The sequence below is a fragment of the Kribbella monticola genome, from assembly GCF_003261635.1.
In the GTDB taxonomy this organism is placed as follows: Bacteria; Actinomycetota; Actinomycetes; order Propionibacteriales; family Kribbellaceae; genus Kribbella; species Kribbella monticola.
This window is the reverse complement of the sequence record NZ_QFXK01000027.1, coordinates 1-57,671: the sequence shown is the minus strand read 5'-3', so window position 1 is coordinate 57,671 and position 57,671 is coordinate 1. Positions and strand designations below refer to the sequence as shown.

At 68.6% G+C, this 57,671-nt stretch carries 43 protein-coding genes, 1 pseudogene and 1 riboswitch (1 of these 45 running past the window's edge); of the genes and pseudogenes, 22 read left to right on the top strand and 22 right to left on the bottom strand.

Annotation, left to right across the window (positions count from 1 at the left end):
- A protein-coding gene (locus tag DIZ26_RS11385; protein ID WP_112240207.1) for an oligosaccharide flippase family protein crosses the window boundary here: on the top strand, positions 1-1,349 show its 3' portion. 253 nt of this gene lie to the left of the window's left edge; only the last 1,349 of its 1,602 coding nucleotides appear in the window; the start codon falls outside the window, past its left edge; it ends in the stop codon at positions 1,347-1,349.
- The gene (locus tag DIZ26_RS11380; protein ID WP_112240205.1) at positions 1,346-2,815 is read left to right on the top strand and encodes an RCC1 domain-containing protein; all 1,470 of its coding nucleotides are present in this window, start codon (positions 1,346-1,348) and stop codon (positions 2,813-2,815) included. The genes DIZ26_RS11385 and DIZ26_RS11380 overlap by 4 nt, the downstream gene beginning before the upstream one ends.
- 59 nt (positions 2,816-2,874) lie before the next feature.
- Here the strand turns inward: DIZ26_RS11380 and DIZ26_RS11375 are convergent, their stop codons facing one another.
- The 10 genes from DIZ26_RS11375 to DIZ26_RS11330 form a co-directional block, all read right to left on the bottom strand.
- A complete protein-coding gene (locus tag DIZ26_RS11375; RefSeq protein ID WP_157979680.1) occupies positions 2,875-4,071 on the bottom strand; it encodes a glycoside hydrolase family 26 protein in 1,197 nt (398 codons plus the stop codon).
- A 444-nt stretch (positions 4,072-4,515) separates the two neighbouring features.
- Entirely contained in the window at positions 4,516-6,300 is a 1,785-nt protein-coding gene (locus tag DIZ26_RS11370; protein ID WP_157979679.1) for a CBM96 family carbohydrate-binding protein, read from the bottom strand.
- 5 nt (positions 6,301-6,305) lie between these two features.
- Positions 6,306-6,475, bottom strand: a riboswitch (cyclic di-AMP (ydaO/yuaA leader).
- Positions 6,476-6,854: 379 nt separating this feature from the next.
- A complete protein-coding gene (locus tag DIZ26_RS11365) occupies positions 6,855-7,400 on the bottom strand; it encodes a glycosyltransferase (RefSeq protein WP_112240199.1) in 546 nt (181 codons plus the stop codon).
- Positions 7,397-7,870 (bottom strand): PssD/Cps14F family polysaccharide biosynthesis glycosyltransferase, encoded by a 474-nt coding sequence (pssD, locus tag DIZ26_RS11360; RefSeq protein ID WP_198676043.1) that lies wholly within the window; start codon positions 7,868-7,870, stop codon positions 7,397-7,399. Before pssD ends, DIZ26_RS11365 begins: the two co-directional genes overlap by 4 nt.
- Entirely contained in the window at positions 7,867-9,111 is a 1,245-nt protein-coding gene (gene cysN / locus DIZ26_RS11355) for a sulfate adenylyltransferase subunit CysN (RefSeq protein WP_198676073.1), read from the bottom strand. Before cysN ends, pssD begins: the two co-directional genes overlap by 4 nt.
- An 8-nt stretch (positions 9,112-9,119) precedes the next feature.
- Positions 9,120-10,025: a sulfate adenylyltransferase subunit CysD gene (cysD, locus tag DIZ26_RS11350; protein ID WP_112240197.1), complete on the bottom strand. Its 906-nt coding sequence runs from the start codon at positions 10,023-10,025 to the stop codon at positions 9,120-9,122.
- Positions 10,022-10,789, bottom strand: a complete 768-nt coding sequence (locus tag DIZ26_RS11345; protein WP_112240195.1) for a 3'(2'),5'-bisphosphate nucleotidase CysQ — start codon at positions 10,787-10,789, stop codon at positions 10,022-10,024. The genes cysD and DIZ26_RS11345 overlap by 4 nt, the downstream gene beginning before the upstream one ends.
- A gap of 77 nt (positions 10,790-10,866) precedes the next feature.
- The gene (locus tag DIZ26_RS11340) at positions 10,867-12,381 is read right to left on the bottom strand and encodes a sugar transferase (protein WP_112240193.1); all 1,515 of its coding nucleotides are present in this window, start codon (positions 12,379-12,381) and stop codon (positions 10,867-10,869) included.
- A 249-nt stretch (positions 12,382-12,630) separates the two neighbouring features.
- Entirely contained in the window at positions 12,631-12,906 is a 276-nt protein-coding gene (pspAA, locus tag DIZ26_RS11335) for a PspA-associated protein PspAA (RefSeq protein WP_112240191.1), read from the bottom strand.
- Positions 12,903-13,712 (bottom strand): PspA/IM30 family protein, encoded by an 810-nt coding sequence (locus DIZ26_RS11330; protein WP_112240189.1) that lies wholly within the window; start codon positions 13,710-13,712, stop codon positions 12,903-12,905. The genes pspAA and DIZ26_RS11330 overlap by 4 nt, the downstream gene beginning before the upstream one ends.
- A gap of 183 nt (positions 13,713-13,895) precedes the next feature.
- Between DIZ26_RS11330 and DIZ26_RS11325 the strand changes: the two genes are divergently transcribed.
- From DIZ26_RS11325 to DIZ26_RS11260, 14 genes are all read left to right on the top strand, one after another.
- Complete coding sequence (locus tag DIZ26_RS11325) at positions 13,896-14,483, top strand: DUF3043 domain-containing protein (protein ID WP_112240181.1); 588 nt, start codon at positions 13,896-13,898, stop codon at positions 14,481-14,483.
- 501 nt (positions 14,484-14,984) lie between these two features.
- Positions 14,985-15,995 carry an aldo/keto reductase family protein gene (locus tag DIZ26_RS11320; RefSeq protein ID WP_112240178.1) on the top strand — a complete coding sequence of 337 codons (1,011 nt, stop codon included), beginning with the start codon at positions 14,985-14,987 and terminating at the stop codon, positions 15,993-15,995.
- Positions 15,992-16,201 (top strand): hypothetical protein, encoded by a 210-nt coding sequence (locus tag DIZ26_RS11315; RefSeq protein WP_112240166.1) that lies wholly within the window; start codon positions 15,992-15,994, stop codon positions 16,199-16,201. The genes DIZ26_RS11320 and DIZ26_RS11315 overlap by 4 nt, the downstream gene beginning before the upstream one ends.
- A gap of 327 nt (positions 16,202-16,528) precedes the next feature.
- A complete protein-coding gene (locus DIZ26_RS11310) occupies positions 16,529-17,275 on the top strand; it encodes an SCO2322 family protein (RefSeq protein ID WP_112240164.1) in 747 nt (248 codons plus the stop codon).
- The gene (locus tag DIZ26_RS11305; RefSeq protein WP_112240162.1) at positions 17,276-18,373 is read left to right on the top strand and encodes an energy-coupling factor transporter transmembrane component T; all 1,098 of its coding nucleotides are present in this window, start codon (positions 17,276-17,278) and stop codon (positions 18,371-18,373) included.
- Positions 18,370-19,980 carry an ABC transporter ATP-binding protein gene (locus tag DIZ26_RS11300; protein WP_112240160.1) on the top strand — a complete coding sequence of 537 codons (1,611 nt, stop codon included), beginning with the start codon at positions 18,370-18,372 and terminating at the stop codon, positions 19,978-19,980. The genes DIZ26_RS11305 and DIZ26_RS11300 overlap by 4 nt, the downstream gene beginning before the upstream one ends.
- Positions 19,977-20,789, top strand: coding sequence for an ECF transporter S component (locus DIZ26_RS11295; RefSeq protein WP_112240158.1), 813 nt, complete (start codon positions 19,977-19,979; stop codon positions 20,787-20,789). The genes DIZ26_RS11300 and DIZ26_RS11295 overlap by 4 nt, the downstream gene beginning before the upstream one ends.
- Positions 20,782-21,489, top strand: a complete 708-nt coding sequence (locus DIZ26_RS11290) for a bifunctional adenosylcobinamide kinase/adenosylcobinamide-phosphate guanylyltransferase (protein ID WP_112240156.1) — start codon at positions 20,782-20,784, stop codon at positions 21,487-21,489. Before DIZ26_RS11295 ends, DIZ26_RS11290 begins: the two co-directional genes overlap by 8 nt.
- Positions 21,486-22,439, top strand: a complete 954-nt coding sequence (locus DIZ26_RS11285; RefSeq protein WP_112240154.1) for an adenosylcobinamide-GDP ribazoletransferase — start codon at positions 21,486-21,488, stop codon at positions 22,437-22,439. The genes DIZ26_RS11290 and DIZ26_RS11285 overlap by 4 nt, the downstream gene beginning before the upstream one ends.
- Before the next feature lie 236 nt (positions 22,440-22,675).
- Positions 22,676-23,866 (top strand): ROK family transcriptional regulator, encoded by a 1,191-nt coding sequence (locus tag DIZ26_RS11280; RefSeq protein ID WP_112240152.1) that lies wholly within the window; start codon positions 22,676-22,678, stop codon positions 23,864-23,866.
- A 101-nt stretch (positions 23,867-23,967) separates the two neighbouring features.
- Entirely contained in the window at positions 23,968-25,041 is a 1,074-nt protein-coding gene (locus DIZ26_RS11275) for a substrate-binding domain-containing protein (protein ID WP_112240150.1), read from the top strand.
- Between the two features lie 76 nt (positions 25,042-25,117).
- The gene (locus tag DIZ26_RS11270) at positions 25,118-25,933 is read left to right on the top strand and encodes an ATP-binding cassette domain-containing protein (RefSeq protein WP_112240148.1); all 816 of its coding nucleotides are present in this window, start codon (positions 25,118-25,120) and stop codon (positions 25,931-25,933) included.
- Positions 25,930-27,225: a sugar ABC transporter permease gene (locus tag DIZ26_RS11265; RefSeq protein ID WP_112240146.1), complete on the top strand. Its 1,296-nt coding sequence runs from the start codon at positions 25,930-25,932 to the stop codon at positions 27,223-27,225. Before DIZ26_RS11270 ends, DIZ26_RS11265 begins: the two co-directional genes overlap by 4 nt.
- 140 nt (positions 27,226-27,365) lie before the next feature.
- A complete protein-coding gene (locus DIZ26_RS11260; RefSeq protein WP_112240144.1) occupies positions 27,366-28,580 on the top strand; it encodes a low temperature requirement protein A in 1,215 nt (404 codons plus the stop codon).
- 1 nt (position 28,581) lies between these two features.
- Here the strand turns inward: DIZ26_RS11260 and DIZ26_RS11255 are convergent, their stop codons facing one another.
- The 9 genes from DIZ26_RS11255 to gcvT all read right to left on the bottom strand — a co-directional run bounded on the left by DIZ26_RS11255 (position 28,582) and on the right by gcvT (position 43,676).
- A complete protein-coding gene (locus DIZ26_RS11255) occupies positions 28,582-31,446 on the bottom strand; it encodes an AfsR/SARP family transcriptional regulator (protein WP_112240142.1) in 2,865 nt (954 codons plus the stop codon).
- Between the two features lie 87 nt (positions 31,447-31,533).
- Positions 31,534-32,595 carry an ABC transporter ATP-binding protein gene (locus tag DIZ26_RS11250; protein WP_112240140.1) on the bottom strand — a complete coding sequence of 354 codons (1,062 nt, stop codon included), beginning with the start codon at positions 32,593-32,595 and terminating at the stop codon, positions 31,534-31,536.
- An 8-nt stretch (positions 32,596-32,603) separates the two neighbouring features.
- The gene (locus DIZ26_RS11245; RefSeq protein WP_112240138.1) at positions 32,604-33,794 is read right to left on the bottom strand and encodes an ABC transporter ATP-binding protein; all 1,191 of its coding nucleotides are present in this window, start codon (positions 33,792-33,794) and stop codon (positions 32,604-32,606) included.
- Positions 33,791-34,783, bottom strand: a complete 993-nt coding sequence (locus tag DIZ26_RS11240; RefSeq protein WP_112240136.1) for an ABC transporter permease — start codon at positions 34,781-34,783, stop codon at positions 33,791-33,793. Before DIZ26_RS11240 ends, DIZ26_RS11245 begins: the two co-directional genes overlap by 4 nt.
- A gap of 94 nt (positions 34,784-34,877) precedes the next feature.
- A complete protein-coding gene (locus DIZ26_RS11235; protein WP_112240134.1) occupies positions 34,878-36,635 on the bottom strand; it encodes an ABC transporter substrate-binding protein in 1,758 nt (585 codons plus the stop codon).
- Between the two features lie 41 nt (positions 36,636-36,676).
- On the bottom strand, positions 36,677-37,684 hold the full coding sequence (locus DIZ26_RS11230; protein WP_112241081.1) for an ABC transporter permease: 1,008 nt from the start codon (positions 37,682-37,684) through the stop codon (positions 36,677-36,679).
- Positions 37,685-38,022: 338 nt separating this feature from the next.
- Complete coding sequence (locus DIZ26_RS11225) at positions 38,023-39,363, bottom strand: AfsR/SARP family transcriptional regulator (protein WP_112240132.1); 1,341 nt, start codon at positions 39,361-39,363, stop codon at positions 38,023-38,025.
- Positions 39,360-42,173 carry an AfsR/SARP family transcriptional regulator gene (locus DIZ26_RS11220; protein WP_112240130.1) on the bottom strand — a complete coding sequence of 938 codons (2,814 nt, stop codon included), beginning with the start codon at positions 42,171-42,173 and terminating at the stop codon, positions 39,360-39,362. Before DIZ26_RS11220 ends, DIZ26_RS11225 begins: the two co-directional genes overlap by 4 nt.
- Positions 42,174-42,569: 396 nt before the next feature.
- Entirely contained in the window at positions 42,570-43,676 is a 1,107-nt protein-coding gene (gene gcvT / locus DIZ26_RS11215; protein ID WP_112240128.1) for a glycine cleavage system aminomethyltransferase GcvT, read from the bottom strand.
- A 175-nt stretch (positions 43,677-43,851) separates the two neighbouring features.
- On the opposite strand from gcvT, the gene DIZ26_RS11210 reads away from it, so the two are divergent.
- A complete protein-coding gene (locus DIZ26_RS11210; protein ID WP_112240126.1) occupies positions 43,852-45,345 on the top strand; it encodes a leucyl aminopeptidase in 1,494 nt (497 codons plus the stop codon).
- Between the two features lie 294 nt (positions 45,346-45,639).
- Here the strand turns inward: DIZ26_RS11210 and DIZ26_RS11205 are convergent, their stop codons facing one another.
- Positions 45,640-45,954: a hypothetical protein gene (locus tag DIZ26_RS11205; RefSeq protein WP_112240124.1), complete on the bottom strand. Its 315-nt coding sequence runs from the start codon at positions 45,952-45,954 to the stop codon at positions 45,640-45,642.
- Positions 45,955-46,113: 159 nt separating this feature from the next.
- Here DIZ26_RS11205 and lpdA point away from each other — a divergent pair, with 159 nt between their 5' ends.
- The 3 genes from lpdA to DIZ26_RS11190 all read left to right on the top strand — a co-directional run bounded on the left by lpdA (position 46,114) and on the right by DIZ26_RS11190 (position 51,035).
- Entirely contained in the window at positions 46,114-47,502 is a 1,389-nt protein-coding gene (lpdA, locus tag DIZ26_RS11200; RefSeq protein WP_112241079.1) for a dihydrolipoyl dehydrogenase, read from the top strand.
- A 211-nt stretch (positions 47,503-47,713) separates the two neighbouring features.
- Entirely contained in the window at positions 47,714-49,762 is a 2,049-nt protein-coding gene (gene sucB, locus DIZ26_RS11195; RefSeq protein ID WP_112240122.1) for a 2-oxoglutarate dehydrogenase, E2 component, dihydrolipoamide succinyltransferase, read from the top strand.
- Between the two features lie 385 nt (positions 49,763-50,147).
- On the top strand, positions 50,148-51,035 hold the full coding sequence (locus DIZ26_RS11190; protein ID WP_112240120.1) for a TIGR01777 family oxidoreductase: 888 nt from the start codon (positions 50,148-50,150) through the stop codon (positions 51,033-51,035).
- 802 nt (positions 51,036-51,837) lie between these two features.
- Here DIZ26_RS11190 and DIZ26_RS38270 read toward each other — a convergent pair.
- Both DIZ26_RS38270 and DIZ26_RS38875 read right to left on the bottom strand, forming a co-directional pair.
- Positions 51,838-52,149, bottom strand: a complete 312-nt coding sequence (locus tag DIZ26_RS38270; RefSeq protein WP_232828264.1) for a hypothetical protein — start codon at positions 52,147-52,149, stop codon at positions 51,838-51,840.
- A 1,012-nt stretch (positions 52,150-53,161) separates the two neighbouring features.
- A pseudogene (locus tag DIZ26_RS38875) lies at positions 53,162-53,572 on the bottom strand (protein kinase domain-containing protein); the annotation flags it as partial.
- A gap of 119 nt (positions 53,573-53,691) precedes the next feature.
- On the opposite strand from DIZ26_RS38875, the gene lipB reads away from it, so the two are divergent.
- Both lipB and DIZ26_RS11175 read left to right on the top strand, forming a co-directional pair.
- Positions 53,692-54,423, top strand: a complete 732-nt coding sequence (lipB, locus tag DIZ26_RS11180) for a lipoyl(octanoyl) transferase LipB (protein WP_112241077.1) — start codon at positions 53,692-53,694, stop codon at positions 54,421-54,423.
- Between the two features lie 859 nt (positions 54,424-55,282).
- Entirely contained in the window at positions 55,283-57,112 is a 1,830-nt protein-coding gene (locus DIZ26_RS11175) for an HNH endonuclease signature motif containing protein (RefSeq protein ID WP_157979677.1), read from the top strand.
- The last annotated feature ends 559 nt before the right edge of the window (positions 57,113-57,671 follow it).

Below are 57,671 nucleotides of genomic sequence, written 5' to 3'. Positions count from 1 at the left end.
TCCTGGTCGAGGACCGGCTGGCCGACGCCCGGACGACCGTCCGGTTCGCCGCGCTGGTCTCTTTGGCCGGCGGCAGCCTCGTCGGCGCCGTCCTGATCCTGTTCCGCGGCCAGGTCGCCGACCTCGTGCTCGGTGACGCCGACCCGGGTGCTCGCCGCGCGGTCGTCGTGCTGGCGATCTGTATCCCGCTCGCCGCCGTGATGAACACCGCCTTGTCGGCCACCCGCGGGTTGTCGACGATCCGGCCGACCGTGCTGGTCGACAAGGTCGGCCGCGCAATGCTGCAGGTCGGCTGCATCGTCGTCGCCGTCGCTGCCGGCGCAGGCCTCGGCGGCCTCACGCTGGCCTGGGCCGCTCCGTACTTCGTGGGCGCGGTGGTCGCGGTCGCGTGGTACGAGCGGATCGAGCACCGCCTCATCTCCAAGCGCGGTCTCGGCCGGGCCGCGTCGACGAAGAAGGACCTCTGGCGCGAGTACGCCGTCTACACCTGGCCGCGGGTGATCTCGCGGATCAGCCAGAGCATCCTGCAACGGGCCGACATCGTGCTCATCGCCGCGTTCCGCTCGCCCGCCGAGGCCGCCGTCTACACGGTGGCGACGCGGTTGTTCGTGATCGGGCAACTGGGCACCCAGGCGATCCAGCAGGTGGCCGCGCCGCACACCAGCGCGCTGCTGGCCTCCGGCGATCACAAGGCGACCAAGCGCGTCTTCCAGACGATCACCGCCTGGACGATGTCGCTCACCTGGCCGTTCTTCCTTGCCTGCTTGGCGCTTGCGCCCATGTTGCTGCACCTGTTCGGCGGTTCGACGTACCGCAGCGGTCACGGCGTCGTCGTGGTACTGGCGATCGCCGCGCTGCTGGCGGCGGCCGGTGGACCGGTGGACCTGATCCTGCTGATGGCCGGCCGCAGCGGCCTCAGCCTGGTCAACAGCCTGGTCGCGCTCGGGGTGAACCTGAGTCTCAACCTGCTGCTGATCCCGCCGCTCGGCATCATCGGCGCGGCCACCGCCTGGGCAGCCGCGATCGTGGTGCGGAACGTGCTCGGGATGGTGCAGGTGATGAACAACCTGCACTGGCTGCCGTTCAGCAAGCTGTCGGTGTACGTCGGCGGCCTCGCGCTGGCCTGCTTCGCAGTACCTGCTCAATTGCTCCAACTCGCCGGCGATCCGTCCGACGGGCTGCTCGTGGTGGTGCTGGCGGTCGGGGCCGTCGGCTACCTCGGCGCGCTGTACACCTTGCGCGACCAGCTCGCGCTGACGGCGTTCACCGCGATGCTGCGGCGGCGCCGTACCCCCGACCTGGCCGGCGACCTGCCGGCCGCGGAAGCAAAGCCGGTAGAAACGTCATGATTTCCAGGCCCTCCTCGCTGTCCCGCCCCTCCTCGCTGTCCCGCCCCTCCTCGCTGTCGAGCACTGTCTCGCTCGGCCGGACTGTCTCGCTCGCAGGGACTGTCTCGCCGGCCCGGACTGTCTCGCCGGCTCGCGCTGTTTCGCCGGCAGCGGGGGCGTCGGTCGTGCACCGCTCCGGCGGTGTGCGGTCCGCGGTCGCCGTGCTGGCTCTGGCCTTCGTCGGGGTGGCGGGATGTGCGCAGGCGGAGCCCTTGGCGGCTCCGAGCGCGGCAGGGCCGGCGACCACGGGCGGGCTCGTGCTGTCCACCGGCTTCTCGGATGCCAGCCAGCTGGGCCGTTCGGCGCCGACCGGGATCCGGACCAGCTTCGGGCCGGTCCAGGACGCGGCCGGGCAGAACCTGGTCGGGGTGATCCGACTGGCGGCCGGCGAGCAGCACTCGCTGGCGTTGCGCCACGACGGCAGGGTGCTGTCGTGGGGAGCCAATGAAGACGGCCAGCTCGGCAACGGCAGCCGCGCGGCGTCGGCCTCCCCCGCGTACGTGCGGGCCCCCGACGGCGCACCGGGGCAGCTGACCGGGGTGACGGACATCGCGGCCGACTCCAACACTTCCGTTGCCCTGCGCAAGGATGGCACCGTGGTGGTCTGGGGCCGCGACAACTCCGGCCAGCGCGGCAACGCCGACATCACCCCGGATCCGCTCACCCCGAGCCTGGTGCTGAACCCGAGCGGAACGGCGCCACTGACCGGCGTACGGGCCATCTCGGTGGACGGCGGCACCGAGCTCGCGCTGACCGATCAGGGCACCGTACTCGGCTGGGGAGACAACACCTACGGACAACTCGGTACGTCGGCGCCCGCGGTGGCGAAGCTGCCGGTGCTCATCACCGGGGCGGGCAAGGCGCCGCTGACCGGTGTCCGGGCGATCGCGATCGGTGGCCAGCATTCCCTTGCCCTGCTGGGCGACGGGCGCGTCGTCGCCTGGGGACGCAACGAGGTCAGCCAGCTCGGCGACGGGACGACGATCGCACGCAACATCCCGCGTGAGGTGCTGGTCGCACCGGGCCGGCCGCTGACGGGCGCGACGGAGATCTCCTCGGCGGAGAAGCACAACCTGGCGCTGCTCAAGGACGGCACGGTGGTGGGCTGGGGGCGGAACAACGGCGGCCAACTCGGCGACGGCACGCTGAAGACCCGCGCGTACGCGACGCAGGTCCGCGGCCGCGGGAAGGACCCGAAGCTCGTCGGTGTGCAACACGTCGTGGCCGGCGAGGGCTACAGCGTCGCAGTACTGATCGACGGCACCGTGATGACGTGGGGCGCCAACGGGCGTGGACAACTGGCCACCGGTGATCGAAGCGACCGGAGCAAGCCCGGCCCGGTCACGGTCGAGAACGGCGTACCCCCGCCAAGCTGGGTCACGGCCATCGGCGCCGGCCGCCGGCACCTCCTGATTGCCCTGCGCTGAACCTCCTGATTGCCCTGCGCTGACAGGGATTCCAGGCTCTGGCTGCGGCCGGCGACGCGCTACTTGACCTTCGGCACGGGTGGCGGTTTGAGGGGCTCGGCGTCGAGGATTCTGCGGAGGATCTTGACCGAGGGATCGGTCGGCGCCAGCAGGGTCTCGCCGACGGTGCCGTACTCGGTCTCGTTCCAGTAGACCAGCGCCTTGAGCTGCGGGTACGGCCTCAGCTGCGCCGGGATGGCGCCGAAGATGGCGCTCCGCTTGGTCTCGCCGAGCTTGCGGTCGACGCCCCACTCGCCGAGCATGATCGGCTTGCCCGGGTGCTTCTTGGTCGCCCAGGTGTAGAAGCCCGGCCACTTCGGGTAGTTGGCGGCGGTTCGGTTCACCGCGCGGCCGAGACCGCTGCCCCACTCAGGGTTCTCGCCGAAGATGTACGGGTCCTCGGCGATCCAGTCGACGACGTCGTCACCGGGGTACAGGTCCTCGAACCACGGCTGCGAACCCCAGTGCGGCGTACCCATGTAGTTCATCACGTAGACCGCGTTCGTCACGCCGTTCGCGCGCATCCGCTCGACCACGTGCCGGTACATCGCCGCGAAATCCTTCGCGGTCATCCCGGAACCGGCCTGGGGCTGGATCTCTTCCTCGGGCTCGTGATGGATCACCAGGAAGAACTTCTCCGGGAACGTGGACTTGAGGTAGCTCGCCTCGGAGTCGATCGCCGCGTCCACCACGTTGTCGCCGGCGGCCACCTGCGCCCAGGTGCGGCCCATCTCCGGCTTCCAGTTGAGCATCAGGATCCGCTTCTTGCCGGGCTCGCGGGCACGCTTGATCATGTTCGAGCTCGGGAACAACTGCGGGCTGGAGTTGTAGTAGTGCGCGATGTCGACCGGCTGCCCGATCACGTTCTCGAAGTCGGGCAGCGCCTCGTCCCACGACTCGTTGCCGATCGGGTTCGCCGCGGCGCCGAACCAGACCCCACAGTTCGGGACCAGCAGGTCGGTGACGCCGCAGCCGGGCGTCGGGGTCGGCGTACCGGGTGTTCCGGGTGTGCCCGGCGTCCCTGGAGTTCCGGGGGTGCCCGGCGTACCGGGGGTGGTCGGGGGGCTGGTGGGGGTGGGGATCGGACCGCCGCCGGACTGGCCGTCGTCGTCGGACACCAGCGCACAACTCACCAGGCCGATGGCGATCGCACCGGTCGACACCGCCGCGGTCATGAACCACCGGTTCCAGCCTTGCCCCCTGCTCGGCTCCTTCATCACTGCATGTTACTGCCCACACCACCAGATCAGGCAGATTGAAACCACTCAGTGTCCGAGGTGGTGGCGCAGGCGGTCGCAGCATGCACACCGCTGCTACTGCGCGGTGTCGGGGACGGCAGTACTGCGTGGTTGGTGGGCCAGTGTCCTACGTGGTGGCGCAGGCGGTCGCAACACGCGGGACAGCGGTACTGCGTGGTTGGTGGGCCAGCGTCCCGCGGGGTGAGTGGGGGCGGGTGCACCCCGCGGGACCTGGTCCTGTGCGGTGCCTGAACCCGTGGGGGAAGGGCTCAGGCACCTCCCGGGCTCTGGCCCCTCGGGGGTTGGGCCAGTCCCGGTTCCCGAACCTCGGAAGGCCGGGGGCTTGGGTGGGGCGCCAGGCGGGCCTGGCGCCCCGGGAGGGCGGCGGGGTGCCAGGGCAGGGCCTGGCACCCCTGGGGAGGGTCAGTTCAGGCGGCGGAGGAGCGAGCCGCTGCCGAGTACCTGCTGGGCCGTGGACCTGGCCGCGCTCGACGAGTCCAGCCTGGTCTCCCCGACCGGGTTGAACTTGGTCTCGTTCCAGTAGACCAGCGCCTTGATCGCCGGCCGCTTGGCCAGCCCGGCGTTGACCGTGTTCAGCACATCGGACTTCGACATGTTGAAGGTCGTCTGCTCGTTGACGCCCCACTCACCCAGCATGATCGGCTTGCCCGGGTGCTTGGTCGTCGCCCAGGTGTAGAAGCCCGGCCAGTTCGGGTAGGTGTAGGTGTCCTTGCGGTCGACCGCGCTGGCGAAGTCGGTCCACCAGTCCTTGGAGGTCCCGAAGATGTACGGGTCCTCCGCGATCCAGTCGACGACGTCGTCACCGGGGTAGAGATCGGCGAACCAGGACTGCGAGCCCCAGTGCGGCGTACCCATGTAGTTCATCACGAAGACCGCGTTCGTCACGCCGTCCGCCTTCAGCCGCAGCGCCACGTGCCGGTACATCGCCCGGTAGTCCTTGGCCGTCATCCCCGACCCGGCGGCCGGCTTGACCTCGTCCTCCGGCTCGTGGTGGATCCCGAGGAAGAACTTCTCCGGGAAGGTCGACTTCAGGTACTTCGCCTCGGCATCGATCGCCGCGTCGACTGTCGGGTCACCGGCCGCCACCTGGGCCCAGGTACGGCCCATCTCCGGCTTCCAGTTCAGCAACAGCATCCGCTTCTTGCCTGGCTCTCGGGCCCGCTTGATCATGTCCGCGGTCGGGAACAGCTTCGGGCTCGAGTTGTAGTAGTGCGCGATGTCGACCGTCCGGCCGATCGTGGACTCGAACGCCGGCAGCGCCGCGTCCCACGATTCGCTGCCCAGCGGGTTCGCCGCGGCACCGAACCAGGCACCACACGACGGCACCAGCAGAGCCGAGACCGTACAGCCCGGGCCGGCGGTGGGAGTCGAGGTCGGCTTGGTCGTCGTCGGCGTCGTCGTCGGCGGCTTGGTGGTGGTCGTGGTCGTCGTCGGCGTGGCGGTGGGCTTCGTCGGGACGACCGTCGGGGTCGAGGTCGGAACCGAGGTGGTCGGCTTCGTCGGCGCGGAGGTGGGCATGGACGGCGTCGGGCCGTCACCCTCGGGGACGTAGCTGATCTCGAGCTTCGACTGGTTGAGGCCGGACTCGCGGGCACCGAAGACGGCGTAGTTGCTGCCGTCGGTCTGCGTCAGAGCCAGGTTCAGTACGCCGGCGTCGGTCACCGCGGCCGACACGTCGATGCGCAGCTCGGCCGACGTACCGTCGTCCGCCACGGTCGCGATCGGCGTACCAGCGGCCTTCGGGGCGGTCGCGTAGGTGACGTTCTCGGCCCAGCCACTCGGGCCGGTGGCGGCCGTGATCTTGCCCGGCGTACCACGGGTCAGCCGGTGCAGCACCAGCGTCGCCTTGCGGTCGAATCCGGACGTCGCCGCGGGGACGGTGTAGCGCAGGAGGATCGAGGCCTCGTTCGCCTTCGCCACCAGGCGGGCGGACCAGCCGTGCCGCTGCGTGGGGGACTTGCTGGAGATGTACGCGTCGGCCGTGGCCGACAGCTGGACGGGTGCCGGCGGCTTGGCCGGCTGGTTGAGCGCCGCGAAGCCCAGCCCGGTGGTGCCCAGCAGGATCGCGATCGCCGCGACGATCGGGATCAGTGTTCTCCGGCCTGCTTTGGCGGCCGGTTCGTTCAAAACGTCGGAGGGAACGGCAGCACGATGTCGTGCTTGCCTACGGGAGATTTCATCCCGCATGGGGGCAGTCCTTCCTGCACGCCTGTGAGGTTAGCTGTCGGGCTCGGGTCGGAAGTATTACCCGGCCGCTTGCGCGGCTTCGCCCCAAGGACGTTGCCGGACGTTTGGGTCCGGCGCGGTCCGGGAACCTGTGGGTCCCCCACTTCTGCCCTCTATTGCTGGGTGGTAGGTGATCACCGACCCGGAGGGCGGAACTCGGCGTTGCGAGTCGGTGACTTGGTGGGACCTGGCCGTCCCCAGCCGGGCCAGGCGCGGTGAGCTTACGCAGAACTCCGCGGAGTGCTCAAGGCCACTGAGCGCGGCCTTAACCTGTACGCTCCGTGACCAGAACACGGAGAGTAATATTACAGCTAGATAACAAGCTGAATCGTTACGTAACGTAGAAGAAGTCCGGATATCCGGACACTCAGACCTTGATTCGATCTGAATCTGGGCTGTGATTTGAACGAACTCTTTACTCAAATCAGGCGGCCGGAGCGCGCCGCCAGCCTGCGGTCGCCAACCGCGCCCGCACCGGTGAAACGCTTGTTTTGCAGGTGATTCAAGCGAATGATTCAGGACTTCTCATGGCGCCGGGCCAACGCGAGCCGGTCGATGATGGCACCAGTCGTCGCAACCGCAGCAGCCACTTGCGCTCTGTCACGCTCGTTCTCCTGCTCGGTCACGGCATGGGCCTCTGGGTCCTTGAGGATGGCCGCCAGGGCGTCCAGGAAGGCGCCACGCTCCTCGCAGAGGGTGACCAGCCCGAGCTTCCCCATCCTGCGGGAGAACTCCTGCTGATGCTGGTCGACGTGCTCGCCCAGCGCAGGGTCCCGAGGCACCACCAGCGGCTTGCGGCCCTGCCTGCGGACCTCCAGCATGGTGGCCGGTCCGCCGTGGGTGACGACGGCGGTTGCCTGTCGCATCAGGCGCTGCAATTCGTCGTACGGAACGATGCCGACGCCTTCGGCAAGTCGTGGTGGCGCGGTGTCGCCCAGTTGCGCGAGGGCCCGCAGCGACTCGTTGCCGGGCTGTTCCAGGAAGGCGTCCAGCCAGCTGACCAGGCGGTCGAAGTGGTGGTGATCGGTGCCGAGGATGACCAGGACGTCGAGCTCGCTCACAGCAGTCTCCCGACCACGGTCGATCCGGCGTACAGGTCCTTCTGTTCTTCCCACTGGACCAGCATCCGGGTGGTGAACGGGCGGCACAGCTTGGCGGTCAGCGTTGCGTGGTCGATCCGGTCGAAGACCTCGATGTAGACGGTCGGGATCCGGCTCAGCCTGGCCAGGACGAAGAACGGCAGGGCGACGCCGGCGCCGGTGGTCACCACTACGTCGGGACGCTCCTTGCGCATCACCCGGAGCGCGAGCAGCGTGTTGCGGAACAGGTTCTTCAGGTTGCGGGTGGTCGGGTAGTAGGCGAAGTACGTCCGCTCCCCCGCCAGCAGGGACCGGCCGTCCTCGGTCGGGAACGTCACCCAGGCGGTGTCCCGTTGCGACCACCACGGCTTCAGCGTCATCAACTGGGCCAGGTGGCCGCCGCTGGAACAGACCATCAGCACCCGCAGGTCCGCGGGTTCGCTCGTGCTCACCGGGCCTCGTTCACCATGCCGGCCCCGACGGTGCGGTTGGTCGCCTCGTCGATCAGCACGAAGCCGCCGGTCGAGCGATTGCGCTTGTACTCGTCGCAGAGCAGCGGCTGGGTGGTGCGCAGCCGGACCCGGCCGATGTCGTTCAGACCGAGGTGATCGGCGGCCATGTCGCGGTGCAGCGAGTTGATGTCGAGCCGGTAGTGCAGGTCCTTCACCATTGCCCGCGCCGACCGGGTGGTGTGCTTGATGGCGAGTTTTTGGCCCGGCCGCAGCGGGGCGTCGTCCATCCAGCAGACCATCGCATCGATGTCCTGGGTGACCGCCGGTGCGTTGTTCACCCGGCAGATCATGTCACCCCGGGAGACGTCGATCTCGTCGGTCAGCCGGATCGTCACCGACATCGACGGGAACGCCTCCTCGACCGGGCCGTCGGCGGTCTCGATCGAGCGGATCGTGGTGGTGAAACCGGACGGCAGCACCATCACCTCGTCGCCCGGCTTGAGGATGCCACCCGCGACCTGACCGGCGTACCCGCGGTAGTCGCGGTGCAGGTCGGACTGCGGGCGGATCACGTACTGGACGGGGAACCGGACGTCGATCAGGTTCCGGTCGCTCGCGACGTGCACGTTCTCCAGGTGATGTAGCAGGCTCGGCCCTTCGTACCAGCTCATCGCGGTCGACCGGGTGACGATGTTGTCGCCGACCAGTGCGGAGACCGGGATGACGGTCAGGTCGCCGACGTCGAGCTTGGCGGCGAACTGGGTGAAGTCGGCGCGGATCTGCTCGAAGACCGCTTCGGAGTAGTCGACCAGATCCATCTTGTTGACGCACAGCACCAGGTGCGGGACGTGCAACAGCGTTGCCAGGAAGGCGTGCCGGCGGCTCTGCTCCAGCAGGCCCTTACGGGCGTCGACCAGGATCAGCGCGAGGTCCGCCGTGGACGCACCGGTCACCATGTTGCGGGTGTACTGGATGTGGCCTGGCGTGTCCGCGACGATGAACTTGCGCCGCGGCGTCGCGAAGTACCGGTAGGCGACGTCGATCGTGATGCCCTGCTCCCGCTCGGCCCGCAGGCCGTCGGTCAGCAGCGCGAGGTTCACGTAGTCGTCACCGCGGTCGCGGCTGGCGCGTTCGACCGACTCGATCTGGTCGGTGAAGACCGACTTGGTGTCGTAGAGCAGCCGCCCGATCAGGGTGCTCTTGCCGTCGTCGACGGATCCGGCCGTGGCCAGTCTGAGGATGTCCACGATCAGAAGTACCCTTCCCGCTTGCGGTCTTCCATCGCGGCCTCGCTGAACTTGTCGTCCCCGCGAGTGGCGCCGCGCTCGGTGATCCGGGTGCTCGCGACCTCGTCGATGACCTTCGCGACGGTGTCGGCGTCGGACAGTACGGCGGCCGTCAGCGAGGCGTCGCCGACGGTCCGGTACCGGACGGTCGCGGTGAACGTCTCCTCGCCGGCCTTCGGCACGCAGTACTCGTTCGCCGCGTAGAGCATGCCGTTGCGGTCGAACACGGTCCGCTCGTGCGCGTAGTAGATCGACGGCAGCTCGAGCCGCTCCTGCTCGATGTACTGCCAGATGTCCAGCTCGGTCCAGTTCGACAGCGGGAAGACCCGGATGCTCTCGCCCAGGTGGATCCGGCCGTTGTAGAGGTTCCACAGCTCGGGCCGCTGGTTCTTCGGGTCCCACTGGCCGAACTCGTCGCGGAACGAGTACACCCGCTCCTTGGCCCGGGCCTTGTCCTCGTCGCGCCGGGCACCGCCGAAGACGGCGGTGAACTGGTGCTTCTCCAGCGCCTCCAGCAGGACCGGGGTCTGGATCCGGTTCCGGGTGCCGTCGGGCGGAGCCTGGACGAAGCCGCGATCCAGCGCCTCCTGCACGCTGGCGACCACGAGCTGTACGCCGACCTCGGCCACCCGGCGGTCACGGAATTCCAGTACTTCGGGGAAGTTGTGCCCGGTGTCGACGTGCATCACCGAGAACGGGATGCGGGCCGGGTGGAACGCCTTCTGCGCGAGCCGCAGCATCACGATCGAGTCCTTGCCGCCGGAGAACAACAGCACCGGACGCTCGAACTCGGCGGCCACCTCGCGGAAGATGTAGATCGCTTCGGACTCCAGGGTCTCCAGTTGGGTCAACTGGTAGTTCCGGCTCACGAGACTCTCACTTCCGCGACATCGGGTTGGCTGGCAATGGCAGCCAGCAGCTTCGCAGAGAACTCCGGGCGACACACCAGCAGGTCCGGCAACTTCGGGCTCGGCTGGTTGTAGCGCAGCGGCGATCCGTCGATTCGGCTGCAGAACAACCCGGCCGCCTCGGCGACCGCGACCGGCGCTGCCGAGTCCCACTCGTACTGGCCGCCCGCGTGCACATAGGCGTCCACCTCGCCGCGGAGTACGGCGGTGGCCTTGACGCCGGCCGAGCCCATCGGGACCAACTCGGCGTCGAGCTCGGTCGCCAGATACTCCACCAGGGCCGGCGGGCGGCTCCGGCTGACGGCGATCCGCAGTGGGCCGTCCGCGCGCGGCGGCACCTGCTGAGGCGCATCGGTGTCGTGGACGATCTCCTGAGCCGGGACCGCAACCGCACCGGCCGCGAGCTCACCTCGCTCCCAGAGCGCGACATGGACGGCCCAGTCGGACCGGTCACCTTCGCCGTACTCCCGGGTGCCGTCCAGTGGGTCGATGATCCAGACCCGATCAGCCGACAGCCGCGCGGTGGTGTCCGCGGACTCCTCGCTCAGTACTGCGTCGCCGGGCCGGCGCTCCGCCAGTCCCGCGATCAGCAACTCGTTCGCGCGCTGGTCGCCGTGTGCCCCCAACTCTCGCCCGGACAGCGCTGTGCCGCGCAGTTCGAGCAGCAGCTCCCCCGCGGCGGCGGCTAGTTCCACGGCCAGTGCGCCGTCATCCGTCGTCGCCATTCGGTCCCCCTTCGTCATTCCCCAGCAGCCCCGGCGGCCGACCTCACCGACGGGGCCCTTCCCCCAGCCCGGCCGCCCTAGTAGGCGCCCGAGCCCTTCACCACAGCTCGCACGGTCTTCCACAGGATCAGCAGATCCAGCGTCATCGACCAGTTGTCCACATACCGCAGGTCCAGCAGGACCGATTCGTCCCAGGACAGGTCGCTGCGGCCACTGACCTGCCACAGACCGGTCAGCCCGGGCTTGACCAGCATCCGGCGGGTGTCGTCGGCGGCGTACATCGCGACTTCCTGCTCGAGCGGAGGTCGCGGCCCCACCAGCGACATCTCGCCCCGCAGGACGTTGACCAACTGCGGCAGCTCGTCGAACGAGAAGCGCCGCAGATACCCACCGATCTTGGTGACGCGCGGGTCGAACCGGAGCTTGAACAGAACCGTGTTGCCGTCGCTCTGCGGCTCCAGCTCGGCCAGCCGCGCCTCGGCGTCGACGACCATCGTCCGGAACTTCAGCATTGTGAAGACGGCGTTGCCCCGGCCGACCCGCTGCTGCTTGAACAGCACCGGCCCCCGGCTGCTCAGCTTGACCGCGCAGGCGATCCCCGCCAGCAACGGCAAGGTCACGATCAGCAGGATCAGCGCGACCACCCGGTCGAAGATGCTCTTCAGCAGGTGCGGACCCGCGCTGGCCGACGGACGCTCCAGGTGCAGCAGGGACAGCCCGGCGACCGGCCGGATGGAGATCCGCGGACCGGCCACCTCGATGATGCCCGGCGACACGATCAGCTCGACGCCGTGCTGCTCCAGCGCCCAGGACAACCGCCGCAGCGACTGACCGGCCAGGTCGGGGTCGGACGCGATCGCGACCACGTCGACCGAGTGCCGGTTCACCGCGGCCATGATGTCGGCCTCGTCCAGCGCGTCGGCGGGCGTTCCGCCTGGGCGGGAGTCACCGCGGGGGCGGCAGACCGCGACCACGCGGTACCCATCGGCCGGGCGCTTCTCCAGCCGCTCGCTCAGCTCCGCCGCTTCGCCGTTGCGGCCGACCACCAGGACGCGACGCATACAGCGACCGCGATACCGGTGGCGGCTCAGGTCACGGCGCAGGAAGTACCGCAGGAGCAGGGCGAGCAGCACGGTCGCGGGGATCGCCAGCACGACGAATCCGCGGGCGATCTCACTCTTCGTCGCGTACGACGCGATCGCGACGACCGCGGTCAGGCCGACCCCGGACCGGAGGATGGAACGGAACTCGTCGGCACCGGCGCCGAAGGCCCGCGACTCGTAGCCCCTCGACAGGGCGACCGCGGCAACCCATGCCAACGGCAACAGACTTCCGAAGATCAGATACCCCGCGCCGACGGTGTAACCGAACCTGGTCAGCAACGCGACCGAGGCTCCGATCACCGCGGCGAGCAGATCGCCGCCGATCGCCGCCCAGCGGTAGACGGCCACCCACGGAGGCTCCGTCACCCAGGCCGAGCGCGGCACGATGGCAGGCACCGTGTCCGGAACCACCCAGACCGGCCGGCGCCGATCGAGCACGTCCGTAGCGGTCGGGTCGATGGAACCCACCTCCGGCATGTTTTCCCCCATGACGGCATTGTCCGTCACCCGCAGTCACCCCCCGGTGAGAATCGGTCCCTGTTTCCCCCGGGTCCGATTTGCCGCATCTTCGCCACCCCGTCGGCGGCAATTCACCTGAGGGTACTACGCCTCAGCGCCTTCCGACAGCAACAACTCACAAGTCTGTGGACAACCTCTTAACAGCTGACGGGCCGGACCCTTCGGGCCGGCCCATCACGCTATGTGTCCCGGTCACCGACGGCGTCCGGGACATCGCTGTCAGCCCGCGATCAGGCCGTCGCCGCTGATCAGCTCACGCATCTCGGCGAGCGTGCTGTCACCCGGCGGCAGGATCGCGTCGGAGTCGTGCAACTCGTTGTCGGGCACCCGCTCACCGCCGCGGACGAACTCCAGCAGCGCGCCGAACGCCGTACGGAACCCCTCTTCGTCTCCCGAGGAGACGGCCTTCTCCAGATCGGTGTCGACCGCGTTGAGCTGGTCGAGCTTGTCATCGGCCAGTTTCCACTGACCTTCACCCATGATCCGGACGATCATCGTGCGTCTCCGTCCTGCGGTCGAACCGGCTCTGCTTGCTGACTGGGCTGCTGAACAGGCTGCGCCGCACCGGGCGCGTCCTGGGCGATCTCCTTCGGTGCCGAGCCTCCGCTCAGCTGGGCCTTCATCGCGGCCAGCTCGTTCTCGACGTCGGAGCCGGACGACATCCGCTCCAGCTCGAGGGTGATGCTGTCCTTGTTCGAACCGCTGGCGTCGTCGAGTGCGCCGGAGGCGAGCAGCTCGTCGATCGCGCCGGCCCGGGCCTGCATCTGCTGGGTCTTGTCCTCGGCCCGCTGGACCGCCAGGCCGACGTCGCTCATCTCCTCGGAGATGCCGGAGAAGGCCTCGTTGATCCGGGTCTGCGCCTCGGCGGCCGTGTAGGTCGCCTTGATCGTCTCCTTGCGGGTCCGGAACGACTCCACCTTCGCCTGCAGCCGCTGCGAGGCGAGAGTGAGCTTCTCCTCCTCACCCTGCAACTGGGCGTGCTGGGCGGTCAGGTCGTCGATCTGGCCCTGCAGGCCGGACTTGCGGGTCAGTGCCTCCCGGGCCAGGTCCTCGCGGCCCATCGAGAGCGCCTTCTGGGCCTGGTCCTGCAGCTTCTGCGACTGTGACTGCAGCTGCGACGCCTGCAGTTCGACCCGCTTGCGGCTGGTGGCGACGTCCGCCACACCACGGCGCACCTTCTGCAACAGCTCGAGCTGCTTCTGGTACGAGTAGTCAAGGGTTTCGCGAGGATCCTCAGCCTTGTCCAAAGCCGAATTGGCCTTGGCCTTGAAGATCGTCGACACCCGCCTGAAGATGCTCATCGATATCCGTACCCCTTCTGTGCCGGAGAGTGGACCCGGCGTGCGTGTCAACCACCCTATGTCCCGATGGGTCACCACACCATCAGGACCGGCCCCGATAAAGTGGTGGTCAGGTCCGGGGACCACCCCGAGTCGGGCGAGCCGCCCGGTTGAGCCAGCCAGTCCGAATGAGGTCCAGTCCCCGTGTTCCGACGTACCAAGTCTGAGACATCGCCCCAAACTCCGGCGAGCACCCCGGCCAAGGTCGGCGGCAAGGGCCGGCCGACCCCGACCCGGCGCGAGGCCGAGGCGGCCCGCAAGCAGGCGCTGAAGAAACCGCGCAACCGCAAGGAGGCCGCGGCGTACCGGCGCGAGAAGGTCCGGCTCGAGCGCGGCAAGATGCAGGAGGCGATGAAGACCGGCGACGACCGCTACCTGCCGGCCGCCGACAAGGGCCCGGTACGCCGGTTCGCCCGCGACTACGTCGACGCCCGCTGGTCGGTGATGGAGTTCGCGCTGCCCGTGCTGCTCGTGGTCTCGCTGCTCGGCGTCGTCTTCGCCCAGGCGTTCGTGTGGCTGCCCGGCCTCGTCAACATCCTGTTCCTGCTGATGATCGTCGCGATCGCCGCCGACTGGTTCCTGCTCACCAGCGGCCTCAAGCGCGCCGTCGCCCGCAAGTTCCCCACCGAGCCGGCCAAGGGCATCGGCTTCTACGCCGTCCGCCGCACCATGCAGATGCGCCGCTGGCGCCTCCCCAAGCCCATGGTCGCCCGCGGCGAAAAGCCGGCCTAGTACTCCGAACAGCCCGCGTCGCGCCTCCTCCGTCGGCCGCTCGACCCACCCACCCCAGTCCGCCGCTCCTCCGTTGCGGCTCGCGGTGGAGCTGTCGGCGGGCAGCTGAAGCCGCAGGCGAACCGGGCCTGCAGTAGACCGAGGCGACCTCGCCCGACCTGCCCGGCTGAGATCGGCGGCGGGCGGAGCGCCTACGCCCGCACTGCACCCGCCTGCTCTGCGGCAGGCGAGGTGTCTCCTCCGAACGGCCCCGGGCGTGGTCGGGGACAGCCGAGGACCTCGGTCCGAGCTGACCGGCGGTCGCGTGTGGGGCCAGCGGCACATCGCCGCAAAACGGCCATGCGGTATCGCCGTGCCTGAAGCTGCCGCCTACCCGCGGACGGCACCACAGCGGGCCGCGACGGAGGAGCGGCGGACTCGGGTGGGTGGGTCGAGCGCCGACGGAGGAGGCGCGATGCGGGCCGCAGTACGGGGTCGGCGTGGGGGAAGTAGGGTCGGGGTATGGACTTTCGGTATCTCGGGAACAGTGGGCTGAAGGTCAGCGAGATCTCGTACGGGAACTGGCTGACGCATGGGTCGCAGGTGGAGAACGAGCAGGCGAAGGCTTGTGTGAAGGCGGCCCTGGAGGCCGGCATCACCACGTTCGACACCGCCGACACCTACGCGAACACCAAGGCGGAGAGCGTGCTCGGGGAAGCCTTGGAGGGGGTACGCCGCGAGTCGGTGGAGATCCTCACCAAGGTGTACTGGCCGACCGGGCCGGGCGGGCCGAACGACACCGGGTTGTCCCGCAAGCACATCCACGAGTCGATCAACGCGTCGCTGAAGCGGCTGAAGACGGACTACGTCGACGTGTACCAGGCGCACCGCTACGACACCGAGACGCCGCTCGAGGAGACCATGGAGGCTTTCGCCGACGTGGTCCGGCAGGGCAAGGCGTTGTACATCGGCACCTCGGAGTGGACCGCCGAGCAGCTCCAGGAAGGCCACCGGCTCGCCCGTGAGCTGCGCATCCCGCTGGTGTCGAACCAGCCGCAGTACAGCATGCTCTGGCGGGTGATCGAGGCCGAGGTGGTGCCGGCGTCGGAGGAACTCGGGATCGGGCAGGTCGTGTTCTCGCCGATCGCCCAGGGCGTCCTGACCGGCAAGTACCTGCCGGGACAGCAGCCGCCGGAGGGTTCGCGCGCCACCGACAAGGACGGTGCGAACTTCGTCAAGCGGTTCCTCACCGACGACGTGCTGACCCGTGTGCAGCAACTGAAGCCGATCGCCGACGAGGCCGGCCTGTCGCTGGCCCAGCTCGCCGTCGCCTGGGTGCTGCAGAACCCGAACGTGTCGTCCGCGATCACCGGCGCTTCCCGGCCGGAGCAGGTCACCGAGAACGTGAAGGCGGCCGGGGTGAAGCTCGAGGAGGGCCAGTTGAAGCAGATCGACGAGGTGCTCGGCAACGTGGTCGAGCGGGATCCGGCGAAGACCTTGCAGAACGCCCCGCAGACCAGGCCGGGCTCATGAGCTGGACGTGGCGGTTCGAGACCGCGACCGGTGCGCCGGCCGATCCGGGCGACCTGACCGGCGCGGAGTTCTCCGCCCAGGGCGACGCGGAGAGCTGGCTGGGCGAGATCTGGCGCGAGCTCGCCGACAAGGGTGTCGGGCAGGTGTACCTGCTCGAGGACGGCCGTGAGGTCTACGGCCCGATGAGCCTCGCCGCGCAGGAGTAGCACCACTCCGACGACAACGAGCCCGTACGGCGAACCGCGCGCTGCCGCAGGTCCGCCGTACGGGCTCGCGTGCGGTCGGCGGTAAGCTGCGCTCGAACCAAACTCCTGTGGCACAGGGAAGCCGGTCGAAACCCGGCGCTGACCCGCAACCGTAGGCCGTGGTGGTCCCAGCGACTCACCCGGCGAGCCGGACCACTGTGACACGGGCTGCAGGCTCACCAACCCGCCGAGGTCCGCGGGTGGAGCCGGGCCGCTCGGCCCGACCTTCCGTCGCCGGTTCGGCGCGAAGTCCTCCACCGGGGTCCCGGCCTGAGCGAGGACAGACAAATGAGTGCACATCGGACCGTACGACTGGTCCTCAGCCTGCTGGCGGGTCTCCTGCTGGCGGGGACCGTCACGACGACCGCCAACGCGGAGAACGGCTACCGCTACTGGGGTTACTACCAGTGGACCGGGGGCAAGTGGGCCTTCGCGCAGAAGGGCCCGGACGGCGTGGTACCGACGGACGGCGGCGTCGAGGGCTGGCGCTACGCCGTCGGCACCGAAGCCAACCCGCGAATGCCTCGCGCTGCCGGTGACTTCCAGGCGATCTGCGGTACGACGCCGGTCGAGGCCGGCAAGAAGCGGGTCGCCCTGGTGATCGACCCGGGCACGCAGGCCGACTCGGCGAGCGGTCAGGCGCCGCCCGCCGCGACCGGGACCTGCGTGGTCACAGATCCGGCTGCTACCGGCGCGAAGATCCTCGCGGCGGTCGGACCGGTCCGGATCGAGAAGGGCCTCACCTGTGGCATCGATGGCTACCCGGAGACCGGGTGCGGCCAGCAACTGAACAACGTCAAGCTCCCCGCGACCGAGGAGTCCGTTCAGCTGCAGATCCAGGCACCGGTCGGCTCGACGCTCATCCCGACTGCCACGCCCGGCGCAAACTCGCCCACCACTGCACCGGTCAAGCAGGACAAGGACGGCGGGGCGCCCTGGACGGGCATCATCATCGCGGCAGTCGTCGTCCTACTGCTGGCAGGTGGTGGCCTCGTCCTGAGCCGCCGTCGCAGCAGCCAGCACGCAGGGCAGTAAGTGCGCGCCGTCCACCACCTCACGCTCCCCCGGGTTCTGCACCCGGGGGCCTGGTGGTTGTGGGCGCTCGGCCTCGCCGTTGCCGCCAGCAGGACCCGCAACCCGGTCCTGCTGGTCCTGATCCTCGCCGTCGCGGGCTTCGTGGTCGCAGCTCGCCGCAGTGACGCGCCCTGGGCCAACAGCTACGTCGCGTTCCTCAAGCTCGGTCTGGTCGTCATCGGCCTGCGCATACTGCTCCAGGCGCTCCTGTCGACCCGGTCCCAAGGCAACACCGTCCTCTTCACGCTTCCGCAACTCCCCTTACCGGATTGGGCGAACGGCGTGAAGCTAGGCGGCGAAGTAACCGCCGAAGCCGTCCTGACAGCCCTGTACGACGGGGGCCAGCTCGCCGTGATGCTGTGTTGCATCGGTGCGGCCAACGCGCTGGCCAGCCCACGCAGGTTGCTCAAGTCGTTGCCTGGGGCCCTCTACGAGATGGGCGTCGCCTGCGTGGTCGCGCTGACCTTCGCCCCGCAACTCGTCGTCGACGCGCGACGGATCCGCGGTGCCCGCCGGCTCCGCGGCCGCACCAGAGGCTCCTTCCGCACTACGGCGATGCCCGTACTGGAAGGCGCTCTGGACAGGTCGGTCGAACTGGCCGCAGCGATGGACTCTCGCGGCTACGGCCGCACGGCCCAGGTTCCGCGTCGGCAGCGCAGAATCACCGGCGGCTCTGTGCTGCTAGGCCTGCTGGGCATCGCACTGGGCGTCTACTCGCTTCTCACAGACGCTATGGCGTTCCCAGTAGCCGCTGCGGCCCTGGCCATCGGTTTGCTCCTTGCTGTCGGGGCAATGGCCTACGGCCGCCAGCGAGTGACCAGAACCCGCTACCGCCCAGACCCGTGGGCACTACCCGAGTGGCTCGTCACAGCTGCAGGCGCCGCAGCGGCAGCAACCATGATCGTCGCGTCCGCTCGCGGAATGAACGGCCTCGTCCTGGCCGGACCACTCGTGATCCCGCCCGTACCTGTCGTCCCCGTCATCGGCCTGTTGATCGGCATCGCTCCCGCCTTCGCAGCACCCCCATTGACCCGACGCGCAGAACTGGTGCCCGCATGATCGAGTTCGACCGCGTCACGGTCACGTACGCGGGCGCCAAGGAACCCGCGATCCGCGATGTCAGCTTCACCGTTCCGGAAGGCGAACTGGCGTTGGTGATCGGGCGCACCGGGTCCGGCAAGTCCACCCTGCTGCGAACCATCAACGGCCTGGTCCCGCACTTCACCGGCGGCACCCTGGCCGGCCGGGTACTGGTGAACGGCCGCGACACCCGCGAGTACCGGCCGCGCGATCTGGCCGACGTGGTCGGCATCGTCGGGCAGGACCCGATGGCCGGGTTCGTCACCGACACCGTCGAGGACGAGCTTGCCTACAGCATGGAATCTCTTGGCGTCGCTCCGGATGTGATGCGCCGACGGGTCGAGGAAACCCTTGATCTGTTGGGGTTGGCCGACGTGCGCGACCGCGCCTTGACTTCGCTGTCCGGAGGTCAACGACAGCGGACGGCCATCGGCGCGGCGCTGACTTCGCACCCCGCAGTACTGGTTCTCGATGAGCCGACGTCGGCGCTGGATCCGCAAGCTGCCGAGGAAGTGCTGGCGGCCTTGCAAAGGCTGGTGCACGACCTGGGCGTCACTGTCGTGATGGCGGAGCACCGGCTCGAGCGCGTCATCCAGTACGCCGACCGGGTGATCGAGGTGCCAGGCGGATCGACTGCCGTGACCACCGGTCTTCCGGTCGACCTGATGGTCAGCGCGCCGGTCGCACCTCCTGTTGTCGAGCTCGGTCGCCTGGCCGGCTGGTCACCGCTGCCACTGTCGGTCCGCGACGCCCGACGTGCCGCGGTCGCGCTCAGGGGCCAACTGGCCGACCATGCTCCGCTCCGGCCGGTCCCGGTCGAGGGCCGTGAGCTTGCCAAGTGCAACGACCTGGTCGTGGCCTACGGCAACATCACGGCGCTGCGCGGGGTCTCCTTGTCCATCAAGGCCGGCGAGATCGTTGCCCTGATGGGCCGCAACGGCGCCGGCAAGTCGACGTTGCTCAACGCACTGGTCGGTCTGGTCACACCACGCTCCGGTACTGCGAGCGCGGCCGGCGCCGACCCACGACGTACGCGCCCCAAGCAGCTCGTCAAGTCAGTCGGACTCGTACCGCAAGAGCCCGCAGACCTCTTGTACGCCGCGACTGTGGCCGCCGAATGCGCCGGAGCCGACTCCGACTTCGGGGTGCCCGCCGGAAGCTGCCAAGCGCTGCTCGAGCGACTCGCTCCGGACATCGACCACCAGCAGCATCCGCGCGACCTGTCGGAAGGGCAACGCCTCTGCCTCGCCCTCGCGGTCGTGCTCTGCGGCGCTCCCCCGCTGCTGTTACTGGACGAGCCGACGCGTGGCCTGGACTACGGCGCCAAGCGCCGCCTGGTCGAGATCCTGCGCGAACTCGCAGCAGCCGGCCACGCGGTCGTGCTGTCGACGCACGACGTCGAGATGGTCGCTGAGGTAGCTACCCGGGTCCTGGTCCTGGCTGACGGCGAACTGGTGAGCGACGGCGAGACCGCGACCGTCATAGCGGGCTCTCCAGCCTTTGCGCCGCAGGTGGCGAAGATCCTTGCCCCGCTGCCCTTCCTCACCGTCGGCGAGGTTGCGACCGCTCTGGACCGGGCCTCATGAGACTGATCCGCCTCAAGCCACGCAGTACGGCGACACTCGTGCTGGCCTCGCTGGTCGGCCTACTCGCGTTCGGCTGGCCGCTGTTCTGGCACAGCTCGCAGGGTGGCGAATCGGCCCTCGGGCACACTACCGACGCGCCATGGTTGTTCGTGCTGCTGCTGCCGCTCCTGGTGGCCGTAGTACTGGCAGAGCTCGCTGAATCGGCGATCGACGCCAAGGTGATTTCTCTGCTCGGCATGCTGGCGGCAGTGGGTGCTGCGCTCCGTGCACTCGGCCCTGGCACGGCAGGTCTCGAGCCTGGGTTCTTCCTGTTGATCCTGGCCGGCCGTGCCTTCGGTGCGGGCTTCGGGTTCGTGCTGGGTTCGCTGTCGCTGCTGGCCGGCGCGATGATCAGCGGTGGCGTCGGACCGTGGATGCCGTTCCAGATGTTCGCCTGCGCGTGGGTGGGCTGCTTCGCGGGTCTGCTCCCCCGTCTTGGCGGCCGGCTGGAAGTGCTGCTGCTGGCCGCGTACTCGATGGTCGCTGGCGTCCTCTACGGCCTGGTGATGAACCTGTGGTTCTGGCCGTACGCGACCTTCGGCAGCGACTTCTCCTTCGTCCCCGGCGACTCACTCGTGGAGAACCTGCACCGGTACTTCCTGTTCGTCGTAGCCACCTCACTGGGCTGGGACATCCCCCGCGGCATCCTGTGCGCAGTACTGGTCCTCGTCCTCGGCCGGCCGGTCCTCAACGCGTTCCGCCGGACAGCACGCAAGGCGGCCTTCGACGTACCGGTCGTCTTCGAAGCAGGAAGCCGCAACGATGGCTGAGCTCGTCACCGGCCCCGACGGCGCAGTGGTCGACGGCGTCCTGCGGCTAGGTGTTGATGGCATCGTCGCGGTCGAGGGCTACGAGGTGACAACCAGCCGTACGCCGAACGGTCTCCGCTACGACGTCCGTACGCCGGATGGCGAGCGGCTCGCCTGGACCGCACCGATCACGTCGGGCCACCGGACCCTCGTCCTGGGCGGGGCCCGGTCGGGCAAGTCGACCGAAGCGGAGCGACTCCTGCGCGACCACCTGGACACCGTCTATGTGGCGACCGGCTACACCGGAACACCTGACGACCCCGAGTGGGCCGAGCGGATCGCGAAGCACCGTTCGCGACGCCCGGCGAGTTGGGGTCTGGTGGAGACGGTCGATCTCGTTCCACTGCTGGCGTCGGACGGTCCACCGTTGCTGATCGACTGCCTGACGCTTTGGCTCGCCAGGGTGATGGACGACTGCGAAGTCTGGTCCGACCACGCCCGGGTCTCCGAGGTGGAGAGGCGGATCGACCAACTCGCAGCCGCATGGTCGGCGACGCCGCGGCTAGTGGTTGCCGTCAGCAACGAGGTCGGATCGGGCGTCGTCCCCGCCGACGCCGGCACCCGCCTCTACCGCGACCTGATGGGCCGCCTCAACGCAACCATTGCCCACCGCTCCGACAACGTCCTGTGGTGCGTAGCAGGACGAACCATCCCCCTATGACCACCAACAGCGGCACTCCACAGCCCGACCCAGAGGACACCCCCAGCACCAGCGACGAGCCACGACTCAACACCGGCGACGAGCTGGCCTCCCACAGCGGCGAGGCGAGGCTGGGTGGGTGGGGTCCGTGGGGTGATGGGGTCAGGTTGGCGGTCGGGACCTTGTCTGTGGTGCCCGCGCCGATGCCGCGTGTCGTGGATCGCACGGTGGCCGGGAAGGCGATGGTGCTGGCTCCTCTGGTCGGGTTGTTGCTGGGCGCGATCGCGGCGGCCGTCGTGGCCGGCGTACACGCATTGCAGCCCGGTGCGCCGCTGCTGGCCGCAGTACTGGGCGTTGTGGTGCTGGTGATGTTGTCCGGCGGGCTGCACCTCGATGGGCTGGCTGATACCGCGGACGGGCTGGGCAGCCGGCGCGATCGCGAGACGATGCTGCGGATCATGAAGCAGAGCGACATCGGCCCGTTCGGCGTCGTGTCGATCGTGGCCGTGCTGCTGATCGACGTCGCCGCCCTGACCGCCTGCATCCAGTCCGGCTTCGGGTGGCAAGCGATCCTCATCGCTACCGTCGCCAGCCGCCTCACCCTCCCCTGGTCCTGCCGCACCACCGTCCCGTCAGCAAGACCCGACGGCCTAGGCGCCATGGTCGCCTCCACCGTCCCCACCCTCGCCGCTCTCATCACCACCACCCTCACCCTCGCCGCAGTCACCCTCACCGCATACGCCGATCGCACCCCCGCGGGCCTCATCGAGCACACCACCGGTGTGGCCTCAGCCCCGATCGGCGCCCACCTCCTCGGCGCCGCGCTTGCTCTTGTCGTCGCGATCGCACTCGGCCTGTTGATGATCCGAAAAGCTCGCGCGGCATTCGGTGGCATCACCGGCGACACCCTCGGCGCCACCGTCGAACTCGCCCTCGCCGCTGCCCTACTCACCCTCGCCCTGACCAGCTGACAGACTCCCCCGCCCCGACGAGCCGTCTCGCCGACCTGACTGGCCGTTGTGTTGCTGGAGCGGTGACAGACTCGCTCGGTGGTGGTGCGGGGTGCTGACCGGTGGGTGCATTACTGTCCTGCCGGGGGCTTGGCCGGACAGGACTACGCGTAACGACGAGGACACATGGCGATCACTTTCCGGGTGGGGACAATCCGAGAGGCCGCGAAAGCGCCGCGATCCGTTATCTTTATGTAATGAACGCAACCCGCCCCGCGCCTGGCTCGCAGGCTTCGCTCCGCGAAGCCAACCGCGAGCGCGTTCTGGGGGTTGTCCGCCAGCACGGGCCGCTGACGCAGGTGGAGATCGCCGCCGCCTCCGGTCTGTCCGCCGCGACCGTGTCGAACATGGTCAAGGAACTCGACCAAGCCGGCCTGGTCGGACTCTCCCGCAGCATCCGCAACGGGCGCCGCGCAGTACTGGTGTCGCTGGCTTCAGGCGGCGGCCTGCTCGCCGGCGTCGCGTTCGGTGAGCGTGATGTCCGCGTCGCGATCGCGTCCGAGAGCCGCGAGATCCTCGCCCAGCAACTGATGCCGCTGCAGGCCGACCACGTCGCCGACGACGGGATGGAACGCGCGGCCCGGCTGCTCGCCGACCTGGCCGAGACGGTCGGCGCAGGCGTGGAGGACATCGGCGCGATCGGCTTCGGCCTGCCCGCACCGGTGGACTCCGTCAGCGGCCAGGCCGGCTCAGACGCGGTCCTCCCGGGGTGGCGCGGCGTCAACGTCGCCGAGGCGATGGCCGGTCACCTCCGCGCCCCGGTCGTCCTGGACAACACCGCGAATCTGGCCGCCCTCGGCGAGCTTCGGGCCGGCGCGCTCCGCGGCGTACAGCACGGCTGTTACCTGAAGTTCTCGTACGGCGTGGGCGCCGGTATCGTGCTCGGCGGCGAGGTCTTCCGCGGCTCGGCCGGTACGGCGGGCGAGATCGGGCACCTCACCATCGACGAGAACGGCCCGATCTGCCGGTGCGGCAACCGCGGGTGCCTCGACACCTTCGTCGGCTCCCGGGCACTGCTCAGCAGCCTCGCCGCCTCGCACGGCCCACTCCGCCTGCGCGACATCATCACCCGGGCGCTGGCCGGGGATCTGGGCTGCCGCCGCGTGATCGAGGACGCGGGCCGCCGGGTCGGCGTCGCCGTGGCCGGTCTGGTGAACCTGTTCAACCCCGAGGTGATCGTGGTCGGCGGCAAGCTGGCCGAGGCCGGCGACCTGATCATGGTCCCGCTCCGGGAGGCGCTCGACCGCTGCGCGATCCCCAGTGCCGCCGCGACAGTCGAGTTACGGCCGGCTGAACTCGGTGACGAAGCGGATGTGCTCGGTGCCATCGAGTTGGCATCGGTGCTCAGTCACGCGCGGGCCGCCAAGCCGGCGGAGACAACCGTGTAACAACGATATGTCTATTTCTTGAATTCAAGCCTTGACGTCAAGGCCGGTTGTGACCTTGACTCTGCTCAGGCCTACTCGGGCCCTCACGTCAAGGAGTCGCTATGTCCGTGTCACCAACCCGTCTGCTCGGCCTCGGCATCGCCGTCACCGCCGTTGCCCTCTCGCTGGCCGCTTGTGGGTCGGACGACAAGTCCGACGCGGGAGGCAGCAAGTCCGGTAACAAGATCGCGCTGCTGCTGCCCGAGTCGAAGACCACCCGGTACGAGAGCCTCGACCGGCCGCTGTTCACCGCGGCCCTGAAGACCGACTGCGCCGACTGCGAGCTGATCTACAGCAACGCCGACCAGGACGCGGCCAAGCAGCAGCAGCAGGCCGAGGCCGCGCTGACCCAGGGCGCCAAGGTGCTCGTGCTCGACCCGGTCGACGGCAAGGCCGCCGCCGCGGTCGTCGCCGCCGCGAAGGCGCAGAACGTTCCGGTCATCGCCTACGACCGCTTCATCGACGGCGCCAACTACTACGTCTCGTTCGACAACGAGACGGTCGGCAAGCTGCAGGCGCAGACCCTGGTCGACACCTTGAAGGCGGCCGGCAAGACCACCGGCAACCTGGCCGTGATCAACGGCTCGCCGACCGACCCGAACGCGGCCGACTTCAAGAAGGGCGCGCACAGCGTGCTCGACAGCAGCGGCTACAAGGTCGCCGCCGAGTTCGACACCCCGGACTGGAGCCCGGACAAGGCCCAGGCGTGGATGGAAGGCCAGCTCAGCGCGATCAAGAACGGCCTCGTCGGCGTGTACGCCGCCAACGACGGCACCGCCGGTGGCGCCATCGCGGCCCTCAAGGGTGGTGGCGTGAAGCCGCTGCCGCCGGTCACCGGTCAGGACTCCGAGCTCGCCGCGATCCAGCGGATCGTCGCCGGCGACCAGGCGATGACGATCTACAAGGCCGTCAAGCCGCAGGCCGAGGCCGCCGCCAAGGCCGCCGTCGCGCTCGCCGGTGGCGGCAAGGCCGACTCGACCAGCGACTTCAAGGGTGTTCCCGCGACGATTCTGGACCCGATCGCCGTCACCAAGGCCAACATCAACGACACTGTGGTGAAGGACGGGATCTACAAGGTCACCGACATCTGCACCGCGTCGTTCCAGGCAGCCTGCGCAGCCGCCGGCCTCAAGTAAGCCCGTTCCGGTGTGTGCCCCTGTCCCGGGGGCGCACGCCGGAACTGTGTGTCCGTAAGCCTCAGGAGGCTGATCAATGACTGTCACTCCCACCCCTGCAACAGTGGGCACCGGCACGGTGCTGTCGCTGCGGGGCGTCTCGAAGCGGTTCGGCGCCGTCCAGGCGCTGAAGAACATCGAGCTCGATGTCCGGGCCGGCGAGGTGCTCGCGCTGGTCGGCGACAACGGCGCCGGCAAGTCGACGCTGGTGAAGACCATCGCCGGCGTCTACACCGCCGACGACGGCTCGATGGTGTTCGACGGGGCGGAGGTGCGAGTGGGCAGTCCGGCCGAGGCACAGCAGCTCGGCATCGCCACCGTCTTCCAGGACCTGGCGCTGTGCGACAACCTCGACGTGGTCGCGAACCTGTACCTCGGGCGCGAACTGCGCAACGGCAAGGTGCTCGACGAGGTGGAGATGGAACGCTCCTCCTGGGAGCTGCTCCGCCAGCTGTCCGCCAAGATCCCGAGCGTCCGGATCCCGGTGGCCAGCCTGTCCGGCGGTCAGCGGCAGACGGTCGCGATCGCCCGCAGCCTGCTCGGTCAGCCGAAGGTCGTCATGCTGGACGAGCCGACCGCGGCCCTCGGCGTCGCTCAGACCGCCGAGGTCCTCAACCTGGTCGAGCGACTCCGCGAGCGCGGGCTGGCGGTCATCCTGATCAGCCACAACATGGCCGACGTGATGGCGGTCGCCGACCGGGTCGCCGTACTGCGGCTCGGCCGGAACAACGGCGTCTTCACCGTCAGCGAGACCAAGTCGCAGGACATCATCGCCGCGATCACCGGCGCCACCGACAACGCAGTCTCCGAGCGCGCGGCGCGCCGGACCCGGCAGGAAGGTTCCGCATCATGAGCACCCCGGTCGACGGATCGAAGGCTCCCGTGCAGGACACCGTGCCGGAAGCCCAGGAGGCGGCGGCACTGCCCGCCGACCTGCAGGACGAGCGCCTGATCGCCAGCAACGGCGTCAGCGGAGCGATCTCCGCCTTCACCTCGCGGCTGCGCTCCGGTGATCTCGGGTCGGTGCCGGTCGTGGTCGGCCTGGTCATCATCTGGGCGGTCTTCCAGATCGCCAACAGCTCCTTCCTGTCCAGCCGCAACCTGGTCAACCTGACCCTGCAGACGACCTCGGTCGGAGTCATTGCCCTGGGCATCGTTCTGGTCCTGCTGCTCGGCGAGATCGACCTGTCGGTCGGTTCGGTCAGCGGCCTGGCCGGTGCCGTGCTCGGCGTGACGTTCGTCAACAAGGGCTGGCCGCTGCTGCTGTCGCTCGTGGTCTCGGCGCTGCTCGGCCTGGTGATCGGCTTGTTCTACGGCGCGCTGTACACGCGCTTCGGCGTACCGAGCTTCGTCATCACCCTGGCGGGTCTGCTCGGCTTCCTCGGTCTCCAGCTGCTGGTGCTCGGCAAGGAAGGCACGCTGAACATCCCGTTCGATTCCGGCATCGTGAAGTTCGCCACCCAGAGCTTCCTGTCGCCGGCACTGGCCTACGGGCTGGTCGCGGTGGTCGTCGCGGCGTACGCGCTGAGCCGGCTGCGCAACCGAGGCGCCCGTGCGGCCGCAGGGCTGTCCACGGCGCCCACCGCGATGATCGCGATCAAGGCCGCAGCGCTCGCCCTGGTCCTGCTGATCCCGGTCCTGGTCCTGAACGGCGACCGTGGTGTCTCGTCGATGTTCCTGCTCTTCGTCGCCCTGGTGCTGGCCACCGACTTCATGATCCGGCGGACCCGCTGGGGCCGTTCGGTGGTCGCGGTCGGCGGCAACGTGGAGGCGGCCCGGCGGGCCGGTATCAACGTCCGGTTCATCTACCTGTCGGTCTTCGCGGCGTGCTCCACCTTCGCCGCCGTCGGTGGCATCCTGGCCACCGCCCGGCTGATCGCGGTGAACCAGAGCACCGGTGGCGGGGACACCAACCTGAACGCGATCGCCGCTGCCGTCATCGGTGGCACCAGCCTCTTCGGTGGCCGCGGTTCGGCGTACTCCGCACTCCTCGGCGCGCTGGTGATCATGTCGATCTCCAACGGCCTGGCGCTGCTCAGCCTGGACTCCAGCGTGCGCTACATGGTGACGGCCGGCGTCCTGCTGGTCGCCGTCACGATCGACTCGCTCAGCCGTCGCAGCCGGCAGGCGCACGGCCGCGCGTAACCGACCCGGTGGGCCCTCGTCAGACCCCTGCTCGGCGAGGGCCCGCCGTTCCAACCCCCAGTACGACGGACCGTCGCTCCCCGCCCGGAGCGACGGTCCGTTGCCTTGTGCCCCGATCGGCATGGGCCAGAATGTGGGCCATGAGCATCCGCCGGGCGTCGATCAAGGCGCAGCCGACCACCGAGGACCATTCCGTCACCACGCTGGAACTGTTCTTCGACCTGGTCTTCGTCTTCGCGCTGACCCAGATCACCGCGCTGATGGCGCACGACCTGAGCTGGCAGGGCGTACTGCGTGGCCTGTTGCTGATCGGGCTGCTGTGGTGGAGCTGGATCGGGTTCTCCTGGTTGTGCAACCTGGTCAAGGCCGACGAGGGATCGGTCCGCGGCGTGATGGTGGCCGCGATGGCGGCGATGTTCGTGATCGCCCTGGCCATCCCGGAGGCGTTCCACGACCTGCCCGGCGGCCTGCCCGGTCCGGTGGTGATCGCGATCGCGTACTTCGTCTTCCGCGCGATGCACCTGTGGTTGTTCTGGCTGATCGCCGACGGCGACGCCGGACTGCGCCGGACGCTGCTGAGGTTCGCGCCCTCGATGCTGGCCGGCACGGCGTTGCTGCTGGTCGCCTCGCAGTTCCACGGCAACAACCAGACCCTGTTCTGGGCCCTCGCGCTGGCCGCGGACTACGGCGGCACCTACTTGATCGACGCCCGCGGCTGGCGGCTGCGGTCGGCGGCCCACTTCGCCGAGCGGCACGGCCTGATCGTGATCATCGCGCTCGGCGAGTCGATCGTCGCGATCGGCGTCGGAGTCACCGACCTGCCGATCTCCTGGCCGATCCTGCTCGCCGCCCTGCTCGGACTGATCGTCTCCTCGGCCCTGTGGTGGATCTACTTCGACGCCACCGCCCAGTACGGCGAACAGGCGCTTGCCTCGGAACCGCTGGAGACCCGGCCGAAGCTCGGCCGCGACGCGTACACCTTCCTGCACTTCCCGATGGTCGCCGGCATCGTGCTGCTCGCGCTGGGGTTGAAGAAGGTGCTGGAGTACGTCGGCGACAGCGAACACCACCACCTGGACGACCCACTCAAAGGCATCGGCCTTTACGCACTCTTCGCCGGCGTCGTGCTCTACCTGCTCGGTCACGTCGGCTTCAAGTGGCGGACCACTCATCGGCTCGGCGTGAGCCGCCTGGTCACGGCAGCGCTCTGCCTCATCGCGATCCCGGCCGTCGCCCACCTTTCGGCGCTCGCCCAGGTCGCAGTACTGGCTGTGCTGTTGTCGTTGCTGGTCGCCTTCGAGGCGGTCCGCTATGCCCGCGAACGTGAGGAACTACGGCACGGCACCCACGAGTAGCTCAGCGCCGGTTCGCGGGGTCGCGCGGATCGTTGTCGAGCTGGTCGCGGATGAACTGCTCGACCGACTTGTCGCCGGAGGCAACGACCTCCTCGATCAGCTCGAGCCGGATACGCCGGCCCTCGGCGTAGTCGCCGGCCGCCATCGCGATGTCGGCTTCGGCCAGGCCGATCCGGAGCCACAGATAACGGCTGGCAGTCTCGGCGTACAGGGCCTTGGGCTGGGTCAGGAGCGCGCGGGCCTCGTCGAGCCTGCCCTGCTTGGCCGCGATGGCCGCCCGCAGGGAGTTGGTCTGGGCGGCGCCATGGTCGTTGGACAACGCGCCGAATATCTCCACCGCCTTCGTGAGCTGCGCCTCGGCAGCGTCGTACTGCTCGATCTCGGCCTGGATCTCGCCGAGCACCACCCGGGCTTCGGCTTGCACGTTGCTGTCCGGCGGAGCGAGCCCGATGGCCTGTTCGCCCCAGCTGATGGAGGCGTCGTAGTCCTTCAGTTCCGCGGCGACGTGCATCAGGTCGCGCAGCACGAAGAAGTGCAGATGTTTCGGGCCGTCCGGCCGCTCGATCAGGGCGAGCGCGGCGAGACCGTGCTCGCGACTGCGCTGATAGTCGGCCAGCTGTACCGAGGCCATCGCGATCTGCAGTTCGGCGCGGGCCTGCAGGTCCAGCGAGCCGGTCTGCTCGGCGAGCTCGCGCAGCCGCTCACCCTCGCTTCGGCGCTCGGCCGGAGGCACGACCCGGTAGGTGTGCCTGGCCAGCTCGATCCGGACCAGCAGCTCCAGCGGACCGGTCTCGGCCAGCACGTCCCTGATGGTGGTCAGCAGGTCGTTGCGGGCTTCGCGCAGCTCCCGAACACCGAGGTAGCCGATCAGGAACAAACCGATCGTGGCCGCGAGCTCCGGGGCTCCGGTGGCAAGGGCCGAGCGCGCGGCAGCATCGACCAGTCCCCAGCTGGATTCGAACCACCGGATCGCATCGGCCTCGATCGCCTCCTCGGCCTCCGGTAACACCGGCGCCGGCGGTGTCTGCAGATGAGCGGCGCTGGTCCAGCCGTGATTGACGCCGGAGTCGGCCAGCGCCGTCAGGCGGTGCACCGCATCTAGATAGCGTCGCATCGGTCCTGCGGAGTCCCCGGCCTGCGCGAGCTGCTCGGCGGCGTACGAGCGGACGAGTGCGTGCATCTTGTAGCGACGGAACGGTTCGAGGCCGGCGAGTTCGACCAGGCCGAGGTCCACGAGCTGATCGAAGGCGGCCGCCCCGGCCGGTTCGTCGCAGTCCAGCAGCGGTGCCGCCACCCAGACCGGGAACTCGGCCACGCCGACCAGCGACAACCGCGCCAGCAGTTGTCTGGTCCGCGGCTCGGCCAGGCTGAGGCTGCGATGCAGGCTGGTCCGTACGGCGAGGTCGCCGGCCACCATCGAATCCAGCCGCGCCTCGTCATCGGCCAGCGCGCCCGCCACCGCCGGCAACGCGTCGTCGCCGGACAGCGCCAGCCGCGAACCGACAATCCGGAGCGCCAGCGGCAGACCCGCGCAGGCGGCGGCCACGGTCGCGATCGCCGCCTGGTCCCGCAACGACCGGCCGATCAGCCTGACCAGCAGGTCGTTGCCGGTGGCCTCCTCGAGCGGCAACACCTGCCGATGAGCCGCTTTCTTCAACTCTGGAAGGGACTTCCGGGACGTGACGACCGCAGCACAGCGCGGTCCGGACGGGAGCAACTGTTCGACGGTCTCGGCATCGAGCGCATCATCGAGGACGACGAGCAGCGCCCGATCGGCGGTCCGCTCCTGGAAGAGCCGGATCCGGTCCGCCAGCGAATCCGGGACAACCGGCGGCGGAACTCCCACTGCCCGCAGCATCCGGCCGAGCAGGGTCCGGGCCGGCACCGCCGCTCCCCCGACGTCCTGCAGCCGGGCGAACAACTGACCATCGGGAAACGCCTCCGCCACGAGATGCCCGATCCGCGTCGCAGCGGCGGACTTCCCGACCCCGGCGGCCCCCCACAGACAGACGACCGCTGCTTCTTCGCGTCCTTCACCGGTCAACACCCGTACGCCGTCCGCCAGCAACTCGTCCCGGCCGACCAGCAGCGAGACGTCCACCGGCAACTCGCGCGGCGTCGTCCCGTCCGCGGTCGACCTGGCCGGCCCGAGCGGGTCGTCGCGAAGGATCGCCAGGTGCAGCCGCCGCAACGCCGGGGCCGGATCCAGTCCGTACTGATCGGCCAGCCGCTCCGCGAGTTCGGCGTATGCGGTCAGGGCTTCCTGCTTGCGTCCGGCCCGGTACAGCGCGGTCATCCAGGCGATCACGAGCCGCTCGCGCAGAGGGTCGGCCGCGACGAGGCGCGCCAGTTCGGGCACCAACTGCTCGTACTTGCCGGCGGCAAGATCAGCGTCGATCCGGTCTTCCAGGGCGGTTGTGCGCTCCTCCTCGATCCCGGCACACAACCGCGCCCGGACCGGCTCGGAAGTCACGTCGGCCAGCGGCTCGCCCCGCCAGAGCCCGAGCGCCTCGGTGAGCGCGGCAGACCGCAGTACAGGATCTTCCAGCGCCCGCGCGTGGGCGGTCTGCGCCCGGAACCGCCCGAGATCGACCGACTCCGCCTCCACCCGTACGGCGTATCCGGAGCGGCTGCCCTCGATCGGCACGCCTGCCTTGCGCAACCGGGAAACGTACACCTGCAAGGCACTTCGCGCCCGCGCCGGCGGATCCTGCGGCCACAACAGATCCACCAACTCGTCCACCGGCACGACTTCAGTTGCCCTCAGCAACAAAACGGCGAGCACCAGCCGCTCCTGCCGCCGCGGCAACGCGACCGCCCGACCACCGTCGCGGACTTCGACTGCCCCCAGCAAACGAAACTCCATGCCCGAACCTTAACCACCCGACCACCTGGGCCGGACGGCCGAGAGCCGCCCCGACCGGGTGGTCGGGGCGGCTCTGCGACAGCTGGATCAGGCCGTGGCGGCGGTCAGGTCGACCTTCGGCTCGGCGAAGTGGCACGCGGCCGCGTGGCCGGGGCCGGACTTGGCCTGGGCGATCAGCGGCGGTTCCTGGGTGGCGCAGATGTCCTCGGCCTTCCAGCAGCGGGTCCGGAACCGGCAACCGCTCGGCGGGTCGATCGGGGAGGGTACGTCGCCGACCAGGCGGATCCGTTCCTTCGGCGGGACGCCGCGGATCGTGCCGAGGTCAGGAGCCGCCGACAGCAGCGCCTGGGTGTAGGGGTGCTGCGGGGCGCCGTAGATCTCGTCCCGCGTTCCCTGCTCGACGATCTTGCCCAGGTACATCACCGCGACCCGGTCACAGAAGTGCCGGACCACACCCAGGTCGTGCGCGATGAAGACGAAGGCGATGCCCAGGTCGCGGCGCAGGTCCTCCATCAGGTTCATCACCTGCGCCTGGATCGACACGTCGAGCGCGGACACCGGCTCGTCGGCGATGATCACCTCGGGCTCCACCGCGAGCGCCCGGGCGATCCCGATGCGCTGCCGCTGACCACCGGAGAACTCGTTCGGGTACCGGTTGTGGTGCTCGGGGTTCAGGCCGACCCGCTCGAGCAGTTCCTGGACCCGCTCCAGTTCCTTGCCGCGCTTCACCAGGTTGTGCACGCGCAACGGCGTACTGATGATGTTCGACACGGTCTGCCGCGGGTTCAGCGAGCTGTACGGGTCCTGGAAGACGATCTGGAGCTGGCGGCGGAACGGCCGCAGGTCCTTCTCCTTCATCTGGGCGATGTCGGTGCCCTTGAAGATGATCTGACCCGCGGTCGGCGTCAGCAGCCGGGTGATCATCCGGCCCGTCGTCGACTTCCCACAACCGGACTCACCGACCAGCCCGAGGCTCTCGCCGGCCTTCAGGTCGAAGTTCACCCCGTCGACGGCCTGGACCAGTTTCTTGGTCCGGCCGAGGCCGGCGGCCTCCTTGATCGGGAAGTGCATCTTCAGGTCGCGGACCTGCAGCAACGCAGGCTCCGTGCCGCCGGTGGTCGCATCCACGGGGCGCACTGTCTTGCTCATGTCTCTCCTCAGCCCAGTCTCGGTGCGACCTCGGCCTCGTAGATCGAGGCCTTGTCGTGCAGGTGGCAGCGGGATGTGTGTGCGCCAGCGCCGTCGACCGGCAGCAGTTCCGGCAGGTCGGTGATGCAGCGCTCGCCCTTCACCCGGTCCTTGTACGGACAGCGCGGGTTGAAGGAGCAACCACTGGGCAGGGCCAGCAGGCTCGGCGGCAGGCCCTTGATCGGGCGCAGCCGCTCGGAGGCGGCCGACACGGTCGGGATCGACTCCAGCAGACCCCACGTGTACGGCATCCGCGGCCGGGCCAGCACGTCCTCGGCCGTGCCGTACTCGACACAGCGGCCGGCGTACATCACCAGGACGTCGTCGGCCATCTCGGCCACCACACCCAGGTCGTGGGTGATCAGCACGATCGCCGAGCCGAACTCTTTCTGCAGGTTGTTCAGCAGATCGAGGATCTGCGCCTGCACGGTGACGTCCAGCGCGGTGGTCGGCTCGTCGGCGATCACCAGCTTCGGGTCGTTGACCAGACCCATCGCGATCATCGCGCGCTGCCGCATACCACCGGAGAACTCGTGCGGGTACTGCTTGAACCGGCGGATCGGGTTCGGGATGCCGACCAGGTCCAGCATCTCCAGGGCGCGCTTCTTCGCGACATCCTTCGACACCTTGTGGTGTACCCGGTAGGCCTCGGAGATCTGGTTGCCGACCGTGTACAGCGGGTGCAGCGACGACTGCGGGTCCTGGAAGACCATCGCGACCGCGTCACCGCGGATCTTCATCAGTTCGCTGTCCGGCAGACCGACGATCTCGTCGCCGCCCAGCCGGATCGAACCGGTGATCCGGGTCCGCTTGCGGTCGTGCAGACCCATCACGGCCATACTCGACACCGACTTGCCCGACCCGGACTCACCCACGATCGCCAGCGTCCGGCCGAGCGGAACGGCATAGCTCAGCCCGTTCACCGCGCTGACCACACCATCGGCGGTCGGGAACTTGACGGTCAGGTCCTCGACCACCAGGTACGGCGTCTCGCCGCTCGGGGTCAGCGTCGTCGAGCGGCGCTCGCGGGTCGCGATGGAGGGATTGCGGGCGTCCCGCGCCACCTCCCCGTCGCTGGGTACGGTGCCGACCATGGTCTCCTGGCCAACCTTTCTGTCTTGGAGGTCCTTGCGTCCCTCGTCGCCGGCAGGTGTCGTCACGCGAGCCTCACCCGCGGATCGATCAGGCTGTAGGCGATGTCGACGATGAAGTTCATCATCACCAGGAACACCGAGGCGACCAGGACCGTGCCCATGATCACCGGCAGGTCGTAGTTGTTGAGACTGTCGATCACCAGGTTACCCAGTCCGGGCAGATCGAAGATCTTCTCGGTGAAGATGGCACCGGCGAGGCTGCCGGCGATGTCGAGGCCGAAGATCGTGACGACCGGGATCAGACCCGAGCGCAAGGCGTGCTTGTAGGTGACCACCCGGTCCGACAGGCCCTTGGCGCGCGCCGTACGGATGAAGTCCTCGCTCAGCGTCTCCACCATCGAGCCGCGGGAGAACCGGGCGTACTGCGTGCAGTTGTAGATGCCCAGGACCAGCCACGGGGTGAGCAGACCGGCCACCCATTTCCCGGGATTCTCCGTCAGTGGTGTGTACCCACTGCGCGGCAGGATCGGATAGAGGATGGTGAGGTAGAGCGAAATCATCAGGGCCACGATGTAGTACGGGATCGAGCTGAGCACCAAGGTGCTGGTCATCAGCGCCCGGTCACCCATCGTCCCGCGTCTCTTCGCGGCCAGCGAGCCGACGAAGACACCGATCGTGAGAACGAGGACCGCGTAGCCCGCCACCAGCGAAACCGTCACCGGCAGCCTGGTCTTCAGGGTCTCGTACACCGGCCGGTCGTTCTTGAAGGAGAAGCCGAGGCATGGCGCCGGGCACTTCTGCTTCACGCCGGCGGTCTCGAAGGTGCGGCCGGCGAAGATGCCCGCCGTGTACTCCGCGAACTGCTGGACCTTCGGGCGGTCCAGATGCAGGTTGCGCTTGATCTCGTTGTACCGCTGCTGGGTGCAGTTGCGGTCGCCACAGATCGCCGCCGCCGGATCGGTGGGGGCGACGAAGAACAACGTGAAGGTCGCGATCAGCGTGACCAGCACGACACTCAGCGCGCTGACCAGGCGGCGCGCCACGAAATAGAGCACGGGGCTTTCTCCTCACCGATGAGGGTGGTGACCGGACCGAGGGCCCGGTCACCACCCCTTCATTCAGAGCCGAACGTGTTGCTCAGGCGTTCGGTCAGGGCTGCTTGACGTAGATCGAGGTGAACTCGGGCATACCCTGCGTCACGTCGTTGATCACGTGGCCGAGGTTCTTCCCGATCGGGAAGTCCGAGGCGCTGTAGTACAACGGAATGGCCGGAAGGTACTTCTCGAGGATCATCTTGTCGATCTTGCCCCACTCCTTGAGCTGGGCGTTCGGGTCGAGCGCGGTGACGCGGTCGATCTCGGCGTCCAGCGTCTTGTCCTGGAGCTGACCGATGCTGTTGCCCAGGGCAATCGCGTCGGACTTGAACAGCACCGGGAACCAGCTGGTGCCGCTCGGCCAGTCGGAGCACCAGCCGGCCGGGGTCTTGCCGATGTTGACCGGAGCGTTCTGGTCACCGGTGTAGGTGCGGATCTTGGCCTTGGCAACACCGATGCCCTTGTACTTGAACCCGGCCGCCTCGAAGACCTGCTTGCGCAACTGGAAGACCTGCGTCGAGATCTTGTCGTCGATCGAGTAGTACTGGCTGAGCTCGAAGTTCGACTTGCCGAGCGCGGCCAGCTTCGCCTTGACGTCCGCGGCGACCGCGGGGTCCTGGGCGCCCTTGCCGGTTCCGTTCAGGCCCGGCAGCTCGTACTTCTCGAAGCCCGGAACGGCGCGCGGCAGGATCGTCGAAGCAGGCGGCGAGTCGTTCGAGTTCAGACCCGCGACCTTGCGCCACGCGTCGTACGGGTAGGCCGCGGCAACGAGCTTGCGGACCTCGAACGGGATCTTGCGGGTGTCCATCGGCAGCGTGATGGTGCACGGACCGTCACCCTTGACCAACTGGCTCTGGTCCTTGACCTCGGGCAGCAGCGAAGTGTCGAGGTTGCTGTAGCTCAGCGCGTTGGCGTCCGGACCGTTGCTGGCCAGCACCTGACGCTGGGCCTTGATCAGGTCCTGGCTGAACTTGAAGTTGTAGCCGTCGACGTACTGGTGCCGCACCGGGTCGGTGTTCGGGTCCCAGTTGGGGTTCTTCACCAGGTTGAGCGAGGTGCCGGCGTTGTAGGACTGGACCATGTACGGACCGGTCGCCAGCGGCTTCTGCTCGTAGTTCTTCTGGGTGTCCTTCGACTTCGGGATCGGCGTGAACAGCGGGAACGCCGCGTAGAACGGAAGGTCGTCGAACTTCTTGGCGAGGTGGATGACCAGGGTGTTCTGGTCCGGCGTCTCGACACCGGAGTAGTTGTCACCACCGGCGGCGTACGGGCCCTTGTACTTCTCGCCGTCCTTGAAGAACTGGATCTGGTACGTGGGTCCCGAGTCGTAGAGCTCGTGCGCGAAGGAGCGCTTGATCGAGTACGCGTAGTCCTCGGCCTTGACCAGGGAGCCGTCGCTGTACTTGATGCCCTGCTTCAGCTTGAAGGTCCAGGTCAGGCCGTCGGCCGACTTCGTACCCAGGTCCTCGGCGAGGTCCGGCACCAGAACAGGCTTACCGGTCTTCTCGTCCAGCTTGTACTGGGTCAGGGCCCGGTAGAACAGCTTGCCGATCTGGTTTCCGTCGACGTAGTAGATGTTCGTCGGGTCGAACGTGTCCGGCGTGACGTCGGACAGGATCGTGACGGTGCCGCCCTTCTTGGCACCATCGATCTCTGCCGCCGGCCCCTTGGCAGTCGGGTCGGTCGCCTTCTCCTGGGTGGTGCCCTCTTGGACCTTGCCACCACCAGAGTTGTTGTTCGACGACGGGCTGCCGCAGGCAACCGCGGCCAGCATGACCGTTGCCGCCACCGCGGTGATCCGTTTCCACTGCATTGTCGTGTTTCTCCTTTTCTGCCGCTGGGGCAATCGCCGTACTACCGGCGAGTCTTGGGGTCGAAGGCGTCGCGGACGGCGTCGCCGAGAAGGGCCATCGACAACACCAGAGCGGTGATGCCGAGCACCGGGAGCCACAAGAAGATCGGGTCCGCTTTGAACCAGTTCGTGGCAACCGCGATGGTTTGGCCCCAGGACGGAACCGGTTCGACCAGACCGACTCCGAGGAAGGACAGACCTGCTTCCGCCGTCACATAAGCGGGCAGCGAGAGCGAGGCCGAGATGACGATCGGGGCCACCAGGTTGGGCAGCAGCTCCTTGAACAGGACCTGCCGGGTGGGAACGCCGATCGCCTTGGCAGCGAGCACGAACTCCCGTTCCCGCAGCGAGAGCACCTCACCGCGGATGATCCGGGCCAGACCGGCCCAGCCGAAGAACGAGAGGACGAAGATCAAGACGTAGAACCGGGTCGAGGCCTGTTCTTCGGGGGTCAGGTTGAACGACCCGCCGCGCATCGACTCGACGATCGGCACCAGCGCGATCGCGAAGAGCAGGTAAGGAAGGCTCAGGACGAAGTCGATGATCCAGGAGATGATCCGGTCGGTCCAGCCGCCGAGGAAGCCGGCCAGCAGGCCCGCGACCACACCGACGGCGGTGCCGAACAAGGTCGCCGAGAAGGCGACGATCAGCGACGGACGCGCGCCGTAGACCCAGCGGGCGAAGTTGTCCCGGCCGGTCTTCGGCTCGACGCCGAGCCAGTGCTGCGAATTCGGCCCGGTGGTCGGGAAGCCGAACTCGTCCACCAGGTCGGTGTGGAACGCGCTGAAGGTCTGCCCCTCGAGCTTGGCCAGCAACGGCGCGAACACCGCGACCAGGATGAAGAACAAGATGATGCCCACGCACACCATGGCCAGCTTGTCCTTGCGGAGCCGGTCCATCGCGATCCGGGTCGGAGACTTGCCGTGCGCGACCGACGCCGCACGGACCGGCTCAGCCGACGCCGGGTGTTCCTCGACGCCTACGGTCGAGTCAGGTGACCCAATACTCATTCGCGCTCCGTCAGCTCTGTCAGCCAGATTCAGGTGTTCTTGATCCGGCAGCGGTCTGTAGATCGTGCCGGCCATTTGGTGTTCCGAGTGGGCCCGAGTCAAATCCCCTTGACACGGCGATTCCCCCTCAACCGCGCGCTAGCCTGCCTGACACTGTGACACCAAACCAGCGGTGCCCGGCACCAGTGCACAAATCGTTACCGGAACGGGTACCGGACCGGAACATTTGTCTCCGATCGTCACGGTGAGCGACCAATACCTCGCGAAAAGCATCGGCACAGCACCGTCAGTGGCAATTTTGTGCCATATTGTCACGCAGGGTGTTGAATCTACAACCATCAGGTATATCGAGCCGCTGTCGTCTCGGAACCCCGTTCGCGCCGCTTCTGTCCCGGTCGCTCAGGCTCTCCGGAGGTCGTCCGGACTTCACGTTGGACGGCGTCCTCGAGACCGAGCATCGGCTGCTTCGAAGTGACGATCACCGCGCATCGTCCGTCGGCCGGCAGCAGCGGCCGGAGCTGCCCTGCGTCTGCTGCCTCGTCCAGCACGAGTAGTACTGACCTTCCGGCCAGCCTGCTACGCAGTACGCTCGCCCGCTCCTCCACCGAGGCCGGTAGGTCTGCCTCGTCGAGCCCGAGCGAGCGCAGCAGTCGACCGAGCACGGCCGGGGCAGGTACGGCGTCGCCTGAGCTGTCTTGGAGGGAGGCGAAGAGCTGTCCGTCCGGGTACTCCCCCGCTACTTGGTGCGCGAGCCTGATCGCCACCGCGGACCTATCGGCGCCGTACAGACAAAGCACCGCCGGTACGCCGTCCGGCCGGCCAGGGCGGCTCAGCTCCACCCGCAGCTCGCTCAGCAGCGCGTCATATTCCGGTAGCGAGCCGTTGTCGGCGGGTAGCTCATCTGGAGGCTGGTCCCCCGACCGCAGATCCAGTGCGGCGTCCTGCCGCAAGATGGCCAGCTGTAGCTCGCGGACGCTCTCACCCGGTGTTGTCCCGAGCTCGTCGGCCAGACGGCGTACCAGGTCTCTATAGACAGCCAGCGAGTCCGTCTGCCGCCCGGATCGGTACAGGGCCAGCATGTACGCCGACGCGATGGTCTCCCGGAACGGCAGTGCTGTGCTGAGATCGGCCAACTCGGGCAGTAGCTCCTGGTGCCGTCCTAGCTCCAGTTCGGTCGCCACGCGAAGCTCCTGTGCTTCCCAGCGCGCTTCGTCGAGGTCGGCGGCCAACCGACGGCGTAGGTGCTCCTCCGCCACGTCTGCCAGCGCAGGCCCACGCCAAAGTGCCAGCGCATCCAGCAGCACCTTCCGGCGCTGCTCCAGATCCCGCGCCGCCTTCGCCTCGCGAACCAGCGCCGCGAACAGCTCCCAGTCCGTCCGCCCCGAAGCCCCCTGTACTGCGTATCCCTCGGCGCCACCCTCCAGACGGGTCTCTGGATCAGCCTTGGCCAGCATGGCCCTCAACCGCGACGCGTACACCTGCAGAGCCCGCTTGGGACGAGCCGGCCGCTCCTCCGGCCACAACAACCCGACCAGCCGCTCAGCCGACACCACCTTCCCCGGCTCGAGCAACAGGACGCCCAACAGCAACCGCTCCTGCCGCCGCTTGAGTTCGACCGGCCGACCGCCTGCCCACAGTTCCACGGGTCCCAGCAACCGGTACTCGACGTCCGCGGTCATCGGTCGTGACCAGCGGGCTCGACCTCAGCCGCTGCCTGGGCCTCGCTCAGCCGTCGCCGCAACCTCTCCTCGCGCGCCTCGTCGCCGGCCCGGATCGCCTCACGCAACCCGGTCTCCAGAGCGGGAACCGCTTCGTCGAGTCTGCCGAGGTCGAGCAGCACCTCGCCCAACTGGCCGACCGAGAGGTCCCGGTCATGGTTCTGGCTCAGCTCGTCGTAGAGGGCGATGCCGGCGCGGTAACGGTCGACAGCTTCGGCGAGCCGATTCTCGAGGTGATTCAGTTGCCCGAGTTCGTCGAGGATGAATGCTTGTTGCCATTTGTTGGCAGCCTCCTGCGAACACCGCAGGGCGCTCTCCAAGTACTGCCGTTGCCGGCCGGGATCGCCCAGCGCCTGGTAATGGAGGCCGACCGAGAGCCGGGCACCCGCCTCGAGCTTGACCTCGCCATGTCGTTCGGCAAGGGTGACCGCCCGCAAGCCGTACTCGACCCCTTCGGCGTGCCGGCCGAGCATGTGCAGGACCCGGTTGAAGTTGTTCAGCGCGGCGAGTTCGGCCCGTGTCACCCGGCAGGTTTCCAGCAGCGGAATTGCTTCCCGGTAAGCCTCGACCGCACCCTCGACGTCACCGGAAAAGGCACGATAGACGCCCAGATCGGACAGTAGGAGTCCTTCCGCCAACCGGTCCGAGGTCTGCCGGGCGATCTCCAGCGCCACCGTGGCCCGGCGAAGGGCATCCGGCCAGCATTCACGGGAAAAGGTGTAGGTGGACAGCCCGAGCACCAGCGAGAGCACACCTTCTCGCGTCGTCTCGCCGGACTGCGCTCCCTGCAGAGCCAAGGCGGTCACCTTCGCGCCGGCGGCGTCCAGCCAGTCGAAGCCCTGCTCGCCCTGCAGGTTCTCCGGTACCTCGCCGGCTTTCCGTCGGCCGGCAGCCCATTCAAGTCTCGCGGCGGTCGGGCCGCGGCTCTCCAGACACTGCCAGGCCACCGCGGCGTACAGCTCGACGAGCCGCCCGATCACCGCGCTCCGATCGGCCGTCGTCAGACCGGCCTCTGCCTGCTCCCGGGCGAAAGCCCACAAGAGGTCGTGCAGCCGATAGCTGCCCGGCGCCGGCGTCTCGAGAAGCTGGGCATCGACCAACCGCTCCAAGACGGTTTCGGCCGTTGTCTCGTCCACCCCGAGAACCCTGGCCGCCTCGAGCAACCGCAGGTGCGCAGCGTCCGGCACACCGAGCCGGAGAAACGCTGCCGCGGCCTGGCGATCGATTGGGTCGGCCGACCGCTCCAGGTGCTCCAACGAACTGGCGAAGACGGTCCGGATGCTCGTGCCTTCCAGGCTGAGCTGGTCCAGGCGGCCGTGGACGTCAGCGACCCGCTGCACCAGGTGGCTGATCGGCCACGCCGGTCGGGAGGCCAGCCGGGCGCCGAGGATCCGGATCGCCAGCGGCAGGTATCCACAGGCGCTCAGCAGAGCGGCCGCGGCCTCCGGCTCCGCCGCCATGCGGGCAGGGCCGGCGAACTGCTGGAGCAGCTCTGCGGCCTCGGCTGCAGTCAGTACGTCGAGCTGGATCTGGGCAGCGTCCAGGCCTGAAAGGGGCGACCTGCTGGTGACGATGGTCGCGCTCGCGCCGGCTCCCGGCAGCAAGCCGTCGACGGCCCCCGACCCGGCGACGTTGTCGAGGACGAGCAGGACTCGCCGCTGCGCCAGGATCGATCGACACTGGGCCGACGCCTCGGAAGGATCGGCCGGCACCTCGTCGCCGGCCACGCCCAGACCGCGCAGCGCGGCACTGATGGCATCGATCGGTGCCATCGGCTCCTCGGCGCCGTAGCCGCGCAGGTCGAGGAAGAGCTGGCCGTCCGGGAACAGGTCCGCGACCCGGTGAGCGACCTCGACGGCCAGAGCGCTCTTCCCGACACCGGCCATCCCGGAGATCGCGGAAACGACGACAACCGAACCGGCCGAGCCGTTCGCGCGCGCGGCCAGGAGCTCGGTCAGAGCATCGAGCTGCGTCTGCCGTCCGACGAACGTCCTCGGCGCGGGCGGAAGTTGCCGCGGTACGGCGACGGGCCGGCCGGCCGACAGGCCGGGGTCGTCCCGCAGGATCGCGACCTCGAGCTCCTGCAGGCGAGGACTGAGCTGGAGTCCCACCTCGGCCCGGACGTTTCGCTTGGCCACCGTCAGCAGTTCCAGGGCGTCCAGTCGGCGACCAGCGCGGTACAGAGCGAGCGATTGGGCGGCCAGCAGGCCTTCCCTGGTCGGGTGAAGAGCCAGTAGACCAGCAAGCTCGGGAACCAGCTCTGCGCCCGCTCCCGCTTCCAGGTCGGCGTGGATGCGGTCCTCCAGCGCTGTCAGACGTTCTTCCTCCAGCCCTGCGCAGAGCCGGTGACGTAGTTCCTCGGAGGCCACGTCGGACAGCGCCGGGCCGCGCCACAGTTCCAGAGCCTGACCGAGCAGTCGCGACCGTTCCGCCGCCTGCTCACTGGTCGCGGCGATTCGCCGGAGCTCCCGGAAACGGGCGACGTCGATCGACTCCGGGCTGATGTCGAGCCGGTAGCCCTGGTCCCGGCCCGTGATGGCTGCTTCAGCCGGCAACGCCTTGCGGAGCCGGGACACGTACACCTGCAAAGTCCGGTACGGCTGGGACGGGACCTCGTCCGTCCAGAGCAGCGCGACCAGCCGGGCTGCAGGGATCAGCTGATTGGCGGAGAGGGCCAGTACGGCGAGGAGGAGACGCTCCTGGCGGCGGCCGAGCGGGACGACCTTGCCATTGGCCACCACCTCGACGGGGCCGAGCAACCGGAGCTCCACGAGGGCAGCGTAGCTCGGTGGTAGGCGCTGGGTAACCGGGTTCCCACATGCTGCGACTACGTCGGCAGCCGCCGTACGCCGCCCGGTCCACCGCTCATGGTGCCGCCCCTCGAACCGGAGGAACGATGTCAGCTCCGTGCTTGTCCTGGAAACTGTTCGCTGCAGCTGTAGTGCTGATCGGTGGTGTGCTGCCCGGTGGCACCGCTCAGGCTGGGACAGGGACCGGACGTGGGTGGTGCAACAGCGTCGTGGGGCTTCCCAGTGCGCATTGCCGCGGCGCTGCGCCGAGGTTGCGGGACAAGGTTCCCTCGCGGCCGCTGGCGGCAGTCGGCCGTTCGCGGCGGCGGGCTCGCCGCCGCGAACTGGAACCGTTCGTGCCCTGCTCAGGGCAGTTGGTCAGCTCTCCCGGACGTTGACCGTCACGAAAGGCGGCTTGACCACTTCGAAGGCTTCCTGACGGCCACGGATGTCCACGGCCACCTCGTCGCCCTCCTTGACACTCGCGTCGAGGAGGGCGAGTGCGATGCCCTTCTTCAGCGTGGGCGAGAACGTGCCGGACGTGACCTCGCCCAGCGGTGCGCCACTGGAGTCCACGACGGTCATGTGCGGCCGCGGGATACCCCGGCCGACGGCCCGCAGACCACGGAGGATCTTGGTGGGCCCGGACTCCTTCTCCGCACGCAGCGCCTGCTCACCCCAGAAGTGCTCCTTCTTCCAGCCCACGGCCCAGCCCGACCGCGCCTGCACGGGCGTGATGTCGGGCGAGATGTCCTGACCGTGCAAGGGGTAGCCCATCTCGGTCCGCAGGGTGTCGCGGGCACCGAGGCCGGCCGGGACGATCCCGTACTGCTCCCCCGCCGCCAGCAGCGCGTCGAACACGGCGACAGCCGCCTCGTTCGGTACTACGAGTTCGTAGCCCCGCTCGCCCGTGTAGCCGGTGCGGCAGACGACGACCGGCGTACCGGAGTAGTCGGCGACGACGAAGGACATGTAGTCGTGCCCGGTCGGCAGGCCGATCCCTGCGACCACCTCGTCGCTGTTGTGGCCCTGGACGGCGAGGATCGCGTAGTCGTCGTGGGTGTTCGTCACCACGACGCCCTCCGGCGCCTGCGCCTGCAGCAGACGGACCACCTCGGCGGTGTTCGCCGCGTTGGGGATGAGGAACACGTTGTCGTCGGCGTGCAGGTACGCGATCAGGTCGTCGACCACACCGCCGTTCTCCGCGCAGCACAGCGTGTACTGCGCCTGGCCGGGTGCGATCTTGCCCAGGTCGTTGGTGAGACAGGAGTTCACGTACGCCGCGGCACCGGGTCCCTGCACGGTCGCCTTGCCCAGGTGACTCACGTCGAAGACGCCGACGGACGTCCGGACAGCGGTGTGCTCGGCGACGACACCGCCGTACTCCAGCGGCATCTCCCAGCCACCGAACTCGGCGAACTTGGCTCCGAGCGCGACGTGCCGCTCGTGCAACGGGGACTTCTTCAGGACACCAGACTCGGTCATGCAGCGGAACTTACCGGAAACCGATGGCGCAACAGTGTGGCCCGCATCTCCGTGCCACTTCCGGGCGGCCATCTGCGCACATCCGCCGGCTGGTGACGCGTAGCATGCACAGGCAGCACGCACGTACCGTGACGACCGGCGGCCTGCCATCCGGTCAAGGAGGACTGAGGATTTCGTGAGCACCATCACTTTGAGCAAGTCCGATGCAGCCGGCGTCAAAGCCGACGTCGTCGTCATCGGCGTGGTCAAGCTCGACGGCGGCGTGGCCCTGCCCGCCGGTACCGAGTCGCTGAACGCCGCGTACGGCGGACAGCTGGTGGAGGTGCTGTCCGGTCTCGGCGCCACCGGCAAGACCGGTGAGGTCACCAAGGTGCCCGGCCCGAAGCCGGGCAAGTCGGCGCTGCTGATCGCGGTCGGCCTCGGCACCGCTCCGGACGGCGCACTGAAGACCGAAGACCTCCGTACGGCGGCCGGTGTCGGCGTCCGCGCGGCCAAGACCGGCCAGTCCGTCGCGTTCGCCCTGCCGACGCCGGACGCCGAGTGTGTCCGCGCGGTCGCCGAGGGTGCGCTGATCGGCCGGTACTCGTTCAACGCCTACAAGTCCGAGGCGAGCGAGGATGTCCCCGGCAACCTGATCGTGCTGACCGACCTGGCCCGCAACCGGGACGCGAAGGCGGCACTCGAGCGTGCCGAGATCGTCGCCGACGCCGTGCACCAGGTCCGCGACTGGGTGAACATGCCCCCGTCCGACCTGCACCCGGCCGAGTTCGCGGCGCACGCGGTGAAGCTGGGCAAGGAGCACGGCGTCAAGGTCGAGGTGCTCGACGAGAAGGCCCTGGCCAAGGGCGGGTACGGCGGCATCCTCGGCGTCGGCCAGGGATCGGAGAACCCGCCGCGCCTGGTCCGGCTCACCTACACGCCGAAGAAGCCGGTCACCCACCTCGCCTTCGTCGGCAAGGGCATCACTTTCGACTCGGGCGGCCTGTCGCTGAAGACGGCCAGCGGCATGGTCAGCATGAAGTCCGACATGGCCGGCGCGGCCGCTGTCATCGGCGCCACGCTGGCGATCGCGCGCCTCGGCTTGCCGGTGCAGATCACCACGTATGCCGCGATGGCCGAGAACATGCCGTCCGGCTCGGCGGCGCGGCCTTCCGACGTACTGACCATGTACGGCGGTAAGACGGTCGAGGTGCTGAACACCGACGCCGAAGGCCGGCTCGTGCTGGGCGACGCGCTGGTCCGGGCGTCCGAGGACCAGCCCGATCTGATCGTCGACGTGGCGACCCTGACCGGCGCGTGTGTCGTTGCCCTGGGCACCAAGGTGGCCGGCGCGTTCGCGAACACCGACACCGCGCGGGACCGGGTGGTCGACGCCGCGATCGCTGCCGGTGAAGCGATGTGGCCGCTGCCGATCCCGACCGAGATGCTCGACAAGCTGCGCTCGCACTCGAAGGTCGCCGACCTGGCGAACATCACCGGCGAGCCGTGGGGCGGCGCGCTGGCGGCAGCCGCGTTCCTCGGCGACTTCGTTGCCGACGGCATCGACTGGGTGCACCTCGACGTGGCCGGTCCCGCCTTCAACGACGGCGGCCCGTCCGGCTACACCCACTCCGGCGGCACCGGCTACTCGGTCCGCACCCTCGTCGAACTGGCCGCATCAGCCAGCTGATCACCCGCTCACAGGCCGGATCGAGGAACTGCTCGACATACTCGATCCGGTCCGCCGTGCTCGACCCGGCCGGCCGGTTCGGAGTACTGGACCCGGCGCCGCGCCGGTTCGACCCGGCCGCCCGGTTCGGAGTGCTCGACCCGGCGTCCCAGCGGTTCAACCCGGCCGGCCGGTTCGGAGTGCTCGACCCGGCGTCGCGCCGGTTCAAGCCGGTCGCCCGGTTCGGAGTACTGGACCCGGCGTCGCGCCGGTTCAAGCCGGTTGCCCGGTTCGGAGTGCTGGCCCTTGGTTTGCTTAAGGCCGGCCGTTCTTCTTCTGGCGGGCGTTGTATTCGCGCATCCGCGGCGGGTAGCCGACGACGGCCGCGTCGTACGACGGGATGCCCAGCTTGTTCGCGAAGTTGTGCGCCCAGGCGACCGACGGGACGCGGCGCCGGGTCCACTCGCCGTCGATGGCGACCAAGAGCAGCGTGTAGTCGGTCACGGCCGTCTTCGGCTCGACGAATCCCTCGACACCCTGTCGTGTCTGGGCGAACTCGCGCAGGTGCGCCTGGTCGGGGTTGTCCGCCTTGCGCATCGTTCCCGGCCGCTGCCGGCGAAACCACTTCATCCCGTAAGTGTCGCCTATCTCCGCAAGTCCACGGTGACACGCGGGTCCCGCAGTACGGGCCCGGGAGCGACAGTCCGGGCCCGCGGTGACAAGATGACGCCGGGCCGGAACCCCGCGATCCGGGGCCGCCCGCCGACCCAGCAGCCCACGGAGGAACCTGTGACGAACCCGGCAGACAGCACCACCACCTACGACCTGCTGATCCTCGGCGGAGGCAGTGGCGGGTACGCCGCCGCGCTGCGGGCCGCGGTCCTCGGGATGTCCGTGGCGCTGGTCGAGAAGGACAAGCTCGGCGGCACCTGTCTGCACCGCGGCTGCATCCCGACCAAGGCGCTGCTGCACGCGGCCGAGGTCGCCGACTCGGCGCGCGAGGGCGAGCAGTTCGGCGTACGGACCACGCTCGAGGGCGTCGACATGGGCGGCGTGAACAAGTACAAGGACGGCGTCGTCGACCGGCTCTTCAAGGGACTTGTGGGTCAGATCAAGTCCCGCGGCATCACCGTGATCGAGGGCGAGGGGCGGCTCACGTCACCGACGACGGTCGCGGTCAACGGGACGACGTACACCGGCAAGAACGTCATCATCGCGTCCGGCTCCTACTCGCGCTCGCTGCCCGGACTGGAGATCGACGGCAACCGGGTGATCGCCAGCGAGCACGCGCTGACGCTGGACCGGGTTCCCGAGTCCGCGGTGATCCTCGGCGGCGGCGTGATCGGCGTCGAGTTCGCCAGCGCGTGGACGTCCTTCGGTACCAAGGTGACCATCGTCGAGGCGCTGCCGCGACTCGTCCCGGCCGAGGACCCCGATTGCAGCAAGACGCTGGAGCGGGCGTTCCGCAAGCGCAAGATCGCCTTCAAGACCGGTACGCCGTTCGAATCGGTCGACACCCATGACAACGGCGTTCGCGTCACCGTCGCCGGCGGCGAGGTGATCGAGGCCGAGGTGCTGCTGGTCGCCGTCGGCCGCGGACCGAACACCTCCGGCCTGGGCTACGACGAGGTCGGCATCGCGCTCGACCGCGGCTTCGTCACCGTCGACGAGCACCTGCAGACCAGCGTGCCCGGCGTGTACGCCGTCGGCGACATCGTGCCCGGACTCCAACTCGCCCACCGCGGTTTCCAGCAGGGCATCTTCGTGGCCGAGCACCTCGCCGGCCTGAACCCGGCGCCGATCGACGAGGCCGGCATCCCGCGCGTCACCTACTCCGAACCCGAGGTCGCCTCCGTCGGCCTCACCGAAGAGCAGGCGAAGGCGAAGTACGGCGAGGTCGAGATCCTGAACTACAACCTCGGCGGCAACGGCAAGAGCCAGATCCTCAAGACGGCCGGCTTCGTCAAGCTGGTCCGCGCCAAGGACGGCGCCGTGGTCGGCCTGCACATGGTCGGCTCCCGGGTCGGCGAACTGATCGGAGAAGCCCAGCTGATCTACAACTGGGAAGCCTTCCCCGCCGACGTCGCGCCGCTGATCCACGCCCACCCGACCCAGAACGAGGCCCTCGGCGAAGCGCACCTCGCGCTGGCCGGAAAGCCTTTGCACTTCCACGAGTAAGTTGGACACGTCTCCTGGTGCCCTGCCGTCGCGAGCAGGTGCTCGGCGCGGCGAGCTGCCGTGCCGAGGGCCGCGTAGTACGCGAGGAACCAGGAGACCTGCCCTGGCTGAGGCTGGTACGGGGTGGGTGCGCTGTGACCCGCGTCCCGCTCGTACCGGCGGCACCGTAGGCTGACTCTCGAACCGATCAGACGAAGGAGCAACGACCGTCATGCCGACCTCTGTATCCCTGCCGGCCCTCGGGGAGAGCGTCACCGAAGGAACCGTCACCCGCTGGCTCAAGCAGGTCGGTGACACGGTTGCCGTTGACGAGCCCCTGCTGGAGGTCTCGACCGACAAGGTCGACACCGAGATCCCCTCCCCCGTCGCCGGCACCTTGCTCGAGATCAAGGCCGCCGAGGACGAAACCGTAGAGGTCGGCGCCGAACTGGCCGTCATCGGCGACGCCGGTGAATCGACCGGCTCCGAGCCGGCCGCTCAGCCGCAAGCCGAAGCTCCCGCCGAGCAGGCACCGGCCGAGGAGCTTCCTGCGGCCGAAGAACAGCCTGCCCCGGCCGCTGAGGAAGCCCCCGCCCAGGAGCCTGCCGCTCAGGAACCTGCTGCTCAGGAGCCTGCCGCGCAGCAGCCCGCCGCGCAGGAGGCTCCGGCCGCTGAAGCCGCCCCGTCTTCGTCGGGCTCTTCTTCTGGTACGTCGGTAACTCTCCCCGCCCTGGGTGAGAGCGTCACCGAAGGCACCGTCACCCGCTGGCTCAAGCAGGTGGGCGACGACGTAGCCGTCGACGAACCCCTCCTCGAGGTCTCCACCGACAAGGTCGACACCGAGATCCCGTCTCCGGTCGCCGGCAAGCTCCTGGAAATCAAGGTCGCCGAGGACGAAACCGTCGAGGTAGGCGCCGAGCTGGCAGTCGTCGGCTCCGGCGACGCCGCCCCGGCCCAGTCGGCGCCCTCGCAGTCCGCGCCCGCCCAGTCCGCGCAGGCCGACTCCGCGCCCGCTCAGTCCGCTCCGGCCGCATCGTCGAACAGTGGCGACGCGCCTTCCAACGGCAACGCAGCCGCACCGGCTCCCGCAGCCGCCCCGGCCGCACAGCAGGCCGCCCCCGCCGCCGCACCGGCACGCCAGGCAGCTCCGGCAGCCCAGGCTCCGGCCCCGCAGTCTGCTCAGGCACCCGCAGCCCAGGCTCCGGCCGCTCAGGCTCCGGCGGCTCAGGCTCCGGCGGCTCAGCCGTCGGCGCAGGCTCCTGCTCCGCAGAGCGCACCTGCCCCCGCGGCAGCGCCCGCACCAGCCGCGGCGCCGGCGTCCGCAGTACCGGCTTCTTCCAATGGCTCCTCCTCCGACGGTCCGAACTACGTGACCCCGCTCGTCCGCAAGCTGGCGACGGAGCACGGTGTCGACCTGGGCTCGGTAGCGGGCACGGGTGTCGGCGGCCGTATCCGCAAGCAGGACGTACTCGCCGCCGCAGAGGCCAAGAAGGCTCAAGCGGCTGCCGCACCTGCTCCGGCTGCTGCCTCATCCGCTCCGGCTGCCTCGGCGCCGGCTCCGGTCAGCCCGCTGCGCGGCACCACCGAGAAGATGAGCCGCATCCGCAAGGCGATCGCCAACCACATGGTCAACTCGCTGCACGTTTCGGCGCAGCTGACCACGGTGGTCGAGGTCGACGTCACCGAGATCGCCAAGCTCCGGAACGCGAAGAAGGCCGAGTTCGAGGCCCGCGAGGGCGTCAAGCTGTCGTTCCTGCCGTTCTTCGCCCTCGCCGCCGTGGACGCGCTCAAGCAGTACCCGAAGCTGAACGCGTCCATCAACGACGAAGCCGGCGAGGTCACGTACCACGCTGCCGAGCACCTGGGTATCGCGGTGGACGCCGAGAAGGGCCTGATGGTCCCGGTCGTACACAACGCCGGTGACCTGAACATCGCCGGCCTCGCCAAGAAGATCGCCGATCTCGCCGACCGCACCCGCAACAACAAGGTGCTGCCGGACGAGATGGCGGGCGGCACGTTCACCATCACCAACACCGGTAGCCGCGGCGCCCTCTTCGACACCCCGATCCTGAACCAGCCGCAGGTCGGCATGCTCGGCACCGGCGCCGTCGTCAAGCGTCCCGTCGTGATCACTCACCCGCAGCTGGGCGAGACGATCGCGATCCGCCAGATGGTCTACCTGGCGCTCACCTACGACCACCGCCTGGTCGATGGCGCCGACGCGGCGCGCTACCTGACCGCAGTCAAGCAGCGCCTCGAAGAAGCCCAGTTCGACGTCTGAGCTTCTGTACTGACTGAACACCCCGTGGGGCCGGGCGCTACGAGCGCCGGGCCCCACGGCCTTTCCTGGCCAACTTTCACCAACCACGCGCCTCCGCTCCAACCAGGCACCGCTCCTCCAGCTGAGTGGCTGGCGTACGGCGGTGGTACGACGACGTCCGTCGGCAAGGCTCAGCTCGGCAGGACCCGGTGAGAGGCCGCACAACGTAAACCCGCACGACGTCGAGCAGCGCGTGGCCAGGTTCGGTGTGACTGCAAACTCAGCGCCGATTGGTTTCGGCGGGTCTCGGTGCTGGTTTTGTGGGAACTGGTTCGATGGCGTTGTCTGCTGAGCTGGAACTGCCGCCGGACCGAATTGTTTCCGCGACCAAGGGGCCGATGATCGGATGAAGTACGTATTGGCCGGTTCGTCCGGCTTCCTGGGCAAGGCACTCGCGCGCGATCTGGTGTCCGACGGCCACGCAGTGGTCCGCCTCGTACGCCGCGCGCCGAGCCGACCCGACGAAGTCCGCTGGGACCCATCCGCCGGCCAACTGGATCCCACCGCACTCGCCGACGCCGACGTACTAGTGAATCTCGCGGGCGCCAACATCGGCCGACCGTGGACCCCGACGTACCGCAAGACCATCCGCGAAAGCCGCGTCAGCACCACGGCAACCCTCGCCTCCGCGGCCGCCGCCCTCGACCACCGACCGGTGTTCATCACCCAGAGCGGAATCGGCGGATACGGCAAGGACTGCGGCGATCGCACCCTCACAGAGGAATCCGAACTCGGCGAAGGATTCCTCTCCGACGTCGTCCGCCTCTGGGAAGGCGCAGCCGAACCCGCCCGCACCGCCGGCTGCCGAGTCGCCTCCCTTCGCACCGGTGTTGTCATCGACCGCGACGCTCCCGCCTTCCAGCTCATGTCACTTCCCTTCCGTCTCGGCTTCGGCGGTCGCCTCGGCTCTGGCAAGCAGTACTTCCCGGTGGTCTCGCTCACCGACTGGCTCCGCGCCGTACGCTTCGTCGCCGAACACGACGAGATCAGCGGCCCCGTCAACGTCGACCTCCCTACTCCTGTGACGAACCAGGACTTCACCACCGCCCTCGGCAAGGCCCTCCACCGCCCGACCTTGATCCCCGTACCGTCCTTCGTCCTCACCACCTTGCTCGGCGAATTCGCCTGGGAACTCATCGGCAGCAAGCGCGCCCTGCCCACCAAACTCCTCGACGCCGGCTTCACCTTCACCCACCCCACCGCCGAGGCAGCCTTGGCCGCCACTCTCAGTTGACCTCCATCTGCATCCGGACTCAGGCGAGCTAGATATGCGAATGTGCCCGTCAGCAAGCCGGAGTCTTTGTCTGACTGCCGAATCGATTCCGAGGGCGAGGGGTGCACGCCTACTACTGGTACGTCGAGCTTGTCCTGCGAGCCTGCAGCGGTGGATCAGAGAGCAGTGACCTCGGCTATTCGCCACGCGCCGGGTGCGTCGGCTTGGAGGACGATGCGGCGGGCAACCGGTCTACCTCTTGGAAAGGTCGTTCTACGGCCAGCCGGGTCGACAGCGGCGCCGGAGACCAGGCGATCTACGACTTGCAGGATGGCGCGATCGGTCAGCTCACTTTCGATCACCAAGCTTCGAATTTCCATCGTGAGACCCTCGATTCGTAGTCGCTGCGTCCGGTAACTCGCAAGCAAGTCCTTGTCCGCCTTCCAGGGCACGCTTCCGGGGACATAGATCGCATCCAGCCCACTGACGTCCCCGGTCCTGAAGACCGTTGATCGCTTTCGGTCCAGCGCCCTCAATACGTCCAGCCAAGGTGTTGGCCAGTCCGTTCCCGGCGGCGTCGATACCGCCGTAGCCGTCGGGAGACTCCCTGACGGATCCGGCGTACCGGCGCCGGACGTCGCTCGCCCAGACGCGACCGAGGTAGCTGTCCCCGGAGACTCGGCATCCCCCGTGGATGCCGCAGTACTCGCACCTCCGCCCAGAACACCAACAGCGACCAGACCAAGCACCAGGACAACCATCGCTGCTGCACCCACCGCAGCCAGTACGCCGTACGCGGGCGCTCGTCCTCGCAACCTCTCGCTCAACCGCAGTCGGACACCCCACCACTGCCAAGGCCGCTTACTCTTCCGCCGCCCGGCCCGACCTCGACGTCTGGTCGATCGACGCTGGCCCCTCCAATCACGCGCTCCTCTCCCGCGACTAAGCGTCCCGACCTGAGGCCGGCCAACCGGTTGTCGTTGAGCAAGCCATCCAGCCGCATCAACTTGTGGGACAGGCGCCGCTGCGGCCGCTCGATCTCCGTCGCCGACGTCAAGACCAGCTGGCGACTCTGCTTCTTCACCCAATCGAGTACCGCCGAGGCCTTGAAGCCGCAGCCGTCCACCCGCACCACCCATGACCGTCGATCCGGGAGTCGCGAGTGATGGTTCGTAGCCGGCGACACCACCAAAGGCGCGAACAGATCCCTCAGCCGCCGGACCGCCAAACGGACGCCATGCAGGCGACACACCGCGCTCGCCCTTCGTCCGCAGAGCGCCGACGACACCATCGATGAAGCGGTTGCGCGGACCGGAAGTCCTCGGCGTAACCGTTCGGCCTCTCCCTTGCCGTGTGCCGCTGCGCCCTTTCCCTAGACGATTGACCGCATTCTTACTGCCTCGACGAGCACCGCCCGCTCCCGGCCGCGCCGGCGCAGCAGCCCCCTTGTCCGACGTTCCGCCCGCTGACCCCGCAGCGCCGCCGGCTTCCGTATCGACCTCAGAACCAGATGCACCGGGCGCCTCACGGCTCCGCTCCGAAGACCCATCCTCCGGCCGCTTTCGCCGCACGCCTTGGCGATTCCCATTCAGAACCCCCGCACCACCACGCGTCCCACCCGCACCCACACCGCTGCTGCCACTCGAATCCGCGCCCTCAGCAGAATCGCCAGTCGCCGAACTCGAGCCCGAAGCGCCAGGCGGAACATCATCAGACGCCAGATCATCGCCAGCCCCAAAAGATGCGCCTAGATCAACCTCGGAATCACCCGCCGAGCTAGCGCCGTCCAAGAAATTGGTGTCGCCCGCGGACGCAGGGTCGTCCACAGCAGGTGAGGTGGAGGCAGGTGGCCGGCTGGTCGGCGTACGGATGTTCGGGCCTTCGAAGCCGTCGTCGGGCGGCGCCAGCGCTGCAGGGATTGCTGTGGCGCCCAGGAAGGCGATCGGGGCGGGTATCGCTAGCCGGAGTACGCGGTCGGCTGTTTGTTGGGCGTCGCCTTTGAATAGCGATGCCTTGAACAGACTCGGGTCTCCACCTGCGGCTACGGCTAGCTCCGCGAGAGCCTGCAAGTCGGACTCGGGAGTCGCCGAAGGGTCGGTCAAGCAGCGAAGGCCGACATCGGTCAGCACCGGGCGACCTTCGGCATCGAGCATGACGTTGTCCAAGGTGAGGTTGCCATGAGTCAGCCCGATGCGATGGATCGCCGCGAGCCCCTGTGCCAGCGGGCCGATCAAGGTCACCAATTCGCCCTTCGACAGCGGTTGGCGGCGTTCCAGGAGGCTCGCGAGCGTGCCGGCCGCGACGTACTGGCTGAAGAGCAGCCAATCGCGGTCGGCTTGGCGTACGTCGAGCAAGCGGGCAACGTGTGGGTTGTCGATGGATCGGGTCAGGGCCAGGTCCCGCTGGAACTCCTCGACAGCCGGGACCGTGGCTGCCGGGATGCGTTTGAGCACGGCGTGCCGGCCGGAGCCGAGGTTCCGAAGCAGCCAGACAGAACCGGTCGCTCCGGACCCGAGGCCGCGGCGCAAGCTGTAGCCGGCGATGTCTTCGAGTGCCATACCTAGGAGGATGCCCGGATTGGTCGGACCGCCGCCGAAGTTATCCACAGCTCCCGTCGCGGACCTCGCCTGTGGATGGCGGCGAACGGCGCCGCGACCGGCGACATACACTCGAAGGCGTGCGCGAGATCAATTATGTGAGGGCCGGGTTCGGCGCCGAAGCGGTCGACTACGAGCAGGCGTGGGCGGAGCAGCGTCGCCTGCACGCGGCAGTTGCCGAGGGCACCGAACCGGATACCGTCATCCTCCTCGAACACCCACCTGTATACACAGCAGGCAAACGCACGGAGCCGCACGAGCGCCCACTGGACGGTACGCCGGTGGTCGACGTGGACCGAGGCGGTAAGATCACCTGGCACGGGCCGGGTCAGCTCGTCGGCTACCCGATCGTCAAGCTCGCCTCGCATGTGTACGTCGTGGACTACGTTCGGCGGTTGGAGGAAGCGCTCATCGCGGTCTGTGCCGACCTCGGGGTCAAGACCGGGCGAGTCAAGGGACGCAGCGGAGTCTGGGTTCCGGCGGACGACCGCGGGCGTGAGCGCAAGATCGCGGCGATCGGCATCCGCGTCGCGCAGAGTGTGACGATGCACGGCTTCGCGCTGAACTGCGACAACGACCTCGCCTGGTTCGACCGGATTGTCCCCTGTGGCATCTCGGACGCTGACGTCACGACGCTCAGCAAGGAATTAGGGCGCCAGGTCACCATCACCGAAGTCCTGGATTCGGTCGAACACCACCTCACCAACGTGCTCGCCTGGGACCCGTACGAGCGCACCCCCGACCTCCCCCACACCGAGCCCGAGCCCCCATCCGGCATCACCTACGGCCTCACCGTCGCCCCGCTCTCCTAACAACACCCCGTACGCCAACCAGCCGGCCTACTTCCGTACACCAGCCAACCGGCCTACTGCCCCTTCCTCGACCGGCCGGCCGACTCCCGCCTGCCTCGGCCCAGCCGGCCCACTCCCGTACGCCGACCAGCCGGCCGACTCACGCCTTCCTCCGCCCAGCCGGCCACTCCTGTACGCCGACCAGCCGGCCGACTCACGCCTTCCTCGGCCCAGCCGACCCGATCCCGTACGCCGACCAGCCGGCCGACTCACGCCTTCCTCCGCCCAGCCGGCCACTCCTGTACGCCGACCAGCCGGCCGACTCACGCCTTCCTCGGCCCAGCCGACCCGATCCCGTACGCCGACCAGCCGGCCTACTGCCGCCATATCAGCTCGCTTTGCCGCCGGTGCCCTTCCGTACGCCAGCCAGCTGGCTTACTTCCCCTTCCGCCGACCAGCCGGCCGACTCCCGGCTTCCTCAGCCCAGCCGGCCACTCCCGTACGCCGACCAGTCGGCCCACTTCCCCCTTCCCGCACCATCCGGCCCACACATCCCGTCCGCCGACCAGCCGGCCTACCTATCCTTCCTCGGCCAGCCGGCCGCATTCCCTACGCCGGCCGGCAACGTCGGTCAGGTCGGCCACGGCCGATCGCTCGCCATCTGCGCGCTCGGCGCGTTTTCAGCTGCGATGCCGACAGCTCACCCCGAGATCACCCGGCAAGCCGGCGACCCTACGCACCTGATGGGAACAGGTGGTTTTCGTCCACAGCTTCATGGGGGCTGTGGACAACTTGACCAGATCGGTCCGATTGGAATCTCCTTGAAAACAAGGGGATTCCGAGCCGAAAACTGTCGGTGGGGGTGTCTATCGTTGGTGGCATGGAGTTCCCGGAGCCGCGACCGGCGTACATGATGAGCGACAGCGAAATGCTGGCCGCTCTCGACGCCGTGCACGACGAGGTGACTCGCCTGAATGCGTACCGGCTCGAGCTCCTCGCACGCTATGACGACACCGGTCATGCGAAAGTCCTCGGCGCCCACGACACCATCGAGCTCATCAGCTCTCGGCACCGGCTCAACTCGAAGGACGTGCGCGCCGACCTCAAACTCGCCAAAGCGCTGCCCAAGTACAAGATCGTCGACGCAGCTGTGCCCAAGCTGTACGACGCTCCCGATCCTGCGACCGCCGACGAAGAAGCCAGGTACAACCTGCATCTCGGCCAGGCCAAAGCCATCGTCAACGCGCTCGAGAGCATCCCGACCACCGCCATGGTTCCGGTCGAACAGCTCAACGCGGCCGAGGCCCAGCTGGTCAAGGCCGCCCGCCACCTCAATCCGGCCGACCTGCGCAAACTCGGCAACCAAGCCCGCGACATCCTCGACACTGACGGACCCGAACCCGCCGAAGAGGACGCCTACCGCCGAGAAGCCTTGTGGCACAGGAAAGCCGACAACGGCGTACGGTTCGGCGGCTACTTGGCGAACGAAGATGCCGAACTCTTCCAGACGCTGATCCACGCGGGATCCAAGCCCCACAAGACCTTGGACGGACAGCCCGACCCCCGCGGCCGCGACAAGCGACAGGCCGACGCCCTGGTCAACCTCCTCAATACCGCAGCCACCACGTCCACCGGCGGCACGGCTCCCCACATCAGCGTCACCATCGACTACGACTCCCTCAAGTCCGACCTAGCAGCCGCGTACGCCGCCCACGAGACGGCAACACCCGACACCGAAACCGGATCACCGGCTGCTGCTCCGGCATCTTCCAGCGGCGGCATGACGAGTACTGCGACGGCCGTACCGCTCAGCTTGAAGGGGCGCGGCCCTGGATTCGGCCAAGTCGTCTTCGGTGACAACCTCTCCGCTTCCGCGGTCCGCCGCCTCGCGTGCGACGCGAACATCATTCCGATCGTGCTCGGTTCGGATTCCCAACCGCTCGACGTCGGCATGGAGAAGCGGTTCGTCACCAGTGCGATGCGCCATGCGCTCAAGCTCCGCGACAAGGGCTGCGTGATCTGCGGCGCACCCCCGATCCAGTGCGATGCGCACCATCTGGTCCACTGGGCCGACGGCGGCCCGACAGCTCTGCACAATCTCGCCCTGTTCTGCAAAATCCACCACCGCGAGATCCACAGCGGCCGTTGGACCGTCACGATCGTCGACGGAATCGTCAACGTCACCCGTCCCACCTGGGCCGACCCACCCATAAGACCACCACTCCGCCTAAGCCGACTGGCTTCAGGCAACCCCGTCGACGCTGCGGCCTCCATCTGGTCCGAGCCACACCCGACCTCACCGGCCGACGGTCAACCACCCCGCATGCCGGGGGCACCAGGCACACCCGGGCCACTACGCACGCCCTGGGCACCACCCAGGCCCGAGGCACCACGCACTCCGGGGACGCCAGGCGCATCCGGGGCACCACGCATCCCCTGGGCATCGGCCACGCCCGAGTTACCACCCACGCCCGCGTCACCACCCACTCCCGCCGCACCAAGCGAACCGGGGGCACCAGGCGAACCTGGGGCACCACGCGCGCCCTGGCCAACCACCGCCGTACTTGAGCCCGAGCTCAACCACTCGCCCGATGCTGCCCACCCGCCACCGACGCGCATCTGGCCCCACACCACCGACGTCCCCTGGATCACGCCGGAGGAAGCCGCACGCCTCAACCCTTGGGGCGACGGAGCAGGCGACGTCGCCTAGCCAGGCCGTCCGGGCCACCACCCGCCGTACTTGGGCCCGGGCCCAACCATTCGCCCGATGCTGCCCACCCGCCACCAACGCGCTCCTGGCTCAACACCACCGACACGCTCCTGGCCCCACCACCGACGTCCCCTGGATCACGCCGGAGGAAGCCGCACGCCTCAACCCATGGGGCGACGAAGCCGGAGATGTCGCCTAGCTAACCCGTCCGCGTGCGGTGAGTAGTGGCGGTGGGCAATTGGAGTGGGGCGGCGATGCGGGGGGGCGGTGGTGCGGCTGGTGGTGTGCGGGGCGGGGTTCGGGTGCCGGGTTGGGGCGGTAGGTGCTCCGGGGGTCGGGGTGTGCGGTGAGTGGCGGCGGTGGTTGAGGGACTGGTGGTGTGCGGGACGGAGGTTCGGGTGCCGGGTTGGGGCGGTAGGTGCTCCGGGGGTCGGGGTGTGCGGTGAGTGGCGGCGGTGGTTGATGGGCTGGTGGTTTGCGGGACGGAGGTTCGGGTGCCGGGTTGGGGCGGTAGGTGCTCCGGGGGTCGGGGTGTGCGGTGAGTGGTGGCGGTGGTTGA

Coding starts and splice junctions, on each gene's coding strand:
- DIZ26_RS11345 (WP_112240195.1), bottom strand. CDS start 10,789: ATGGCGACGACGGATGACGGCGCACTGGCCGTGGAACTAGCCGCCGCC.
- gcvT (WP_112240128.1), bottom strand. CDS start 43,676: ATGACCGAGTCTGGTGTCCTGAAGAAGTCCCCGTTGCACGAGCGGCAC.
- DIZ26_RS11260 (WP_112240144.1), top strand. CDS start 27,366: ATGAGCATCCGCCGGGCGTCGATCAAGGCGCAGCCGACCACCGAGGAC.
- DIZ26_RS11270 (WP_112240148.1), top strand. CDS start 25,118: ATGACTGTCACTCCCACCCCTGCAACAGTGGGCACCGGCACGGTGCTG.
- DIZ26_RS11290 (WP_112240156.1), top strand. CDS start 20,782: ATGGCTGAGCTCGTCACCGGCCCCGACGGCGCAGTGGTCGACGGCGTC.
- DIZ26_RS11320 (WP_112240178.1), top strand. CDS start 14,985: ATGGACTTTCGGTATCTCGGGAACAGTGGGCTGAAGGTCAGCGAGATC.
- sucB (WP_112240122.1), top strand. CDS start 47,714: ATGCCGACCTCTGTATCCCTGCCGGCCCTCGGGGAGAGCGTCACCGAA.
- DIZ26_RS11250 (WP_112240140.1), bottom strand. CDS start 32,595: ATGAGCAAGACAGTGCGCCCCGTGGATGCGACCACCGGCGGCACGGAG.
- DIZ26_RS11230 (WP_112241081.1), bottom strand. CDS start 37,684: ATGAGTATTGGGTCACCTGACTCGACCGTAGGCGTCGAGGAACACCCG.
- DIZ26_RS11255 (WP_112240142.1), bottom strand. CDS start 31,446: ATGGAGTTTCGTTTGCTGGGGGCAGTCGAAGTCCGCGACGGTGGTCGG.
- DIZ26_RS11370 (WP_157979679.1), bottom strand. CDS start 6,300: ATGCGGGATGAAATCTCCCGTAGGCAAGCACGACATCGTGCTGCCGTT.
- DIZ26_RS11375 (WP_157979680.1), bottom strand. CDS start 4,071: ATGAAGGAGCCGAGCAGGGGGCAAGGCTGGAACCGGTGGTTCATGACC.
- DIZ26_RS11225 (WP_112240132.1), bottom strand. CDS start 39,363: ATGACCGCGGACGTCGAGTACCGGTTGCTGGGACCCGTGGAACTGTGG.
- pspAA (WP_112240191.1), bottom strand. CDS start 12,906: ATGATCGTCCGGATCATGGGTGAAGGTCAGTGGAAACTGGCCGATGAC.
- DIZ26_RS11330 (WP_112240189.1), bottom strand. CDS start 13,712: ATGAGCATCTTCAGGCGGGTGTCGACGATCTTCAAGGCCAAGGCCAAT.
- DIZ26_RS11265 (WP_112240146.1), top strand. CDS start 25,930: ATGAGCACCCCGGTCGACGGATCGAAGGCTCCCGTGCAGGACACCGTG.
- DIZ26_RS11280 (WP_112240152.1), top strand. CDS start 22,676: ATGAACGCAACCCGCCCCGCGCCTGGCTCGCAGGCTTCGCTCCGCGAA.
- DIZ26_RS11275 (WP_112240150.1), top strand. CDS start 23,968: ATGTCCGTGTCACCAACCCGTCTGCTCGGCCTCGGCATCGCCGTCACC.
- DIZ26_RS11175 (WP_157979677.1), top strand. CDS start 55,283: ATGGAGTTCCCGGAGCCGCGACCGGCGTACATGATGAGCGACAGCGAA.
- DIZ26_RS11340 (WP_112240193.1), bottom strand. CDS start 12,381: ATGGGGGAAAACATGCCGGAGGTGGGTTCCATCGACCCGACCGCTACG.
- DIZ26_RS11310 (WP_112240164.1), top strand. CDS start 16,529: ATGAGTGCACATCGGACCGTACGACTGGTCCTCAGCCTGCTGGCGGGT.
- DIZ26_RS11235 (WP_112240134.1), bottom strand. CDS start 36,635: ATGCAGTGGAAACGGATCACCGCGGTGGCGGCAACGGTCATGCTGGCC.
- DIZ26_RS11205 (WP_112240124.1), bottom strand. CDS start 45,954: ATGAAGTGGTTTCGCCGGCAGCGGCCGGGAACGATGCGCAAGGCGGAC.
- DIZ26_RS11295 (WP_112240158.1), top strand. CDS start 19,977: ATGAGACTGATCCGCCTCAAGCCACGCAGTACGGCGACACTCGTGCTG.
- DIZ26_RS11380 (WP_112240205.1), top strand. CDS start 1,346: ATGATTTCCAGGCCCTCCTCGCTGTCCCGCCCCTCCTCGCTGTCCCGC.
- DIZ26_RS11190 (WP_112240120.1), top strand. CDS start 50,148: ATGAAGTACGTATTGGCCGGTTCGTCCGGCTTCCTGGGCAAGGCACTC.
- DIZ26_RS11285 (WP_112240154.1), top strand. CDS start 21,486: ATGACCACCAACAGCGGCACTCCACAGCCCGACCCAGAGGACACCCCC.
- DIZ26_RS11315 (WP_112240166.1), top strand. CDS start 15,992: ATGAGCTGGACGTGGCGGTTCGAGACCGCGACCGGTGCGCCGGCCGAT.
- DIZ26_RS11300 (WP_112240160.1), top strand. CDS start 18,370: ATGATCGAGTTCGACCGCGTCACGGTCACGTACGCGGGCGCCAAGGAA.